General features: G+C 71.8%; 37 protein-coding genes (1 of these 37 cut by a window edge). 24 read left to right on the top strand and 13 right to left on the bottom strand.

The features are described 5' to 3' along the window. Positions 1 to 407: 407 nt before the first annotated feature. On the top strand, positions 408 to 1292 hold the full coding sequence (locus WMR31_RS19685; protein WP_340540597.1) for a PfkB family carbohydrate kinase: 885 nt from the start codon (positions 408 to 410) through the stop codon (positions 1290 to 1292). A 13-nt stretch (positions 1293 to 1305) separates the two neighbouring features. On the opposite strand, the gene WMR31_RS19680 is transcribed toward WMR31_RS19685, so the two are convergent. Together WMR31_RS19680 and WMR31_RS19675 are read right to left on the bottom strand one after the other, a co-directional pair. After that, positions 1306 to 2970, bottom strand: coding sequence for an NAD(P)/FAD-dependent oxidoreductase (locus tag WMR31_RS19680; RefSeq protein ID WP_340540596.1), 1665 nt, complete (start codon positions 2968 to 2970; stop codon positions 1306 to 1308). An 80-nt stretch (positions 2971 to 3050) separates the two neighbouring features. Further along, complete coding sequence (locus WMR31_RS19675) at positions 3051 to 4352, bottom strand: MFS transporter (RefSeq protein ID WP_340540595.1); 1302 nt, start codon at positions 4350 to 4352, stop codon at positions 3051 to 3053. A gap of 121 nt (positions 4353 to 4473) precedes the next feature. Here WMR31_RS19675 and truA point away from each other — a divergent pair, with 121 nt between their 5' ends. Both truA and WMR31_RS19665 read left to right on the top strand, forming a co-directional pair. Beyond that, on the top strand, positions 4474 to 5280 hold the full coding sequence (truA, locus tag WMR31_RS19670) for a tRNA pseudouridine(38-40) synthase TruA (protein ID WP_340540594.1): 807 nt from the start codon (positions 4474 to 4476) through the stop codon (positions 5278 to 5280). Further along, positions 5273 to 5914, top strand: coding sequence for a class I SAM-dependent methyltransferase (locus WMR31_RS19665; RefSeq protein ID WP_340540593.1), 642 nt, complete (start codon positions 5273 to 5275; stop codon positions 5912 to 5914). Before truA ends, WMR31_RS19665 begins: the two co-directional genes overlap by 8 nt. On the opposite strand, the gene WMR31_RS19660 is transcribed toward WMR31_RS19665, so the two are convergent. Then, the gene (locus WMR31_RS19660; RefSeq protein WP_340540592.1) at positions 5904 to 7070 is read right to left on the bottom strand and encodes a CapA family protein; all 1167 of its coding nucleotides are present in this window, start codon (positions 7068 to 7070) and stop codon (positions 5904 to 5906) included. The genes WMR31_RS19665 and WMR31_RS19660 overlap by 11 nt on opposite strands. Before the next feature lie 71 nt (positions 7071 to 7141). Between WMR31_RS19660 and WMR31_RS19655 the strand changes: the two genes are divergently transcribed. Together WMR31_RS19655 and WMR31_RS19650 are read left to right on the top strand one after the other, a co-directional pair. Then, positions 7142 to 8089: a TauD/TfdA dioxygenase family protein gene (locus WMR31_RS19655; protein WP_340540591.1), complete on the top strand. Its 948-nt coding sequence runs from the start codon at positions 7142 to 7144 to the stop codon at positions 8087 to 8089. A 40-nt stretch (positions 8090 to 8129) separates the two neighbouring features. Beyond that, on the top strand, positions 8130 to 8582 hold the full coding sequence (locus WMR31_RS19650) for a Clp protease N-terminal domain-containing protein (protein WP_340540590.1): 453 nt from the start codon (positions 8130 to 8132) through the stop codon (positions 8580 to 8582). Between the two features lie 91 nt (positions 8583 to 8673). On the opposite strand, the gene WMR31_RS19645 is transcribed toward WMR31_RS19650, so the two are convergent. The 3 genes from WMR31_RS19645 to WMR31_RS19635 are packed head-to-tail and all read right to left on the bottom strand — an operon-like array spanning position 8674 to position 11784. Next, complete coding sequence (locus WMR31_RS19645) at positions 8674 to 9468, bottom strand: SDR family oxidoreductase (protein ID WP_340540589.1); 795 nt, start codon at positions 9466 to 9468, stop codon at positions 8674 to 8676. Continuing rightward, positions 9468 to 10622, bottom strand: coding sequence for an acyl-CoA dehydrogenase family protein (locus WMR31_RS19640; protein WP_340540588.1), 1155 nt, complete (start codon positions 10620 to 10622; stop codon positions 9468 to 9470). The genes WMR31_RS19645 and WMR31_RS19640 overlap by 1 nt, the downstream gene beginning before the upstream one ends. A 13-nt stretch (positions 10623 to 10635) precedes the next feature. Next, positions 10636 to 11784 carry an acyl-CoA dehydrogenase family protein gene (locus tag WMR31_RS19635; RefSeq protein WP_340540587.1) on the bottom strand — a complete coding sequence of 383 codons (1149 nt, stop codon included), beginning with the start codon at positions 11782 to 11784 and terminating at the stop codon, positions 10636 to 10638. Between the two features lie 164 nt (positions 11785 to 11948). On the opposite strand from WMR31_RS19635, the gene WMR31_RS19630 reads away from it, so the two are divergent. The 3 genes from WMR31_RS19630 to WMR31_RS19620 all read left to right on the top strand — a co-directional run bounded on the left by WMR31_RS19630 (position 11949) and on the right by WMR31_RS19620 (position 14177). Then, positions 11949 to 12749 (top strand): hypothetical protein, encoded by an 801-nt coding sequence (locus WMR31_RS19630; protein WP_340540586.1) that lies wholly within the window; start codon positions 11949 to 11951, stop codon positions 12747 to 12749. Positions 12750 to 12861: 112 nt separating this feature from the next. Next, complete coding sequence (locus WMR31_RS19625; RefSeq protein WP_340540585.1) at positions 12862 to 13380, top strand: SigE family RNA polymerase sigma factor; 519 nt, start codon at positions 12862 to 12864, stop codon at positions 13378 to 13380. Then, entirely contained in the window at positions 13377 to 14177 is an 801-nt protein-coding gene (locus tag WMR31_RS19620; RefSeq protein WP_340540584.1) for a hypothetical protein, read from the top strand. Before WMR31_RS19625 ends, WMR31_RS19620 begins: the two co-directional genes overlap by 4 nt. Before the next feature lie 131 nt (positions 14178 to 14308). Here the strand turns inward: WMR31_RS19620 and WMR31_RS19615 are convergent, their stop codons facing one another. After that, positions 14309 to 15193 (bottom strand): GNAT family N-acetyltransferase, encoded by an 885-nt coding sequence (locus WMR31_RS19615; protein ID WP_340540583.1) that lies wholly within the window; start codon positions 15191 to 15193, stop codon positions 14309 to 14311. Between the two features lie 67 nt (positions 15194 to 15260). Beyond that, positions 15261 to 15914 carry a nucleotidyltransferase domain-containing protein gene (locus WMR31_RS19610; protein ID WP_340540582.1) on the bottom strand — a complete coding sequence of 218 codons (654 nt, stop codon included), beginning with the start codon at positions 15912 to 15914 and terminating at the stop codon, positions 15261 to 15263. 137 nt (positions 15915 to 16051) lie between these two features. Here WMR31_RS19610 and WMR31_RS19605 point away from each other — a divergent pair, with 137 nt between their 5' ends. Then, positions 16052 to 17023, top strand: a complete 972-nt coding sequence (locus WMR31_RS19605; protein WP_340540581.1) for a LuxR C-terminal-related transcriptional regulator — start codon at positions 16052 to 16054, stop codon at positions 17021 to 17023. Between the two features lie 89 nt (positions 17024 to 17112). On the opposite strand, the gene WMR31_RS19600 is transcribed toward WMR31_RS19605, so the two are convergent. Beyond that, on the bottom strand, positions 17113 to 19071 hold the full coding sequence (locus WMR31_RS19600) for an alpha/beta fold hydrolase (protein WP_340540580.1): 1959 nt from the start codon (positions 19069 to 19071) through the stop codon (positions 17113 to 17115). A 185-nt stretch (positions 19072 to 19256) separates the two neighbouring features. Between WMR31_RS19600 and WMR31_RS19595 the strand changes: the two genes are divergently transcribed. Both WMR31_RS19595 and WMR31_RS19590 read left to right on the top strand, forming a co-directional pair. Then, the gene (locus WMR31_RS19595) at positions 19257 to 20969 is read left to right on the top strand and encodes an ABC-F family ATP-binding cassette domain-containing protein (protein WP_340540579.1); all 1713 of its coding nucleotides are present in this window, start codon (positions 19257 to 19259) and stop codon (positions 20967 to 20969) included. Next, the gene (locus WMR31_RS19590; protein WP_340540578.1) at positions 20966 to 22030 is read left to right on the top strand and encodes a GNAT family N-acetyltransferase; all 1065 of its coding nucleotides are present in this window, start codon (positions 20966 to 20968) and stop codon (positions 22028 to 22030) included. The genes WMR31_RS19595 and WMR31_RS19590 overlap by 4 nt, the downstream gene beginning before the upstream one ends. Before the next feature lie 88 nt (positions 22031 to 22118). Here the strand turns inward: WMR31_RS19590 and WMR31_RS19585 are convergent, their stop codons facing one another. Beyond that, on the bottom strand, positions 22119 to 23450 hold the full coding sequence (locus WMR31_RS19585) for a S1C family serine protease (RefSeq protein ID WP_340540577.1): 1332 nt from the start codon (positions 23448 to 23450) through the stop codon (positions 22119 to 22121). Between the two features lie 117 nt (positions 23451 to 23567). On the opposite strand from WMR31_RS19585, the gene WMR31_RS19580 reads away from it, so the two are divergent. Continuing rightward, entirely contained in the window at positions 23568 to 25142 is a 1575-nt protein-coding gene (locus WMR31_RS19580; RefSeq protein ID WP_340540576.1) for a long-chain-fatty-acid--CoA ligase, read from the top strand. A 46-nt stretch (positions 25143 to 25188) separates the two neighbouring features. Continuing rightward, the gene (locus tag WMR31_RS19575; RefSeq protein WP_340540575.1) at positions 25189 to 26160 is read left to right on the top strand and encodes a YihY/virulence factor BrkB family protein; all 972 of its coding nucleotides are present in this window, start codon (positions 25189 to 25191) and stop codon (positions 26158 to 26160) included. 21 nt (positions 26161 to 26181) lie between these two features. Here WMR31_RS19575 and WMR31_RS19570 read toward each other — a convergent pair whose 3' ends face one another. Then, positions 26182 to 27375, bottom strand: coding sequence for an FAD-dependent oxidoreductase (locus WMR31_RS19570; protein WP_340540574.1), 1194 nt, complete (start codon positions 27373 to 27375; stop codon positions 26182 to 26184). 162 nt (positions 27376 to 27537) lie between these two features. Between WMR31_RS19570 and WMR31_RS19565 the strand changes: the two genes are divergently transcribed. The 3 genes from WMR31_RS19565 to WMR31_RS19555 are packed head-to-tail and all read left to right on the top strand — an operon-like array spanning position 27538 to position 33244. Then, positions 27538 to 28014 carry an EVE domain-containing protein gene (locus tag WMR31_RS19565; RefSeq protein ID WP_340540573.1) on the top strand — a complete coding sequence of 159 codons (477 nt, stop codon included), beginning with the start codon at positions 27538 to 27540 and terminating at the stop codon, positions 28012 to 28014. A gap of 47 nt (positions 28015 to 28061) precedes the next feature. After that, entirely contained in the window at positions 28062 to 31934 is a 3873-nt protein-coding gene (locus WMR31_RS19560) for a Pls/PosA family non-ribosomal peptide synthetase (protein ID WP_340540572.1), read from the top strand. Next, positions 31934 to 33244 carry a M1 family metallopeptidase gene (locus tag WMR31_RS19555; RefSeq protein WP_340540571.1) on the top strand — a complete coding sequence of 437 codons (1311 nt, stop codon included), beginning with the start codon at positions 31934 to 31936 and terminating at the stop codon, positions 33242 to 33244. Before WMR31_RS19560 ends, WMR31_RS19555 begins: the two co-directional genes overlap by 1 nt. Positions 33245 to 33381: 137 nt before the next feature. Here the strand turns inward: WMR31_RS19555 and WMR31_RS19550 are convergent, their stop codons facing one another. After that, complete coding sequence (locus WMR31_RS19550) at positions 33382 to 34674, bottom strand: citrate synthase (protein ID WP_340540570.1); 1293 nt, start codon at positions 34672 to 34674, stop codon at positions 33382 to 33384. Between the two features lie 283 nt (positions 34675 to 34957). Here WMR31_RS19550 and rplM point away from each other — a divergent pair, with 283 nt between their 5' ends. The 7 genes from rplM (at position 34958) to WMR31_RS19515 (ending at position 41027) form a co-directional block, all read left to right on the top strand. Further along, on the top strand, positions 34958 to 35401 hold the full coding sequence (rplM, locus tag WMR31_RS19545) for a 50S ribosomal protein L13 (RefSeq protein WP_340540599.1): 444 nt from the start codon (positions 34958 to 34960) through the stop codon (positions 35399 to 35401). Between the two features lie 49 nt (positions 35402 to 35450). After that, positions 35451 to 35954, top strand: coding sequence for a 30S ribosomal protein S9 (gene rpsI, locus WMR31_RS19540; protein ID WP_340540569.1), 504 nt, complete (start codon positions 35451 to 35453; stop codon positions 35952 to 35954). A 140-nt stretch (positions 35955 to 36094) separates the two neighbouring features. Continuing rightward, on the top strand, positions 36095 to 37456 hold the full coding sequence (gene glmM, locus WMR31_RS19535) for a phosphoglucosamine mutase (protein ID WP_340540568.1): 1362 nt from the start codon (positions 36095 to 36097) through the stop codon (positions 37454 to 37456). Positions 37457 to 37491: 35 nt separating this feature from the next. After that, entirely contained in the window at positions 37492 to 38544 is a 1053-nt protein-coding gene (locus WMR31_RS19530) for a GNAT family N-acetyltransferase (RefSeq protein WP_340540567.1), read from the top strand. 109 nt (positions 38545 to 38653) lie between these two features. Then, entirely contained in the window at positions 38654 to 39214 is a 561-nt protein-coding gene (locus tag WMR31_RS19525; RefSeq protein WP_340540566.1) for an FKBP-type peptidyl-prolyl cis-trans isomerase, read from the top strand. A 59-nt stretch (positions 39215 to 39273) separates the two neighbouring features. Continuing rightward, on the top strand, positions 39274 to 40230 hold the full coding sequence (locus WMR31_RS19520; protein ID WP_340540565.1) for an ATP-binding cassette domain-containing protein: 957 nt from the start codon (positions 39274 to 39276) through the stop codon (positions 40228 to 40230). Further along, complete coding sequence (locus WMR31_RS19515; protein WP_340540564.1) at positions 40227 to 41027, top strand: ABC transporter permease; 801 nt, start codon at positions 40227 to 40229, stop codon at positions 41025 to 41027. The genes WMR31_RS19520 and WMR31_RS19515 overlap by 4 nt, the downstream gene beginning before the upstream one ends. Before the next feature lie 319 nt (positions 41028 to 41346). Here the strand turns inward: WMR31_RS19515 and coaA are convergent, their stop codons facing one another. Beyond that, positions 41347 to 42324 (bottom strand): type I pantothenate kinase, encoded by a 978-nt coding sequence (gene coaA, locus WMR31_RS19510; protein ID WP_340540563.1) that lies wholly within the window; start codon positions 42322 to 42324, stop codon positions 41347 to 41349. Positions 42325 to 42391: 67 nt separating this feature from the next. Between coaA and glmS the strand changes: the two genes are divergently transcribed. Beyond that, positions 42392 to 43521, top strand: the 5' portion of a protein-coding gene (gene glmS / locus WMR31_RS19505) for a glutamine--fructose-6-phosphate transaminase (isomerizing) (RefSeq protein WP_340540562.1). The gene runs 745 nt beyond the window's last position; the window shows 1130 of its 1875 coding nt (coding positions 1–1130); the start codon lies at positions 42392 to 42394; its stop codon lies beyond the right edge, outside the window.

Here is a 43521-nt window from a genome sequence, read left to right as displayed (position 1 = left end):
CGCCACCACCGCGCGAAGACCCACGGCACGTGGCGCTACCTCATCGAACACCCCGGCTCCTACCGCTGGACCACGCCATCGGGCCAGACCTACCGCCGCGACCACACCGGCACCGTCGCCCTCACCTACGCCGAGCCCTGACCACCCCGCCCCGACACCCCGCCACCACCGGCGGGGCTACCGGCACGCTCGTCGCCGGAGGTTGAGCAAGCGAGCGCAGCGAGCGCCGACGAAACCCCGGCAACCCTCCTTACCAGCGTTCCCGAGGTCGGTTGCGAGGTTTCGTCGGCGCCGGTCGGGCTCGTTCCTCGCCCGCCAGGCTTGCTCAACCTCCGGAGGCTTGCGCGGGTCTGGTCTCGCCCAGTGGCTTGCTCAACCTCCCGGGATCGGCCTGACACACTCGGGTCATGGGCTACGTGCTGGTGGTGGGGGAGTCGCTCATCGACGTCGTGACCGACGCGTCGGGAGACACCGTCGAGTGGCCGGGTGGCAGCGCTGCCAACGTGGCGGTGGCATTGGCCCGGCTGGGGCGCCCCACCCGCTTCGCGACGTCGTTCGCCGACGACGCGCGGGGACGCGTGCTCGCCGCCCACCTGTCCGGTGCGGGGGTCGAGCTCGCCGCCGATCCGTACCTCCTCGACCGCACGTCCAGCGCGGCCGCCACCATCGCGGCAGACGGGTCGGCGAGCTATGTCTTCGATCTCGACTGGCGGCTCGGCCCGGTCGCGGGCGTCGACGACGCCGGCCTCGCTCCGCCGGCGTTCGTACACGTCTGCTCCATCGGTGCCGTCCTCGAGCCCGGAGCCGACGACGTCCTGCGGGTCCTCGACCAGCTCGCCGACACGCCTGCCCGGGTCGTCTACGACGTCAACGCGCGCCCGGCGATCACCGGCACCGGCCCCGAGGTGCTGGGCCGTGTGGAGGCCGTGGCGCGCCGCGCGGAGATCGTCAAGGCGTCCGATGAGGACCTCGCCGTCCTCTATCCCACGCTCGGGCTGGACGAGGCCGCCGCGCGGCTGCTCTCCCTGGGCCCGCGCGCCGTGGTGGTGACCCGTGGTGGTGAGGGGGCCACCTGGTTCGACGCCGAGGAGGTGCTGCAGGTGCCGGCGACGCCGGTCGACGTCGTCGACACCATCGGTGCGGGCGACACGTTCTCCGCGGCGCTCATCGACGCGCTCTGGGACGGGAGCAGCCCCGCCGCGGCCCTCGAGCACGCCGCCCGCGCGGCCGCGATCAACGTCACCCGTCCGGGCGCCGACCCGCCGACGCGCGAAGAGCTTGCCGCCGGGTGAGCGGGGCGAACGGTCAGGGCGCCAGGTAGGAGTGCACCATCGGCACCACGCTCGCGCCCTCCCCGGAGGCTGACGCGACCCGCTTCATCGAGCCCGACCGGATGTCGCCCGCGGCGAAGACTCCGGGCACGGTGGTGGCGAGGTTGAGCGGTGGGAGGCCGTCGGTCCAGCACTCTGCGGGGATGTCGCGGCCGGTCAGGACGAAGCCGTGATCGTCGCGGGCGACGGAGTCGGGCAGCCAGTCGCAGTGCGGAGCCGCGCCAAGCAGCAGGAACAGCGCCTGAGCCTCCCGCCGGGTGACCTCGCCGGACGTCGTGTCGCGGACGTCGAGCCAGTCCAGCCTGCCCTCGCCGCCGCCGTCGGCGACCTCGGCGCAGGTCTGCACGGTGATCCGCGGGTTGTAGGCGATCTCGTTGATGAGATAGGCCGACATGGTCTCCTCCAGCGAAGTACGGCGCACCATGATCGTCACCGAGCGGGCGAATCGGGCGAGGTGGATGGCGGCCTGCCCGGCGGAGTTTCCGCCCCCGACGACCACGACGTCGGCGTTCTCGGTCTCGCGGGCCGCGCTCATCGCCGAGCCGTAGGTGACGCCGAGACCCACGAGCGCCTCGATGCTCTCGACGCCGAGCTTGCGGTAGGCGACGCCGGTGGAGACGACCACGCTCCGGGCGGTCACGGTGCCGGAGTCGGTGTGCAGCAGGTGGTGGCCCTCGGTTCCCGCGCCGGTCTCGAGCTTGGTGACCTCCCACCCGATGAGGAAGCGGACGCCGAAGCGGATCGCCTGCCCGCGTGCGCGCTGGGCGAGCCGCATGCCGCTGATGCCGCGGGGGAAGCCGAGGTAGTTGCGGATCATCGAGGAGGTGCCGGCCTGCCCGCCGACGGCTCCGGCCTCGAGCACCACGGTGTTGAGGCCCTCGCTCGCGCCGTAGACGGCGGCCGCTAGCCCGGCAGGGCCCGCCCCGACGATCGCGAGGTCGACGACCTCGGTGATCCCGTCGCCGCCGATGTGGGTGTAGAAGTGGGTGGCGACCTCGCGGACCGAGCTCGGCACGTAGGTGCCCCGGGTGTCGACCCGCACCAGCGGGAACCCGACGGTGCCTCCGGAGGCCTCGTGCTCGGCGATGGCCTCCTTGCCGGCCTCGTCGTCGGGGCGGACGACGCGGGTGGGCATCCCGATCCGCTCGGTGAACTCGCGGATCTCGCTGGTCAGCGGCAGCCCGGGAGGAGCGACGATCCGTACCGTCTCGATCACCGGAGGGGCCACCGACTGTCCCCAGTCCGACAGCATCTCGGTGATGGCGGCGTGGAACTCCTCGTCGCGGACGCCGCGCGGCATGAGCAGGTGGGCGTCGTACTTGCCCTTGGCCAGACCGGGTCGTAGTTCGTTGCCGAGCTCGAGGAACCGGTCCCAGTGCGCGACGATGATCCGTCGCGCCGTCGGGACCTTGGCGCGCCAGTGGTGGAAGGCGAGGAGCGGGTGGGAGTCCGGCAGGTCGCCGTCGTGGACGAGCAGCGCGATCGGCGCTCCCTCCGCCTTGACTGCCAGGATCGTCTCGATGGCCTCGGCGCTGGAGCCGGCGACCCGCAGGTCGTAGTCGCGGGCGTAGCGCCCGAACTCGTCGAGCAGGGAGTCGGCGTGCTTGGCCGAGACGAGGAGGATGACCGGTGTGCTCACGGCGTCACTGTAGGACGCGGGTGGCGCTCTTCCCCACGACCTTTCCAGCGTCGTGGAGACCGAGCACCCGGGACGCGCCGTCAGCTCTTGCCGACGGCCTCCGGCGGGACGTACTCGGCGGCCGCGTGGGGGAAGTGCTGGTCGCGGAAGCGGGCGGCCGCGTGGCCGGCGGGCACCATGCCGATGGCAGCCACCACCACGATCGCCGCGATCACGAACCAGCCCACGCCGGTGAACAGTCCCGGGTCCCACTGCATGGCCAAGAAGGTGAACAGCGCCGGCGCCCAGGCCGAGCCGAGGCCCTGGAAGACCTCCGCGACGCCGCCGTACTCGCCACGTCGCTCGGGATCCATCAGCTCGGCCTCGAGCGCCCAGGACGCCGCCGAGATGGCCAGCTCGGCACCGGTGACCGCCACGTGGCCCAGCCACACCAGCGCGATCGTGAACAGGCCGCGGGTGTCGTGGGTGATCAGGGTGATCGCGCAGGCGAGCACGTAGAACCCGGCGCTCCAGCCGACCCGCTTCAGGGCGTCGCCGACATTGCGGACCCCCCGCGAGGTGTAGGCGGGCAGGAAGATGCACATGACCGTGTTGGTTCCGAACAGCCAGGCGAGCAGCCAGCGCGGCGAGTCGGTCTCGTAGACCAGCCACAACGGGATGACCGTGTGGAGCAGCACCTGATTGGTCCACATCGTGCCCTTGAACATCGAGAGCACCATCCAGCCCGGGTTGCGCAGCGGGCCGGGCGTGGTGGGCTTGACGGCCTTCTCGCCGCTCTCGCGGCGCAGGTCGTGCGAGGCCTTGGGCAGGCGGTGGATCCAGAAGGCGTTGAGGATTCCGACGACCAGGCTGAACGTCGGTACACCCCACTGGAGCGCGCGGTCGTCGGGGATCGCGAGGGCGATCCCGCTGAGGATCGAGCCGAGCGTGAAGCCGACGTTCAGGCTGGAGTACATGTAGGCCTGCGTCTCCACCCGCTCCTTGGGCGGCATCACGTCGAGGATGTAGGCGTTGCGGCCGGCGCCGCCGGCAGCCTCGATCACGCTGAAGACCAGCACCACCGCGACGTAGGGCCAGAAGCCGCCGATGAACGGCCAGCAGCCGAAGACCAGGGCCGAGCCGATGGCGCCCAGGCCCCACATCCGCTTCGGGCCGACCAGGTCGACGATCCGGCCCATCGGATAGGCCAGCGTCAGGCTCGCCACCATCCCGATGGTGAGGCCGAGCCCGACCTGCGGTGCCGTCAGGCCGACGAACTCCTTGAGGTAGAAGGCGCTGCCGGTGACGAAGGTGCCCTCGGCGCTGGCGAACAGCAGCGACTGGGTGGCCAGCCGACGCGAGAGCGGCGTGGGTGGCACCAGTCGCTTGGCCGTTTCGCTCATCCGAGACACAAGGGTCAATGCCACCACGGCCGGTGGTCGGCGCGCACCCGCTTTTCGGGTCTGCGCGGTGTGCCGTCGGGCACAGTGCTCCGGGCCGTAGCCGTCCTGCGAGAATCGCCGCGTGCGCCTGCGGATCGATCTCGCCTATGACGGCACCGACTTCCGCGGCTGGGCGGCGCAGCCGGGCCTGCGGACGGTGCAGGGCGAGCTCGTCGCGGCCCTCACCACCGTGCTGCGTGCGCCCGAGGCGGTCGCGGTCGTGTGCGCCGGACGCACCGACGCCGGCGTCCACGCCCGCGGGCAGGTGGTGCACGCCGACGTCGACCCGCTGCTGGTGCCCGACGACGATCCCTCGCGGCTGGCCCGGCGACTCAACGGCGTGCTGCCCCCCGACGTCCGGGTGCGCCGGGTCGCCGAGGCGCCCGACGGCTTCGACGCACGGTTCGGCGCGCTGTGGCGTCGCTACGCCTACCGGGTCGCCGACGACGTCGCCCTGCTCGATCCGCTCGCCCGCCACCAGGTGCTCGCCTGGCCGCGGCCGCTCGACCTGGATGCGATGAACCGCGCCGGCGCGCTGCTGGTCGGGCAGCACGACTTCGCCTCCTTCTGCAAGCAGCGTGAGGGGGCCACGACGATCCGGACCCTGCTGGAGCTGTCGTGGATCCGCGACGCCGACGGCCTGGCGGTCGCCACGGTGGTGGCCGACGCGTTCTGCCACAGCATGGTTCGCGCCCTGGTCGGCGCGCTCCTGGCTGTGGGGGAGGGACGACGTGAGGTGCAGTGGGTAGGCGAGCTGCTGGCGGCGCGGGCCCGGAAGGGTGCCGCCGCCGTCGTCCATGCCCACGGGCTCACGCTGGAGGAAGTGGCCTACCCGTCCGATGGCGAGCTCGTCGCGCGGGCCGAGCAGACGAGGGCGAAGCGTGTCTGACCGCGAATCGGAGAATGGCTCCGAGCACTACTTCAGCGCCGATCCGTCGGTGCCGTTCAAGCGCGTTCCCCTGAGCGCCGACGTGTGGGGCCGGCGCCTCGACCTGGTCTCCGGCTCGGGGGTGTTCGCGCAGGGGCGGCTCGACGTCGGCACCGGCATCCTGTTCCGTGAGACCGACCCGCCGGCGGGCGACGTCCGCTCGGTGCTCGACCTGGGCTGCGGCTACGGCGTGATCGCGTCGGCGCTCGCCACCTGCCTCCCGCAGGCGCGCGTGACCGCGGTCGACGTCAACGAGCGAGCGCTGCTGCTGACCCGCGAGAACGCCGCCGCGCTGGGCGTGGCCGATCGGGTGCGCGCCGTGCTCCCCGGCGAGGTCGATCCCGGCGAGAGGTTCGACGAGATCTGGTCGAACCCGCCGATCCGGATCGGCAAGGCCGCGCTGCACGAGCTGCTGCTCACCTGGCTGCCGCGACTCGCCCCCGGCGGACGCGCGGTAATGGTGGTCGGGAAGAACCTCGGCGCCGACTCGCTGCAGCGGTGGCTGGGCGACCAGGGCTATCCGACCGAGCGGCTGGCCAGCGCGAAGGGCTTCCGGGTCCTGGAGTCGCGGCGTGCGGGCGACCTCAGCGGCTGAGGCCCGCGCAGGTGCGCAGGTCGGCGCGCTCGGCCTCGAAGTCGGCGAGCGCGGCGCGGTCGGATCGGCGGAGCGGGGAGGGCAGCCCGTCGGTGCCGATCCGCGCCGGCTCCCACTGCGCTGCGGTCACCCGTGCCCGGCCGCCCGGCTCCGCCGCAGGACGCACGGTGAGAGTGAGGACGCCCGTCGTGGAGCTGACCTCGGAGCCCTGGGAGTACCAGGCGTAGTTGCCCAGGCCGTAGGCGACGTAGGCCGGGTCGTCCGGCCGCAGCCGCCCGTCGCCCTGGAGCCGATGGGCGTGGGTACCGGCGACGACGTCGGCGCCGGCGTCCACGAGCTCCCGGGCGAGGCTCTGCTGCTTGTCGGTGGGGCAGCGCTCGCCCTGGATGCCCCAGTGCAGGTAGGCGACCACCACGTCGGCCTCGGCGGCGGCGTCGGCGACCGCCGCGAGGAGGCGGGCCGGGTCGACTGCGTCGGCGGTGCCGGCACGGACGTCGGTGGCCGCCCAGTGGCCGGTGGGATCGGCCGTCGGATCGTCGGCGGCGAGGGTCGCGCCGATCACCGCGACCTCGACGCCGTCAACCTCGATGCGGGCGGGTGCGAACGCGGCCTCCGCGTCGCGACCCAGCCCGACGACGTGCAGCGGCGGATCCGCCTGGGCCGCCGTCGCGATCGCCCGGAAGGTGCCGGCCAGGGGAGCGCGGCCGAAGTCGAGGGCATGGTTGTTGGCCATCGTGGCAACGTCGACGCCGGCCGCGGCGAGTGCGGTGAACGCGCTCGGCGGCGCCTGGAACGGGTAGCGCTTGCCCGGCTCCGGATCGCCGCCGGTGCCGACCGACGTCTCGAGGTTGACGATCGCCACGTCGGCGCCCGCGAGCGCGGTCGTGGCCGGGGCCAGCGCGGTGGACGGGTCGTCGAGCCGGGACCGGAGCACGCCCTCGAAGTGGACGTCGCCGGCCACCGCGATGGTGAGCGGCTGGCGGGGCGGCGGCTGCGGCGAGCGTGACGGCGAGGTGACCGGGGGCGTCGAAGGGTGGCTCTGGGTCTCCGGCCCGGGGGTGGGCGCCGGCCCGGGGGTCCCCGGGGACGAGCAGCCGGCGATCGCGACCGCCGTCGCGAGCAGAAGCGCGCCACGCCGGATCGCTCGCCGTCCCATGATGCGACCCTACGTGTCTGTGTATGTCTATGATTAAACTCGACTAAACGGTCGACCCGAAGGAGAGCCCCATGACCAGCACGCTCGAACGCCCCGACGTCAGCCAGGTCGAGGCGAGCCCGCTGACGGTGCAGCGACTGGGCGGCCGGATCGGGGCCAGGATCGACGGCGTCCGGCTCGGCGGCGACCTCGACGCGGTGACAGTGGCCGGCATCCGCGCCGCGCTCCTGGAGCACAAGGTCGTGTTCTTCTCCGGCCAGCACCACCTCGACGACGCCGGCCACCAGGCCTTCGCCGAGACGATGGGCCCGCTCACCACGGCCCACCCGACCGTCAACACCGGCTCGCCGCGGGTCTTCAAGGTGACCGCCGACAAGGGGATGGCCGCCAACGCCTGGCACACCGACGTCACCTTCGTCGACCGGGTGCCGGCGATCAGCGTCCTGCGCGCGGTCACGCTGCCTCCCTACGGCGGCAACACGGTGTGGGCCAACGCGGTCGCCGCGTACGACGCGCTGCCGCCGTCGCTAAAGGCGCTGGTGGAGGACCTGTGGGCGGTGCACACCAACAGCTACGACTACGCCCAGCAGGACGAGGAGTCGGAGGAGCCCGACGCCAACTACTCCCGCGCCGACTTCACCGCCCAACTCTTCGAGACCGAGCACCCCGTGGTGCGCGTCCACCCCGAGACCGGCGAGCGCGCGTTCGTCCTCGGCCACTTCGTCAAGGGCTTCGTCGGCTACAACCAGCGCGAGTCGAGCGCGATCTTCAACCTGTTGCAGAACCGGATCACCAAGCTGGAGAACACCATCCGCTGGTCCTGGAAGCCCGGCGACGTGGCGATGTGGGACAACCGTGCCACCCAGCACTACGCCGTCGCCGACTTCGGCACCGAGTACCGCGAGATGCGCCGGATCACCGTCGCCGGCGACCTGCCGGTGAGCATCGGCGGACGCCGCAGCCGGGTGCTGCGCGGCGACGCCGAGGCGTACTCGCGCATCGACGAGCTGATCAGCTGAGCCCGATCGCGCGCTGCGCTGCCCGGCTACCGTGGACCGTGTGACCGACCGGCGCGATGTGCACCCGCATCACCTGCTGCGTGCGGTGCTCGCCGATCCGCCGGCGTGCGAGGTGCTGGCCGAGCTCGGGGTCGCGCCGTCCGACCTGCTGTTGACTCTCGACGGCCTCTGGCTGGCCGCCTCCGACACGATCGAGGTGGAGGAGATCGAGGCGCGCGGCATCGACGTCGAGGTGGTCCTGTCGGCGCTGAACCCGCCGTTCGACGGCGAGGCCGACTGGGGCGGGCGCCGGCTGTCCGACCCGACCCGCGCCGTCCTGGTGCGTGCCCTGGCCCTGCGCGGCCTCGCCCAGGGCCGGCCGGTGACCAGCCGCCACCTGCTCCTCGCGCTGATGACCAGCCGCGACCGCCTCGTCACCGACGCCTTCGCCGCTCACCGCCTGCGCTACCGCGACGCCCGAAGGGTCGCCGACCGCCTCGGCCGCCGCTCCTGACGCCGACCCGTCAGCCATAGCGGACGGGTCGGCGTGATCTCTGCGCTGACCCGTCAGCTATAGCGGACGGGTCAGCGCAAATGCGGCCGAGTCAGCCCTCGAGTCGGTCGACCTTGGCCTGAAGGCGGCGCATCCCGGCGATCCACTGGTCGGTGTCTGCCGCGCGGGTGCGGTAGTAGCCGCCGACCTCGGGGTGGGGGAGGACCAGGAAGCGGTCGTCGTCGAGGCTGGAGATCCAGGCGTCGGCGACGGCGGTGGGGTCGAGGGCGTCGTCGTGGGAGAGCAGGTCCTTGAGCGGGCCGGCCTGGTCGAGCATCGCGGTCTGCACGCCCTGCGGGCAGATCGCCTGGACGACGACGCCCCGGTCGCCGTAGGTGACCGAGAGCCACTCGGCGAACCCCACCGCCGCGTGCTTGGTGGTGGAGTAGGCCGCCGCGCCGATCATCGTGAGCAGGCCGGCCGCCGAGGCGGTGACGACGAAGCGGCCGCCCCGGCCGTCCTCGACCCACGACGGCACCAGCGTGCGGGCCGCGCGGATGTGGGCCATCACGTTCACGTCGATCATCCGCTCCCACTCGGCGTCGGGGAGCTGGAGCGGGTCGGGCGTGGTGCGGTCGATGCCGGCGTTGGCGAAGTAGAGGTCGATCCGGCCGAGCGCGTGGGTCGCGGTGGCGATCAGCGTCTCGACGCCCTCGGCCGACGACGCGTCTCCGGGCACCGCGATGGCGCCGATCTCCTCGGCGGTGGCGGCGAGGCGGTCGGCGTCGACGTCGTTGACGACGACGCGGGCCCCCTCTGCCACCAGCCGCGAGGCGAGCGCCCGGCCGATCCCGCCGGCGCCCCCGGTGACGACGGCGCCCTGCCCCTGCAGCTTCGGGTGTCCCATCAGTCGCCCGCCGCGCGCGCGAGCGGGTCGAGCAGGTCGTGCTCGTCGAGCGTCGCGTCGAGGGTGCGCAGGTGGTGACCGGCGTCGCCGAGCAGGTGGTCGAGCACGGTGAGGTGGGCGGTGTACATGCCCACGCTGTACTCGGCGGTCATCCCGATGCCGCCGTGCAACTGGATGGCCTCCTGGCCGATGTGCCGCCCGGCGCGGCTGACCTGGAGGCCGACGCGCGCGGCGGCCTCGTGCAGCGCCGCGGCGTCGCCCTCGGCGGCCACCATCGTCGCCCAGTCGACGAGGCTCTGGGTGAGCTCGAGGCTGGTGTACATGTCGGCGGCCCGGAAGGTGAGCGCCTGGAAGGTGTTGAGCGTGACGCCGAACTGCTTGCGGCTCTTGAGGTACTCGGTGGTGGCGCGCAGCTGGGTCTGCATCATGCCGAGTGCCTCGTTGGCGGCCATCACCTGCGTGAGGTCGAGCGCCTCGCAGATCGCCTCGGTGACGTCGGCTCCGGCCTCGCCCAGCGGCGTGGCCGCGGTGGCGTCGAAGACCACGCGGGCCGCGCGGCCGCCGTCGGGTAGCCGGTAGCCGGTCCGCTCGAGGCCGGCCAGCGCGTCGCCGTCGACCACGAACAAGCCCGTGCCGCCGTCGGGGAGAGCAGCGCTCACGATCAGGACGTCGGCGCGGGCCCCGTGCAGGACGCCGTCCTTGACGCCGGTGAGCCTGCCCTCGGCGTCGGCGGTCACGTCGTGGGCCGACGCGCTCCACCGGCGACCGGGCTCGTCGTGGGCGAAGGCGAGGAGGCTCTCGCCCGCAGCCAACGGCTCCAGGAGGGCCTTGCGCTGCTCGGCGGTGCCGACCGCGGCGACCAGGCCGCCGGCGAGCACCACCGCGGAGAGGTAGGGCTCCGGCGCGAGCACGCGGCCGAGCTCCTGGCACACGATCGCGGTCTCGATCGGACCGGCGCCGGCGCCGCCGTCGTCCTCGGGGAAGGGCAGGCCGAGCAGGCCCATCTCGGCGAGCTGCCCCCACAGCGCCTCGTCGAACCCGGGGTCGTCGCCGACGGTGCGGCGGCGCTGCTCGTAGTCGCTGTAGGCCTTGCCCACCAGGCCGCGGGCGGCTTCTCGGAGGGCGATCTGCTCGTCGTCGTAGGTGAAGTCCATGTCGCGCCCTTTCTCAGAGACCGAGGATGTTGCGGCTGATGATCTGACGCTGGACCTCGTTGGATCCGCCGTAGATGGAGGCCTTGCGGAGGTTGAGGTAGATCGGCGTGGAGCGCCGGTACCAGTCGAGCGTGTCGTCGCCCTCCCCGCTGGCGAGGGTGGCCGGACCGCCGAGGTCGACGACGAGCTCACTCACCGCCTGCTGGAGCTCGGTGCCCTTGAGCTTGAGCACCGAGGACGCCGGGTGGGGCTCGCCTCCGGCCGAGTGGGCCGCGACCCGCAGCGCGGTGAGCTCGAGGGCGAGCAGCTCGTTCTCGAGCTCGGCGACCCGGGCCCGCAGCAGCGGGTCCTCGGCCAGCGTCTCCGCGCCCAGCTTCTTGGCGCGAGCCAGGATCCGCTTGGTGGCGCCCACCGGGGCGACGCCGACGCGCTCGTTGCCGAGCAGGAACTTGGCCTGGGTCCAGCCGCTGTTCACCTCGCCGACCAGGTTCTCGCCGGGCACACGGACGTCGGTGAACCACACCTCGTTGACCTCGTGGCCGCCGTCGATCAGCTCGATCGGGCGGACCTCGACGCCGGGGGTGGTCATGTCGATGAGCAGCATCGAGATGCCGGCCTGCTTCTTCACCTCGGGGTCGGTGCGGACCAGGGTGAAGATCCAGTCGCCGTACTGGCCGAGCGTGGTCCACGTCTTCTGGCCGTTGACGACCCAGTCGTCGCCGTCGCGGACCGCGGAGGTGCGCAGCCCGGCGAGGTCGGATCCGGCGTCGGGCTCGGAGAAGCCCTGGCTCCACCAGATGTCGAGGTTGGCGGTCTTCGGGAGGAACCGCTCCTTCTGCTCCTGGCTGCCGAACTGGGCGATGACCGGGCCGATCATGCTGGCGTTGAACGCCAGGGGGATCGGGACGCCGGCCGCCTGCATCTCCTCGTGCCAGATGTGCCGCTTCAGCTCGCTCCAGCCGCGACCGCCCCACTCCTCGGGCCAGTGCGGGACCGCGAGCCCGGCCCGGTTGAGGGTGCGCATGCTCTCGACGATCTGCTCCTTGGTGAGCTCGCGGCCCTCGATCACCGCCCGTCTGGTGTCCTCGTCGACCTCGGTGGTGAAGAACGTCCGCATCTCCTCGCGGAACGCCTGGTCCTCGTCCGACAGTGCCAGCCGCATGGTGCCTCCTGCTCTCGGTGCCCGCTCGTTGCCCGGTGTTGCCTGGTATCGCTATCTAACTCGGCGGTAGTAGGCGGGCGCCACCGGGTGTGGCTGTGCTCACGGGTGCCGGTTGTGGGCACGGCCCGGTGGGGCCACACTGACGGCACACGGTGGAGGTCGCGATGGGGGATCGGCGCAGGTGGCGGTGGGTCGTGGTCGGGGCCGTGCTGGTGCTCGCCGTGGCCGCCGTCGCGGTGACGCTGCGCCTGCGGGCTGAGCCGGACCCCTCGGAGGAGCCGCCGACGGGGTCGGAGGCGTCCGACGTCGACACTCGCGTCGTGGGGCCGGCCGCGGACGGCTGGCAGACGCTCGAGGTCGAGCTTCCCGACCACAGCGGGCGGAACGGCACGGTCAGGGTGCTGGTGGACGTGCCGGGCCAGTGGGCGCGGATCGACGCCGAGAGGGACTCGGTGTGCGGCTTCTACAGCTTCGGGGCCGACCCGGACGACTGCGGCGAGAACGAGGTCGTGGCGGTCTACGACAACGCGCTGTCCGACTACGCCTTCGGGTCCGGGCTGCGTCCGGCCGCGGACTACGACGACTCGATCAGCTCCGACTGGCTCGGTCACGTATCAGTCGGGGGGATCGACGTGACCGTGGCCAGCGACGATCGCGACGTCGCCCTCCGCGTGCTCGGCTCGGCGCGGCCAGAAGGCCAGACCGCCCCCGATCTCACGGGTGCGTGGGCCGACGTCGAGGCGGCGGAGGTCTCCTACCCGGTGCCGCCCGCGGCCCGCGACGACCTGCAGGTCGACGTCAGGGACCGATCCGGGCCGCGTCGCTACGCCGAGGGCGAGCAGACCGGATCCGGTCGATGGCGCGCGGTCGCCACGGTCGGCCGCTCGGACGTCGTCGCGACGGCTGCTACCCGTGCCCTCGCCGAACTGGTCGCAGGGTCCGCGCGCAGGACGCGCGCCGGGTAGCCGTCCGAGGCCGGACCCGCCGGCCGCGTCGCAACACGAATAGGTGGTGCGGCGTTGAAGATGCATGACGGGTGTCCCATCGGCGATCGACCGAGCGCGCGAGGAGGTACGGATGGACCTCTCCGACTTCGACTCCTGGGTCGCCGCGCGCGGCCCCGCGCTGCTCCGCCTGGCTTACACCCTCACCGGTGACGCCGGCGAGGCCGAGGACGTCGTCCAGGAGGCGCTGTCTCGGGCGCTCCCACGCTGGGAGCGGATCTCCCGGGTCGAGGACGTCGACGCGTACGTGCGCCGGATGGTCCTCAACGCCCATACGTCGCGGTGGCGGGCGTGGCGGCGCCGGGTGACGCCGGTGGAGCGGGTCGCCGATCGCGCCGTGATGGCTACGCCGGATCGCCCCGATCATGTCGAGCACGACGAGCGCCTTCGGATCTGGGCCGCATGCCTCGCGCTGCCCGAGGCGCAGCGCGTTGCCGTCGTCCTGCGCTACTACGAACAGCTGGAGTACGCCGAGATCGCCGCTCTCACCGGCGTCCGCGAGGGGTCGGTGCGCTCGCGGGTCTCCCGCGGGCTGGCCGCGCTGCGGGCCGAGCTGGGGAGGTCGGCGTCGGATGAGGAGGAGGAGTCGTGAGTGACTTCGAGGATCTGTTGACCCGCGCCCTGACCGAGGGAGCCGAGGACGCTCCGTCGGCGGCCGGCCTGGCAGCGGCCGCGCGTGAGCGGCGCTCCCGTCGGACTCGGCGGCGAGCTGCGGTGGGTGCGGCGGCCGCGGTGCTCGCCGTCGTCGTACCCACGGCGGTGGTGGCCGTCTGGCCAGATAGCGAACGGCCGGACCCGGTGAACCAGGCGTCGGCGAGCCCGCCGACGACCGGGGTAGACGGCTGGCACACCATCGAGTCCTCCGGAGTCGCCGTCGACGTCCCGGCCGGCTGGGGAGCGACCGAGCCTCTTGGCAACTGCGGGTTCCGGCCATGGCCGTTGTTCGCACCGGTCGATGAGGATCCATGCCAACCCGAGCACAGGCTGATGATTCTTGAGTCGCACGACCCGGCCGACGATGTGTACCGGGTCGAAGGTGCCAGCGGCGAGATCGCCGTCGGGCGCACGACCATCCAGGTCACCGCGCCCGACCACGACACCGCCCGCCGGATCCTGGCGTCCGCTCGCCCTGTGGGGGAGCCGGCACCCGCCCTCGACACCTGGGAGACCTTCGACATCGAAGGCACCAACCTGGTGGCCGACGTCCCGCGCAACGCCGGCATTCGCATCGACGTCGCACCTGGCTTCGTCGACTGTGTAGTGCCGCTCTCTCAGCCGGCACGGGTCGAAGGCGGCCGCTGGCAAAGCGGCTACTGCGACGGCCGGGCGGTCTCCGTCACCGCCCCGACCCGGGCGCTCGCATACGTCGTCGCCGCCTCGATCCGATAGGTATCCTGCCGATACGGGCGGTCCCGACGGGTGGCGACACGTGGTGATCGGCGATCTGGCCATCGACGTGCCCGGCGACTGGGTCTCGTCGCCAGTAACAAGCGCCGGCCGCCGCGCCCGCGACGAAGGCCTCAGCCCACGACGATGTGCTCCATGTCGACCACCCGCTGGTACCCGATCGCCTCGTAGATCTTGTTCGAGGTCGGGTTGGCCTGGTCGGTGAACAGGCACATCCGGGTGCCCTCGGCCAGGCCGCGACGGGTCAGCTCGGCCACCACCTCGGAGGCGTGGCCGCGGCCGCGGTGCTCGGGCGGGGTGTAGACCGGGCCGATGCGAGAGACGCCGTACGCCGGCTCGCTCGCGCCGGACAGGTGCACCACGTCGCCGTCGGCGTCCTCCAGCAGCCAGAGGACTCCGGCCGCGATCCGCGCATCGACGTCGGTCCGGTTGAACGCCTTCTCGCCGTGGCCGTCCGGGGTCGGGGGACGCCCGGCCTGGGCATCGGCGTCGTCGTGGAAGCGGCGGAACCAGTCCAGGCACAGGTCGGCGTCCTCGCTCCGGGCCTGCCGCAGCGTGCCCGACAGCGACGTCGGTCCGAGCACCTCGCGACACTCGAAGAGCCGCGTGTGCTTGTCGACCCTCGCCGGCCCGCCCCACAGCCGCGCCGACTCCTCGGCGACGATCCGCGCGGCCGGGAGCGCGCCGTTGACGCCGCCGGGGTGCTCGTCGCGCTGGTGGAGCGCGAGCGCCAGCGCGACCGCGGCGTCGTCCGGCATCGGCAGCACGAACAGCGGCCGAGGCTCGAACCGCGCGGTCCGCATCGCGGCGCCGACCACGCGGCCGTCGTCGACGACCGCGAGCCACCAGGTCGGCCGGTCCTCCGGTGGATGGTCCTCGCCTCGGGCGAAGCGCTGCGTGACGGTCGCGATCACCGTGCCGAGCACGGGGTCGGCGGCCAAGTGCTCGCCGGCCCGCGCGAGGAACGCCTCGGCGTCGTCGTAGAACTCCAGCTCCATCGCCGCACGGTAGGACCCCGTCGGCCGGTCGCACCATCCGATTTTCGCTCGGCCCGCGGACCGACCCTCAGAGCGTGCGCGCCCACTCGTGGTCGGGGTCGAACCCGGCGACGGCGTCGCGGAGCCAGCGGCGCGCGGCGTCGTCGAGGAGGGGGAGGGTGGTCTCGGCGTCGAGGCGGTCCTTCTCGCGGGTCTGGGCCGCCTTGAACATCAAGGTCACCTCGGGGCGCGCATAGCGCAGGCCGTCGGGGGCGATCCAGGTGACGTCGTCGAGGTCCTCGGTGTGGGACCGGTTGCGCTTGTTGGTCCACCGGCCGTCGGCGGCGGGGGTGAAGGGCACGTCGAGGATCCACGGCGACGCGGCGTCGGGGCGGACCCAGATCTGGCTGTCCGGCCGGACGTCGGTGAACCGCGGGTCGAACGGACGGAACCAGCTGTCGTCGACGTTCCAGGGCGTCCACCGGTCGCCCAGGAAGAGGCGGAACGCCTCGGCGTCGCAGGAGAGGATCGAGATGTCCATGTCCTCGTGCGCCCGCGGCACGCCGGTGAACACCTCGATGCTCCAGCCGCCGATGATCCACCAGGGCCGGTCGAAGCCGGCCATGAACTCGGCGATCGTCGCGGGGGTGAGCGGATCCCAGCCGCCGTACCAGCGCTCGAAGTCGTCGGGCTCGAGGTGCTGGACGGCGGGGGGCTCGGCGGCGGGAGGCTGGGACGGCACGAGGGCCAACCTAACTCCCGCCCGACCGGACGGCGTCGAAACCTGCCGGACCAGTCCCCGGGCCGTTGGGTGCGCATGGTTGCCGGCATTCGTGTGCTCGACGTCCGGCGCAGCTCCGATCGCCCTAGAGTCGGCCCATGACCTCCTCGGACGGCGACCGCACGTCGTGGGAGCGGCACCTGGCCTCCCTCGGGCTGTCCGAGTCCGCGGTCACCGCCTACCTCGCGCTCGCGGACGGAGCGGTGCCCGACGCCGCGGCATTGGCCGAGCTGCGCGAGCGCTTCTTGGTGACCGAGACGCTGGAGCCGGTTCCGATCCGGATGGCGACGTCGTTGTGGGTGGCGCGGCGGCAGGTCGATCTCGCCGAGGTAGAGGCCCTCGGCCGGCAGTTGGGCGGCTCGTCGTCCGGTCGCGAGCTGCCCGGGGGATCGACGTCGTTCATCGACGTCATCTCCGGGCTCGGACCGGTGACCACGGCGTTCCGCGAGGTGCAGGAGTCCGCCCAGGAGCGGGTCCGGATCTTCGACCGGCCGCCCTACCTGCGCCCGCAGGGCGTGGCGATGATGCCTGTCCAGCCTGCAGTGATGGCCAGGGGGGTGAGCTACCGGACGATCTACCACATCTCGAACATGCAGGACGAGCGCGTGCGCTCCCTGATCGCGGAGGCGGTCGAGATGGGCGAGGAGGCGCGCTTCCACGCAGAGATCCCGATGCGGATGGCGCTGGTCGACGACGCACGCGCGATGCTGATGCTGCCTCACCCCGGGCTGAAGACCGGCGACAAGGTCGACGACCAGCGCAACATCAACGCCGTCCTGGTCCACGCCTCGCCGTTCCTGGATGCGCTGAGCCGGCTGTTCGAGACGACGTGGACCCATTCGGTGCCGTTCGTCGCCTCCGACGAGAAGCTCTCCACCTGGGGGATCGACGCCGTCGATCAGCGCATCCTGGAGCTGATGAACACCGGGCTCACCGACGCGCGCATCGCCCACGTCGTGGGGATCAGCGAGCGGACGGTGGCGCGGCGGGTCAACCGGATGCTGGAGCGGGTCGGCGCGCCCGGCCGGTTCGCGCTCGGGGTGCGGGCGGTGCAGGACGGCCTTCTCTGACTTGGTGCCAGTGAGCAGACCAAGACAGGGGCCCCGCCGTAGCGGGGCCCCTGGTGACCTGCTCCTCAGGTCGGCTCAGCAGCCCGGGGTCACAGCACCCCGGCCCGGCGGGCCACCCGCACGCCGCGCTCGCCGTAGGTCGCGCGCAGCGACTCCTCGAAGGCCGCGGCAGCGACCGGGTCGGCGAACACGAGCTTCAGCGGAGCACCGGTGCGTGCGCCGGGCTTGAGGATCGCCGGGGTGTCGATCGACCCGACCGGCGTGGTCGGCTTGCCCCGGTTGTTGAGCTTGGTCCACGACTCGTAGGTGATCGTCTCCTGCGGCAGCGGCACGGCCTGGCAGACCTGGATGTCCTTGCCGGTCAGGCGGCCGTTGAGGAAGAAGTCGAAGATCCGCTCGTCGACACACTCGGTGCCGTAGGGGAAGTGGCCGTGGCTGCCCTCGTTGTCGATGACGGTCAGCTTGGTGTTCGGCAGCTTGGTGCCGGTGTCGTAGCCGGTCTCGTAGGCGGTCTGGCTGTCCAGCTCGCCCTGGACGACCATCGTCGTCGGGAACGTCGCGGGGTCGGCCACCGGCATCTGCTGCTCGGTGCGCCAGTAGGAGCACAGCTCGTTCTCGCTGACCGCGCCCCATGAGGCGCTGAACGGGGCGGCGACGGCGGTGCGGTTGGCCCACGACGTCCAGAACGACTGACGCTGGGTCCACTGGCCGTCGTTGCACCGGATGAAGTCGAACGGCTCGTTGTAGGAGCCACCGATGATGTCGGGCTCGCTGGCATCCCCAGCATCCCCAGCGTCGTCCGCGGCACGAGCCGGGAGCGCGATGAGGGCCTGCAGCTGCTGGCGGGCCTCCTTGATCGACTCCCGCGCCGACGCCGTGGTGCTGGGGGCGTTCTGGATCCGGCGGAGCAGGACGTCGGCGGCGGCCGCCGGGTCCTCGCCCGGCTGCTGCTTGCCCAGCTCGACGATGCTCTTGATCACGTCGGCGGAGGCCGGGTAGAACGCATTGCGGCTGAAGCCCTTGTAGGCGTCGCTCCAGAACCACATGATCTGCATCATCAGCGGGTGGAGCTTCGCGGCTCCGGCGAAGTACTGCTGGTGGATCGCGGCCGGGTCGGTGCCGAGTCCGTAGACGTCGTCGTGGCGGGCGATCCAGGGCAGCATGTGGCGCAGGAACTGGCGGTCACGGGCGAGCGGCTGCTCCAGCCAGGTGCGTTGGAGGCTCGGCTGGGTGACGTCGGTGGCGGAGTCGAGCAGCACCTTGTCGGCGTTGGCGCCGAAGACGTTCTCGTACCAGGCGCCGAGCCAGGTGCCATAGGAGTAGCCGATGTAGCTCAGCTTGGGCGCCTTCAGCAGGTAGCGCACGAAGTCCATGTCGTAGGCGGTCTGCTCGGTGTTGACCTTGCTCACGACGGGGTCGTTCGCGCAGGCCTCGGCGATCGCCTTGAGCCGGGCCTTCTCCCGGTCGGGCGCGTTGTAGTCGAAGGAGAACTCGCAGCTAGGTGTCCCCGACTGTCCCACGCCACGGGGGTCGAAGCCGACGAAGTTGTAGAACGGAGCGAGGTCGGGAGCCTTCTTCGCCAGGTAGGCCGAGAACGGGAGTCCGGGCGCACCCGGGCCGCCGGGGTTGATGAAGATGGTGCCCTTGTAGCGCCCGTTGGTGACCTTGCGGTTCTTCACCTGGGAGATCCGCACGGCCATCATGGTGTTCCCGTCCGGGTGCCGCCAGTCGAGGTCGGGGGCCGGGTTGTGCCAGTCCAGCGGGACCAGGACGGTGGCGCACTGGAGGTTCTTCACGTTCCCGTAGGCGTCGTTCGTGGCGGGGTCGCCGAAGTCGCACGCCTCCCAGTTGAGCGGCTGCTTGGCGAGGCCGCCGGCGAGCTTGGCGGTGTTCGGGGTCTTCGGCTTGGCGGCTGCTGCGCTCTTGAGCGAGGGCGCCGTCGCGCCGGCGTCGGCCGAGACAACCACACCGAGGGCGGCGGCGACCAGGCAGGCCGTAGCCGCGCCGACCGCGGCGCGGATGCCGCGGATGCGTGGGCGATGGGACATGAGAACTCCTCCGAGGTGTGGCGGACCGCCGCTGCGGTCCGTGACGCAGAGCACACCGCAGATCGCCGCGGCGTGGTGTCCGGATCGTGCCGGTGTCAGGATCACGCCACCTCTGGCGGGCGGCCGGGAGACCCGTCCCGAATACCCGATGCGCGGCCGGGCGCGATGGCGGAGAATCGGTTCACGTGGGACATGTCGAGGTCAGTGGAGTCCGCTACGAGCTGCCCGACGGCCGGGTGCTGCTCGACGACGTCTCGTTCCGGGTCGGCGACGGCGCCAAGGTCGCGCTGGTGGGCGCCAACGGCGCCGGCAAGACGACGCTGCTGCGCATCGTCACCGGCGACCTCGTGCCGCACGCCGGAGCCGTCACCCGCAGCGGCGGCCTCGGGGTGATGCGCCAGGACGTCAAGCAGGGGTTGGGACTCGACGGCACCGAGCCGACGGTGGCCGACCTCCTGCTCAGCGTGAGCCCGCCGCGCATCCGCGAGGCCGCGGCGCAGGTCGACGCCTGCGAGCTCGCCTTGATGGAGACCGACGACGAGAAGACCCAGATGCGCTACGCCGAGGCGCTGCACGAGTACGCCGACGCCGGGGGCTACGACCTCGAGGTCACGTGGGACGTGTGCACGAGCAAGGCGCTCGGCGTCCCCTACGACCGCGCGAAGTACCGCGAGCTGCGCACGCTGTCGGGTGGGGAGCAGAAGCGGCTGGTGCTCGAGTACCTGCTCGCCGGGCCCGACGAGGTGCTGCTGCTCGACGAGCCCGACAACTATCTCGACGTGCCCGGCAAGGTGTGGCTGGAGGAGCGGATCCGCGGCTCGGACAAGACGATCCTCTACATCAGCCACGACCGCGAGCTCCTCGACCACACGGCCACCCGCGTCGTGACTGTCGAGCTGGGCCACGCCGGCAACCTGGTGTGGACCCACCCCGGCGGCTTCGCCAGCTACCACGAGGCGCGCAAGGACCGGTTCGCTCGCTTCGAGGAGATGCGCAAGCGGTGGGACGAGGAGCACGCCAAGCTCAAGGCGCTGGTGCTGCGCCTGAAGATCAAGGCCGAGTACAACGACGGCATGTCGAGCCAGTACCGCGCCGCCCAGACCCGGCTGCGCAAGTTCGAGGAGGCCGGACCGCCCACCGAGCAGCCCCGCGAGCAGCAGGTCTCGATGCGGCTCAAAGGTGGGCGCACCGGCAAGCGGGCCGTGGTGTGCACCGACCTGGAGCTGACCGGCCTCATGCGCCCCTTCGACCTCGAGGTCTGGTACGGCGAACGGGTCGCGGTCCTGGGGTCCAACGGCTCCGGCAAGTCGCACTTCCTGCGGCTGCTGGCCGCCGGCGGCAGCGACCCGGACGTCGAGCACCAGCCGGTCGGCGACGTCGTCATCGAGCCGGTGCGCCACCGCGGCAAGGCCAAGCTCGGCGCGCGGGTGCGGCCCGGGTGGTTCGTGCAGACCCACGAGCACCCCGAGCTGATCGGCCGCACCCTGGTGGAGATCCTGCACCGCGGCGACGGCGCCAAGGAGGGCGGCCACGGCCGGGTCGGCATGGGGCGCGAGCAGGCCAGTCGGGTGCTCGATCGCTATGAGCTCAGCGCCCAGGCCGAGCAGCGCTTCGAGTCGCTCAGCGGAGGGCAGCAGGCGCGCTTCCAGATCCTGCTGCTCGAGCTCTCCGGTGCCACCCTGCTACTGCTCGACGAGCCGACCGACAACCTCGACGTCCAGTCGGCCGAGGCGCTGGAGGAGGGGCTCGAGGCGTTCGAGGGCACCGTGATCGCGGTGACCCACGACCGGTGGTTCGCCCGCGGCTTCGACCGGTTCCTGGTCTACGGCGCCGACGGCGAGGTCTATGAGTCCGACGGTCCCGTGTGGGACGAGGGAAGGGTGGTGCGTGCGCGATGAGCGAGCCGAGCGATCTGGAGATCCGTCCGGTCGACCCGTTCGACGACCCCACCTTCGCGCGCTGGCACGCCGTCTACGTCGCCGCGCTCGAGGACGTCGTCGGGGAGGCCGCCCAGGTCTACGAGCTGCCCGAGACCCGGGCGCAGTGGCAGCAGCCGACGTCCGACCAGGTGCAGCACGGCTTCGCCGGTTTCGACGACGGTGAGCTGGTGGCCATCGGCGCCGTCGTCCTGCCGCAGCGGGAGAACCTCACGACCGCGGTCGTCGAGGTCGCCGTCGATCCGGCGCACCAGGGGCGCGGGCACGGGTGGGCGATGCTGGCGCACGTGGAGGACGTCGCTCGCGAGGCCGGACGGACCCTGCTCCACTGCAACCTCCGCTGGCCCTACGAGGCCGGCTCCGACGGGGCCGGGTCGCGCTGTGTCGAGTTCGCCACCGCGCACGGCTTCCGGCTCGGGCTCGGCGACGTGCAGCGGTGGCTCGACCTGCCCCTCGACGAGGATCTGCTCGACGAGCTCGCGGCCGAGGCGGCTCCGCATCACGAGGGCTATGAGCTGCTGACCTGGATCGGAGCGGTGCCCGACGACCTCGCCCCGACCTGGGCCGCTCTGGACGGCAGCCTGATGACCGAGGCCCCCACCGGTGACCTCGAGATCGAGACGATGGACGTCGACGTCGACCGGTTGCGGGAGCAGGAGGCCAGCCTCGCGCGGCAGAACCGGGAGGCATACCACGCCGTCGCCGTGGTCCTCGCTGCCGGCGGCGGGCGCGAGGTCGTCGCGTACACGACGATCGTCCAGGGCAACGCGTCCACCGACGCCTTCCAGTGGGGCACGCTCGTGCACCGCGACCACCGCGGGCACCGGCTCGGCCTCGCGGTGAAGGCTGCCAACCACCGCCAGCACCAGCGTGCCCGCCCCGACACCCGTCGGGTGGTCACCTGGAACGCCGAGGTGAACGACCACATGATCGCCGTCAACGATCGTCTCGGCTTCCGCCCCGCCTCGCGGATGGGCGAGTTCCAAAAGCACCTCACCGACCCCTCCCGACCCACCCAATGACGCTGACCCGTCAGCTATAGCGGACGGGTCACCGCGAAATCTGCGCTGACCCGTCAGCTATAGCGGACGGGTCAGCGCGGATGGGGGATCAGGAGCTGGTGCCGGCGTCCGAGTCGAGGGTGAGCTGGGTGGTGTGCTCGGAGCCGTTGCGCTCGTAGGTGATGGTCACCTTGTCGCCGGGGCGGTAGGAGCGCACCGTCGCGATCAGCGAGTCGGAGCCGGTGATCATGGTGTCGTCGACCTTGGTGATCACGTCGCCGTCCTGGAGGCCCGCCTTGCCGGCGGCCGAGCCGGAGCCGATCTGGGAGATCTTCGCCCCGTCGACGACGGCGCCCGCCGCCGCACCCGCGCCGGCGTCCTGCACGCTCACGCCGAGGCGGGCGTGGGTGGGGGTCTCGCCGGCCTTCATCTGGTCGACCACCGGAAGCACCTCGTCGATCGGGATCGCGAAGCCGAGCCCGATCGAGCCGGCCTCGCCGCCGCCGGCCGCGGCCGACTTGATGGAGGCGTTGATGCCGATCAGGTGCCCGTTCATGTCGACCAGGGGGCCACCGCTGTTGCCGGGGTTGATCGCCGCGTCGGTCTGGATGGCCGGGTAGACCGTGGGGGCGCTCTGGCCCTGGTCGCTGACGTCGATCGGCCGGTTGAGCGCGCTGACGATGCCGGAGGTGACCGTGGCGTCGAGTCCGAACGGCGAGCCGATGGCGACGACCTCCTGGCCGACCTCGACCTTGCCCGACTCGCCGATCGTGATCGGGGTGAGCCCGGAGACACCCTCGGCCTTGACCAGCGCGGTGTCGGTGAGGGGGTCGGTGCCGACGATCGTCGCCTTCGCGTGGCTGCCGTCGGAGAAGGACGCCGTGATGGTGCCGCCGTTCTCGGCCACCGAGGCCACGTGGTCATTGGTGAGGATCAGACCGTCGGAGCTGAGGACGATGCCCGAGCCGGAGCCCACGCCCTGCGCGCCGGCGACGTCGAGCTTGACGACAGAGGGGAGCACGGTCTTGGCCACCTGCTCGACGCTGCCGTCGGCGGCGTCCTGGTCAGGGGTGCTGACCACCTTGCTGGTGGTGACCGGTGCGGAGGAGCTGTTGCTCGCGGTGTCGTTCCCCGACATCGCGTCGTAGAGCGCGGCACCGCCGAGTCCACCTCCCGCCCCGACGACGAGAGCCGCCGCGACGACGGCGGCCGCGAAGCCCTTGCGGCCGCGGGCCGGTGGACGGGACGACGGGTGGCCGGCCGCCGAGGCAGGGCCTCGCGGCGCGGGGGGAGGGCCCTGGAGGGGAAGCTGCTGGGTGTGCTGGGGGGCATAGGGGTTCTGGGAGGGGCTGGGCGGCGTCTGGGACGACCGGGTCGGCGGCGGCGGGTAGTCCCGGTAGTCGTCGAACTGCCCATCGGGCCGAGAGGGAGTGTCGTTCATACCCTCGAGGTTCCAGGGTTCGCCTGTGAGCGGGCTGAGATCGCGCTGGGGCGCGGTGAAGAAATCTCATCTGCTCGGACTGTGGCGTGGAACACGCGTGGCAGCCAGAATCGGGCGATGGACGCACCCGAGCCGCACTTCGTCGACGACCGGATCGCCTACTGGGCAGAGCACACGCCCGATGCCGAAGCGGTCACCTATCTGGGACGCACGTTCACCTGGGCGGAATGGAACGACCGGGTCCGGCGCAACGCCGGCGGCCTGAGCGCGCTCGGCGTCGGCCGGGGCGACGTCGTGGCGTTCCTCGACAAGAACCACCCCGCCTGCGTCGAGACCACGCTGGCCGCCGGCTCGCTCGGCGCCGCCAACGCGATCGTCAACTGGCGCTCGGCCGGTGACGAGGTCGACTACGCCGTCAACGACTCCGGTGCGCGGGTGCTGTTCGTGGGGCGCGAGCTGATGCCGACGGTCGAGAAGATCCGCGACCGTCTCACCACCGTCGAGCACATCATCGAGGTGACACCTGACGGCGTCGACGACGCCTACGAGGAGTGGCTCGCCGCCGCCACACCGACCGCGCGCCCCGACGAGGTGACCCCGGAGGACATCTGCCTGGTGATGTACTCCTCCGGCACCACCGGCCGGCCCAAGGGCGTCACGCTCAGCCACCGCAACATGGTCAGCCACACTCGCAACGCCCATCACGGATGGAGCTTCGAGCCCGGTGACAAGTGCATGGTCTCGATGCCGCTGTTCCACGTGGGTGGCTCGTCCTACGTGCTCTTCCCGATCAACGACGGCGTCTCCAGCGTGATGACCCGCGACCCCGACGGCGCCTCGCTGGCCGGCGCGATCCTCGCCGGCGCCAATCGCACCTTCCTGGTGCCGGCGGTACTCGCGCAGGTGCTCCAGGCCGGACCGGACGCCGTCAAGCTGTTCGGCGCGCTGAAGACCTACACCTACGGCGCCGCGCCGATGCCGCCGCCGCTGCTGCGTGCCGCGATGGCGGCCTGGCCCGACACGGACTTCCTCCAGGTCTACGGCCTCACCGAGGTGGGCGGCGTGGCCACGCAGCTGTCGGCCGAGGACCACCGCACCGCGATCGAGTCGGGGCATCCGGAGCGACTGGTCTCGGCGGGGAAGCCGATCCCGGAGGTCGAGGTGCGCATCGTCGACCCCGCGACCCTCGAGGACGTGCCGGTCGGCGAGCACGGCGAGATCTGGCTGCGGACCCCGCAGGTGTTCCACGGCTACCTCGGCAAGCCCGAGGACACCGCCCAGGTCATCACCGACGACGGCTGGTTCCGCACCGGCGACCTCGGCAAGGTCGATGCCGACGGCTACGTGTTCGTGCAGGACCGGCTCAAGGACATGATCATCAGCGGCGGCGAGAACATCTACTCGCCCGAGGTCGAGCGGGTGCTCGCCGAGCACCCGGCGGTGATGGAGGTCGCCGTGATCGGCGTCCCCGACGACACGTGGGGCGAGGCCGTCAAGGCGGTGGTGTCACTCAACGACGGCGCCGAGGCCACCGAGGAGGAGCTGATCGCCTACTGCCGCGAGCACCTGGCGAAGTTCAAGTGCCCCCGATCGGTCGACATCACCGGGCCGTTGCCGCGCAATCCGACGGGCAAGATCCTCAAGCGCGACCTGCGGGCTCCGCACTGGGCCGGGAGGGAGCGCCAGGTCTGACCGGGGGCCCGCTCGGGACGCGTGCCCGAGACGCCATGCTTGCGCCATGACCACCGCCCGACTCGTGCCCGTCACGACCGAGATGGACGGCGAGGAGCTCGACGCCGAGGACGCCTGGCACCTCGCGCGACACCACGGCATCGTCGCCGTGCTGCGTGGCGCGTTCGTGCGGTTCCGGTATGGCGACGGGTTCACCAACAGCCGCGCCCTCGCCCTGCAGACCTGCCTCGGCGTGGTGCCGTTCCTGCTGGCCGTGACCGGTCTCGCCGCCGATGTGGACGACGATCGCTGGTCGCGCGTGATCGCCCGGACCGTGGAGGCGGTCTCGCCGGGCGGTGACGGCAAGGACGCGCTCGCGGGTGCGTTCTCCGGTAGCTCGGAGCGTGCCGGCGAGGTGGCCCTCGTCCTCGGTCTGCTGCTCGCCCTGGTGTCGATGACGACGGCGATGGCGCAGGTCGAGCGCGGCAGCAACCGCATCTACGGCATCCGTCGCGACCGGCCCGCGCTGGCGAAGTACGGTCGCGCGGCCGTCCTGACGGCGGTGCTGGCGCTGCCGGTCGGTCTCGGGTTCTTCCTGCTGGTGGCCGGCGGGGCGTTCGGGGACGCGATGGTCGTCGAGTACGGCTGGTCGGAGACCACGCACCGGGTCTGGCAGGTGCTGCGCTGGCCGGCGGGCATGGCGCTGCTGGTGCTCACGATCGCGATCCTGCTCAACCACGCGCCGCGACGCCGGCAACCGGCGTTGTCGTGGCTCGCGCTCGGATCCGGGGTGGCCGTCGCCCTCAGCATGGCCGCGGCCGCCGGCCTGGCGCTCTACGTCAAGCTCAGCGGCTCCTTCGACAGCACCTACGGACCCCTGGCCGGCATCGTCGCGCTGCTGCTGTGGAGCCTGATGTCGTCGATCTCGCTGTTCTTCGGGATCGCGGTGTGCGCTCAGCTGGAGGCCCTGCGCGCCCAGGAGCCCGAGCCCGCCGACGCCGACCCGGGCCGACCGCACGAGACCGTCGTCGACGGCTGAGCGTGGATCCAGGGTGCCCGGTCAGACCGGGTCCAGGCCGGGCAGCGGCCAGGAGGTCCACGGCGAGGTGCGGTCCCCGCAGAGCGTGCCGATGAGAGTGCGCGGAATCGCCCGAGCGACCCAGGGTGCGAGGGCGTCGCGCGGCCACGCCAACGGCGCCAGGTCGCTTTGGAAGACCGGCATCATCAGCCGCGTCGTCCACTGGTACCACCGCAGGTGCGCCGCCCGTTCCCTGGCGTAGGCGGGCAGCGCCTCGGCCAGCCGCGAGTGCGTGGCGAGCGCGTGGGCCAGCGACCACACGTCGGCGAGAGCCAACGACGTCCCCGTGCCGAGCTGGGGGCTCATCGCGTGCGCGCTGTCGCCGACCAGTGCCGCGCCGTACCGCCCCTCGACCCGTACCGGCGTGCGCACGACGACGTCGCGGTAGCCGGCGGGGAGCAGCTCCTCGACGCGGTCGAGGAGGGGAGCGTAGGGCCCGGCGAGGGGGGCGGCCGTCTCGCGCCAGGCGTCGAGCCCGGCCTCGAGGACCCGCGCCATGCCCGAGGCCTTCACCGACCAGAACATCGAGGCACCGGTGCGTCCGGTCGGCAGCACGCCGAGGTAGTCCGACGTGCCGGACAGGCACTGGTAGAGGGTGCCGTCGACCCGGTGTCGGTCCGCGCCGGCGTCCTCGACGATCGTCCACAGGGCGCCGTACTCGTAGCTGTGGTCGCGGGTGGTCACGTTCATGCTGCGGCGGACCGGGGAGCGGCTCCCGTCGGCGCCGACGAGCAGGTCGAAGGTGCCGAGGTCGCCGGCGGCGGTCTCGACCGCGATGCCCGACGGCGTGGGGCGCGCGCCAGTGACGACCACCCCGGTGCGCACCGCGATCCCGCGTTCGCGGACGGCGGTGTGCAGGATCGTGAACAGCGCGCCGCGGTGGACGCCCAGCGCGGGCGTCGCGCCCGGGAGGGCGTCGAAGCCGAGGTCGACCAGACGGCGGCCGGAGGCCGTGTGGATCGCCACGCGGTCGACGTCGCGCGAGACCGCCCGCAGCGGCTCGAGCAGGCCGAGCCTGTCGAGCACCCGCTGGCCGAGGGCCTGCAGCCAGATGCCGGCCCCGACCGGCCGCGGGTCCGCTGCCTGCTCGAGGACCGTGACCTCGTGCCCGGCGTCGTGCAACAGGCACGCCAGCGTCGTCCCGCTCGTCCCGAGCCCCACGATCCCTACCCTCATCCACCGTCCTCCTCGCCGCACTTACTGCGGATCTTCGGGATAGTCCCTGGCGTTCGGGTTGTCGACACGCCGTCGAGGCAACCCGAACGCCAGGGACTATCCCACCCGGGTCTCCACCCGTCGCCACCCGAGAGTGTCGGTGGCCGGTGCGACCGTGGGGTCATGGCGCGCTACTGGATCAACACCGTGAGCCTCGACCACGTGCTGCTGGGGGTCGAGGGCGGCTTCACCCAGGCCGACCACGGCAAGGACACCCGGTTGCGGCGGCTCGCCCGCGGCGACGGGATCGCGTTCTACTCGCCGCGCCGAGCGATGGGGGAGAAGCGGCCGCTGCAGCAGTTCACCGCGCTCGGCGTCATCGACGACGACGAGCCCTACCGCGTCGAGCTGCGGCCCGACTTCCGTCCTTGGCGCCGACGGGTGCGCTTCGAGCCGGTCGAGCCGGTGCCGGTGCGGCCGCTGCTGCCGATGCTCGGATTCGTCGACGACGAGGAGCACTGGGGGCTGCCGTTCAAGCGCGGGCTGTTCGAGGTGCCCAGCGGCGACTTCGGCGCGGTCGCCGGTGCCCTACGCGACGCCCGCGCGGCCACCGAGGAGCCGGTTCGGGTGATCGGAGCCGGCGGCACGCCCGCGCACTGACGGTCGACGTCACCTCTCGTTCATTCGGGTGATGGAGAATCCACCGCGTGAGTGCCGCCGTAGTCGATCCACTGCGGCGAGCAGCGTTCGCGCCGCCGCCGCGCACGCTGGTCGAGATCTTCCGGGAGACCGCGGCCCAGGCCGCCGAGGAGCCGGCGGTCGACGCCGGCACCGGCGTCCTCACCTATGGCGAGCTCGAGGAGGCGGCCGACGGCCTTGCCGCCGAGCTCGCCACGCTCGGGATCGGCCCCGGCGACAAGGTAGGCGTGCGGGTCAGCTCGGGAACCACCGACCTGTACGTCGCGATCATCGGCGTCCTGCTGGCCGGTGCCGCCTACGTACCGGTCGACGCCGACGACCCCGACGAGCGGGCGCGGCTGGTGTTCGGCGAGGCCGACGTCGCCGCGGTGGTCGGCAACGACCTCGCGATCACCCGGCGCCGGCCCGCGGACGCCGTCGAGCCGGCCGATCCCGGCCTCGACGACGACGCGTGGGTGATCTTCACCTCCGGCTCGACCGGCAAGCCGAAGGGCGTCGCGGTCACCCACCGCTCCGCGGCGGCGTTCGTCGACGCCGAGTCGCGGATGTTCTGCCAGGACCGGCCGCTCGGTGTCGGCGACCGGGTGATGGCCGGCCTCTCAGTGGCCTTCGACGCCAGCTGCGAGGAGATGTGGCTCGCCTGGCGCTACGGCGCCTGCCTGGTGCCCGCGCCCCGCGCGCTGGTGCGCAGCGGCATCGACGTCGGCCCGTGGCTGGTCGCCAACCAGATCACCGTCGTCTCGACGGTGCCCACGCTCGTGGCGCTGTGGCCGGCCGCGGCGCTCGCGCGGGTGCGGCTGCTGATCATGGGCGGCGAGGCGTGCCCGCCAGAGCTGGCCGCGCGGTTGGTCGCTCCCGGGCGCGAGGTCTGGAACACCTACGGGCCGACCGAGGCGACCGTCGTCGCCTGCGGCGCCGAGCTGAGCGGCGAGGGTCCGGTGCGCATCGGGCTGCCGCTGGACGGCTGGGACCTCGCCGTCGTCGACGCCGACGGGCGGCCGGTCGCGGCGGGGGAGACCGGCGAGCTGATCATCGGCGGGGTGGGCCTGGCCCGCTATCTCGATCCCGCCAAGGACGCCGAGAAGTACGCCCCGATGCCCACGCTCGGCTGGGAGCGCGCCTACCGAAGCGGCGACCTGGTGGTCAACGACCCCGCTGGGCTGCTGTTCGGCGGCCGCGCCGACGACCAGGTGAAGCTCGGCGGAAGGCGGATCGAGCTCGGCGAGATCGACAGCGCGCTGCTGGCGCTGCCCGGCGTCCACGGCGCCGCCGCGGCGGTCCGCAAGACCGGTGCGGGCAACAGCCTGCTGGTCGGCTACCTCGCCACCGACGACAGCTTCGACCAGGGCGAGGCCCTCGCCCGGCTCCGGACGTCGATGCCGGCCGCGCTGGTGCCGAGGCTCGCGCTGGTCGGCACCCTCCCGACCCGCACCTCGGGCAAGGTCGACCGCGACGCGCTGCCCTGGCCGCTGCCACGCACCGAGGGGTCGGCGCCCACTGGGCTCTCCGAGACCGAGGCGTGGATCGCCGGGCTGTGGCTCGACATCCTCGGCGCCGGTCCGGACAAGCCCACCGACGACTTCTTCGATCTGGGCGGCGGCAGCCTGTCGGCCGCGCAGCTGGTCGGCCGGCTGCGGGAGCGCTTCCCCGAGGTCGTGGTCGGCGATCTGTACGAGCACCCGGCGCTCGCCGCGATCGCCGGACACCTCGACACGATGACCGTCGCCGGACCCGCCTCCGACCGCAGCGTGCCGCCCACGCCGTTGAAGACGCAGGCCGGTCAGGTGCTCGCGACGGTGCTGGTGCGCTGTCTCGCCGCACCGCGCTGGGTGTTCTGGGTCGGCCTGGCCTGCCTGCTGCTCGGCGGTCTCGACGGGCTGGGCTGGCTGCCCGCGCTGCCGGTCTGGCTGCTCGTCGTCCTCGGCATCGGGTTCGTCGCGCCACCGGGGCGGATGCTGCTGGCCACCGCCGCGGCACGGATCCTGCTGCATCCCGTGCGCCCCGGCGAGCATCCGCGCGGAGGGAAGACCCACCTGCGGCTGTGGCTGGCCGGTCACGTCGCCGACGAGCTGGGGGCGGTCGGCATGGCCGGGGCGCCGTTCATGACCTGGTACGCCCGCCTGCTCGGCGCGAAGGTCGGCCGCCACGTCGACCTGCACTCGATCCCGCCGGTCACCGGACTGCTCACCCTCGGCAAGGGCTGCTCGATCGAGCCCGAGGTCGACCTGAGCGGCTACTGGGTCGACGGCGACGTGCTCCACCTGGGCCCGATCCGGGTCGGCGCGCGAGCACGGATCGGTGCCCGCTCGATGCTGTGTCCCGGCGCCGACGTCGGCGCGGACGCCGAGATCGCGCCCGGCTCTTCGGTCTTCGGCGCGGTGCCCGACGGCGAGCTGTGGGCCGGCTCGCCCGCAGAGCCGATCACCGACGACGCCCGCGGCCCCTGGTCGGCGCGACCCGACGCCAGCCGCTGGTGGGTGGCCGCCTACTCGATCGTGGCACTCGTCCTCGCCGCCCTCCCCGTCGTCGCGATCGCGGCCGCGCTGCTCCCGCCGCTGCTGCTCGCCGAACGCCCCGCCGACGCCGCCGGTCTGCTCGCCCTCGCGGCCTGGCTGCCGGTCTCGACGGTGATCGGCCTGCTGACGCTGACCCTGCTGGTCCTGCTCGTGGTCCGGCTGGCCGGCCTGGCTGTGGCGGCCGGCGTCCACCCGGTCCGCAGCCGTCCGGCTCTCGCCGTGTGGACCACGATGCGTGTGCTGGACGAGGCCCGCACCTGGCTGTTCCCGCTCTACTCCTCGACCCTCACTCCGCACTGGCTGCGCGCGCTCGGTGCTCGCATCGGCAGCGACGTCGAGGCCTCCACCGTGCTGATGATCCCCTCACTGACCCAGGTGAACGACGAGTCGTTCCTGGCCGACGACACCCTCATCGGCGGCTACGAGCTCGGCGGCGGATGGCTGCGCGCCGAGCGGGTCAAGATCGGCAAGCGCGCCTTCGTGGGCAACTCCGGCATGGCGGCTCCGGGACGCCGAGTGCCCAAGGCCTCGCTGGTGGCCGTGCTGTCCGCGGCACCACAGCGACGCCGCGCGAGCAAGGGGGAGTCGTGGCTCGGCAGCCCGCCGGCCCCGCTGCGCCGCAGCGCCGACGCCGCTGCCGTCGACCACCGCACCTTCGACCCGCCCACCAGGCTGCGGGTCTACCGCGCGCTGGTCGAGGTCTGTCGCCTCGTGCCGGCCATGGTCGCCTTCGGGCTCGCCGGCCTCGTCGCAGCGGGGGTGGTCGCGCTGCTCGGCGACGGGACCGGTCTCGCCGTCGTCGTCGCGTTGCTGCTGACCGGACCGCTGTTGATCGCTGCCGGGCTCGCCGCCGCTCTGGTCACCGTGCTCGCCAAGTGGCTGCTGATCGGGAGGCTCAAGCCCGGCAGCCATCCGCTGTGGAGCGGCTTCGTGTGGTTCAACGAGCTCTCCGACACCTTCGTGGAAGTGGTCGCGGCGCCGTGGTTCGCCCGCGCGGTGAGCGGCACGCCCGTGCTCAACGCCTGGTTCCGCATGCTCGGCGCACGCATCGGGCGCGGCGTGTGGTGTGAGACCTACTGGCTCCCCGAGACCGACCTGGTCGAGCTCGGCGACGGCGCCACCGTCAACCAGGGCAGCGTCGTGCAGACCCACCTGTTCCACGACCGGCGATTCGCGATGGACGTCGTCACCCTGCGTCGCGGCGCGACCCTGGGCCCCAACAGCGTCATCCTCCCCGCGGCGACGCTCGGCCGGCACGCTACGGTCGGCCCCGTGTCGTTGGTGATGAGAGGCGAGTCGGTGCCCGACCGGACCGCGTGGATCGGCAACCCGATCGGACCGTGGGACCGCGGGGCCGACGCCTGATGAGTCAGCTGCCCAGCGCCGACCCCTATCTGCCCGGCCACGGCGACCCGTCCTGGGAGGCCGAGTCCTACGACCTCGACCTGTCCTACGACCTGGCCGGCAACCAGCTGCGCGGATCGGCGGTGATCGAGGCACGAGCCCTCGAGGAGCTCTCGCGCGTCGTCCTCGACCTGGCGCACCTGAGGGCCACCAAGGTGACCCTCGACGGTGCCTCTCCGCGCTTCGCCCATCGCGGCCACCGGCTCGTGGTCACCCCGCGCGACCCGATCCCGGCCGGGGAGACGTTCACCCTCAAGATCGCCTACGCCGGCCGGCCGCGGCCGCTGGTCGTGCGCCACCACGGCGACGCCGGCTGGGAGGAGCTCGAGGACGGCGTCATCGTCGCCGCCCAGCCGCACGGCGCCCCCACGTGGTTCCCGTGCAACGACCGACCCGACAACAAGGCGCCCTACCGGATCCGGATCGCCGCGCCCAACGACTACACCGTCGTCGCCAATGGGACGCTCACGACCAAGAGCCGCGGCGCCGGCGCCACCACGTGGGTCTACGAGCAGGACGAGCCGATGGCCACCTACCTGGCCACCGTGCAGATCGGGCGGTACGACGTCCGTGAGCTCGGCTCCGAGCCGCCGGTGCGCGCCGCCGTCCCCGCCGATCCAGGGGAGGGCTTCGAGGAGGCGTTCGGCCGCAGCGCGGAGATGGTCGAGACCTTCACCGAGCTGTTCGGTCCCTACCCGTTCCCGGCGTATGCGGTGGTCATCACCGACGACGACCTCGAGATCCCACTGGAGTCGCAGAGCCTGTCGACCTTCGGTCGCAACTTCATGGATGACGACTGGGACTGCGTGCGCCTGGTCGCCCACGAGCTGGCCCACCAGTGGTTCGGCAACGCCGTCACGCTGGCGCGCTGGCGCGACATCTGGCTGCACGAGGGCTTCGCCTGCTACGCCGAGTGGCTGTGGTCGGAGGCCTCCGGCGGCGAGAGCGCGGACTGGTGGGCCGAGCACCACCACGAGCGCCTCTCCGACCTCGACCAGGACCTGCTGCTGGCCGACCCCGGCCCGGAGCTGATGTTCGACGACCGCGTCTACAAGCGCGGCGCCCTCACCCTCCACGCCCTGCGTCGCACCGTCGGTGACGACGCCTTCTTCGACCTCCTGCGCACCTGGGTCGCCGAGTACGCCGGCGGCAACGTCGTCACCGCCGACTTCACCGCACTCGCCGCCACCCAGACCGGCGCCGACCTCGACGAGCTGTTCACCGCCTGGCTCGAGGAGACCGACCTCCCCGACCTGCCGGACCCCCAGTGACGCTGACCCGTCAGCCATAGCGGACGGGTCACCCTCGATGGCGCTGACCCGTCAGCTATAGCGGACGGGTCAGCGAAAAATGCACATCGACCCGTCAGCCATGGCTGACGGGTCGACGTGGGGCGACCTCGGGTGCGTCAGGCCCAGCGCTTGTCGGCGGGGGTGAAGTCGAGGGTGCGGTCGCCGGTGTAGATCTGCTTGGGACGCGCGATCTTCTGCTCGGGGTCCTGGACCAGCTCGAGCCACTGGGCCAGCCAGCCGGGGGTGCGGCCGATGGCGAACAGCACGGTGAACATCTCCGGCGGGAACTGGAAGGCCTCATAGATCAGGCCGGAGTAGAAGTCGACGTTCGGGTAGAGCTTGCGCTTGACGAAGTACTCGTCCTCGAGCGCGATCTTCTCCAGCTCCAGGGCGATCTCGAGGAGCGGGTTCTCGGTGCCGGTGACCTCGAAGACGTCCTCGGCGGCCTTCTTGATGATCCGGGCGCGCGGGTCGTAGTTCTTGTAGACCCGGTGGCCGAAGCCCATCAGCCGCTCGTTGCCGTCCTTCACGCCCTTGATGAAGTCGGGGATGTTGTCCTTCGACCCGATCCGGCGCAGCGAACGCAGGACCGCCTCGTTGGCGCCACCGTGCAGCGGGCCGTAGAGCGCGCCGATGCCGGCCGCGACGGCGGAGTACGGGTCGACCTGCGAAGAGCCCACCGAGCGCACGGCGTTGGTCGAGCAGTTCTGCTCGTGGTCGGCGTGCAGGATGAACAGCACGTCGAGGGCCTTGACGAGTCGCTCGTCGGGCTCGTAGCGCTGCTCGCTCATCTTGAACAGCATCGAGAGGAAGTTGGCGGTGTAGCTCAGGTCGTTGTCGGGGTAGACGAACGGCTTGCCCTGCGCGTGCCGGAAGGCCCAGGCGCCGAGGGTCGGCATCTTGGCGATCAACCGGATGATCTGCATGTGCCGGTTCTCGGGGTCCTTGATGTCGGCGGCCTCGGGGTAGAACGTCGAGAGGGCCCCCACCGACGCCATCAGCATCCCCATCGGGTGCGCGTCGTAGCGGAAGCCCTCCATGAACGTCTTGACGTTCTCGTGGACGAACGTGTGGTAGGTGATCTCGTGCACCCAGGCCTCGTACTCCTCCTTGGTCGGAAGAGTGCCGTTGACCAGCAGGTAGGCCACCTCGAGGAAGTTGGACCCCTCGGCCAGCTGCTCGATCGGATAGCCCCGGTATTCCAAGATGCCCTTGTCGCCGTCGATGTAGGTGACGGCGGAGCGGCAGGAGGCGGTGTTGACGAAGCCCGGGTCGTAGACGGCGAGCCCCGGGGTCTCGTCGTCGGTGCGGATCTTCCCGAGGTCGGCAGCCTTGATGGTGCCGTCGACGATCGGGACGTCGTACTCCGTGCCGGTGCGGTTGTCGCGGACGGTAAGAGAGTCGGTCACCCTGTCAACCTAGTCGTCGGCGCGCCGGACCAGAAACCCGGCACCACGAAGCGGACAGCACGGGCGCGCGCGTGTGCGGCGTCGAATTGCCCAGATCTCGGTGCGCCACGTATCTTGATCGGTCGAGTCTCCTGCCGCGTCCCGGCCGCCGTACCACGGCCGGGATGCAGATCCGGACGAAGAGGAGCCGGACCGAGTTCGTCAGAAGTCTCACGCCCGAGCGATCGGGCAAGCCCGCCCGGGCACCCCCGGACGGATCCCACGAACGAGAATGAGCACCAACATGCGTACCTATGCCCCCAAGCCCGGTGACATCGAGCGCTCCTGGCACGTCATCGACGCCCAGGACGTCGTCCTCGGCCGGCTCGCCGTCGAGTGCGCCACGCTCCTGCGCGGCAAGCACAAGCCGACCTTCGCCCCGAACGTCGACGGCGGTGACTTCGTCATCGTCGTCAACGCCGACAAGGTCGCGCTGGCCGCGAACAAGGCGAACACCAAGAAGGTCTACCGCCACTCGGGCTTCCCGGGCGGACTGACCGAGACCGCGATCGGCGACCTCCTCGCCAAGGACGCACGCAAGGTCATCGAGAACGCCGTGTGGGGCATGCTCCCCAAGAACAAGCTCAGCCGTCAGCAGCTCACCAAGCTGAAGGTCTACGCCGGCCCCGACCACCCGCACGCCGCTCAGAAGGCCGTGCCCCACGAGATCGTCCAGATCTCCCAGTAATCGACCTTCCAGCCACTAGAGCCACAGAGCAGACGAGCAGGTAACAACAGTGTCCGAGAACCCCACCAGCACCGAGGAAGAGACCTTCGAGGTCAACGAGGAGGGCGTGGCCTACACGTCCGAGAGCGCGCCGTCGGCCGACACTCCGGCCCGCCCGGCGACCATCGCCCCCGCCGCGGCCACCGGCCGCCGCAAGGAGGCCGTCGCCCGCGTCCGCATCGTGCCCGGCACCGGCCAGTGGCGCGTCAACGGCCGTGCCCTCGACAGCTACTTCCCCAACAAGCTGCACCAGCAGGTCGTCAACGAGCCCTTCGCCGCGCTGCAGCTCGAGGGCCGCTTCGACGTGATCGCCCGCATCCACGGCGGCGGCATCACCGGTCAGGCCGGCGCCCTGCGCCTCGGCGTGGCCCGCTGCCTCAACGACGTCGACGTCGAGGCCAACCGTCCCACCCTGAAGAAGGCCGGGCTCCTCACGCGTGACGCCCGCGTCATCGAGCGCAAGAAGGCCGGTCTGAAGAAGGCCCGCAAGGCGCCCCAGTTCAGCAAGCGCTGATCCCGAGGCGCTTCATTCGCACGCAGACGTCGGTCGGCGGCCCGCTCCGGGCCGCCGACCGACGTGCGTCCGGGCCGGTCTCCGACGCGCGCCCGGGTGCCCAGCGACACCCCTAGACACCCAGCCAGAGACGGAGTCTGATGTCACGCATCTTCGGAACCGACGGCGTCCGCGGTCTTGCCAACGGTGCTCTCACCGCGCAGCTGGCCCTCGATCTCGGCGTTGCCGCGGCGCGGGTGCTGGTCGACCGCGGTGACTTCAGCGGGCAGCGACCGCTCGCGGTGGTCGGCCGCGACACCCGGATCTCGGGGCAGTTCCTCGAGCACGCCGTGGTGGCCGGTCTCGCCTCCGCCGGTGTCGACGTCCTGCGGCTGCGGGTGCTCCCGACGCCCGGCGTCGCCTACTTCACCGACGCACTGGGCGCCGACGTCGGCGTCGTCATCAGCGCCTCCCACAACGCCATGCCCGACAACGGCATCAAGTTCCTGGCCCGGGGCGGGGTGAAGCTCGACGACGCCGTCGAGCGCGAGATCGAGGCCCTGCTCGGCACGTCCTGGGACCTGCCGACCGGCGGCGACGTCGGCCGCGTGCGCCCCTACGCGCCGACGATCGAGGAGTACGCCGCGCACCTGGTCGGCACCCTCGACGGCCCGATCGAGGGGCCGTCGGGTCCGCTGCGCGTCGTCTTGGACTGCGCGCACGGGGCGGCCAGCGAGGTCGGCCCGCGGGCCTTCGCCGAGGCCGGGCTGGAGGTCGTGGTGATCGGCGCCGAGCCCGACGGGCTCAACATCAACGACGGCTACGGCTCCACCCACCTCGAGCGCCTCCAGCGTGCGGTGGTCGACCACGGCGCCCACGCCGGGTTCGCCGTCGACGGCGACGCCGACCGGTGCCTGGCGGTCGATGCCACCGGCGCGATCGTCGACGGCGACCAGATCCTGGCGATCCTCGCGCTCGCGCTGCGCGACGCCGGGTCGCTGGCGGACGACACCGTCGTGGCGACGGTGATGAGCAACCTGGGCTTCGTGCGCGCCATGCAGGACGCCGGTGTCGTCGTCCGCCAGACCGCCGTCGGCGACCGCTACGTCCTGGAGGACATGAACGCCGGCGGCTTCACCCTCGGCGGGGAGCAGTCGGGCCACGTGATCATGCGCGCGCACGCCACCACCGGCGACGGCCTGCTCACCGCCCTGCACGTGCTCCAGCGGATGGTGTCGACCGGTCGCTCCCTGCGCGATCTCGCCTCGGTCGTCACTCGGTTCCCGCAGATCCTGGTGAACGTCCCTGGCGTCGACAAGAGCCGCTGCGCCACCGACGAGGCGCTGCTCGAGGCAGTCGCGGCCGAGGAGGCCGACCTCGGCGACCAGGGGCGCGTCCTGCTGCGGCCCTCCGGCACCGAGCCGCTGGTGCGGGTCATGGTCGAGGCCTCCACGCAGGACACCGCCGACGCCGTCGCGCACCGGCTCGCCGACGTCGTCCGCGACCGGCTCAGCTTCGCCTGACGCCCCGATCCGCGGACCCGATAGCGTCCTCGCCCATGAGCGACGGCATCGAGGTCTATGCCTTCCCGGCTGCGAACACCGCGTTCCTCCACGACTGGTGGCAGGTCGCGCTGTGGTCGCGCGCCCACATCGAGCTCGACACCTTCCCGTCGTGGGAGACCGCCCAGCGTGGCTGGACGACGCCGGCTCCAGGACGCGAGCTGCACTTCCTCCTGGCCCGGGTCGACGGCGCCGCGGCCGGTGCGGCGCTGCTCGCCTCGGTCGGGATCGGCAACCCGCACCTGGCCTACCTCGAGATCTACTGCCTCCCCGATCGCCGTCGCCGCGGGATCGCCAGCGCGCTGCTGGCCGAGGCGGAGGCGCTGGCGGCCGGACTCGGGCGCCACACGCTGATGGGCGAGGTGACCACCGCACCCGGTGCTGACGGCGCGGCCGCCAGCCCGGGGCTCGCGTTCGTCGAGCACCACGGGTTCGCGCGTGCGGGACTGGAGGAGAAGAAGTCGGTCGACCTGGTGGCGACCGAGGACTTGTGGCCCACCCTGGAGGCCGAGGCGGCCGAGCGATCGGCCGGCTACGAGCTGGTGTGGTGGGGCGAGGTGACGCCGGAGGAGCTGGTGGAGCCGATCTGCGCGCTCTACAGCAGGTTCCTGGCCGAGGCTCCCACCGAGGACCTCGACCTCCGACCGGAGCCGTGGGACGCGGCCAGGGTCCGAGCCGAGGAGGCACGCGACCGCGAGATCGGACGACGCCGGATCCTCGTCGCGGCACGCGCACCCGACGGCAGCCTGGTGGGCTACACCGAGGCCGCGCACTTCGAGTCGGCCGCCCACCGCGCCCGGATCACCGGCACCCTCGTACTCCCCGAGCACCGCGGCCACGCGCTGGGGCTCGCGCTCAAGGTGCGCCTGCACCGGCTCCTGCGCGAGCAATGGCCCGACTGCCTCACGCTCCTCACCGGCAATGCCGGGGTGAACGCGCACATGAACGCCGTCAACGAGCGACTCGGCTACCGCGTCGTCGAGGTCGCCCACGACGTCCAGAAGGTGCTGCCCCAGAGCGAGCCCGCACGTACGGGATCGCCCACGTAGCGGAGCCGCCACGTAGCGGATCCCGCTCGTGGGGGAGCATGAACCCATGTCATCACCGATCCGCCCTGTCCGAACCGCCCTTCGACGAGCCGGGGTCGGTGCGGCCGTCGTGTCCCTCGCTCTCACCTTCGCCGCCTGCAGCAGCGAGGACGGCGACGACGACACCGCCAAGGATCTGGCCGGCCAGAGCAGCGAGGACACCGGGTCCTCGGATCCTTCGCCGACCGAGCAGCAGTCGGAGGGGACGGGCGAGTCGGAGCCTCTCCCCGAGTGGGCCCCCAAGATCGTCACCGACGACTCGGACGGCGTCACCGGGCTCGACTTCGCCGATACGCCGAAGCCGGGCGACGAGCTCGAGGTCTTCTTGGTCAAGGAGGGTGACGGCCCGGAGGTTCAGAAGGGCCAGACCATCACCGCGAACTACTTCGGCTCGGTCTACGGCTCGGACCAGCCCTTCGACGAGAGCTACAGCAGCACTCCGTTCCAGGCGCCGATCGGCGTCGGGTCACTCATCCCGGGCTGGGACCAGGCCTTGGTCGGAGTCCCGGTCGGCAGCCGGGTCCTGCTCTCGATCCCGCCGGAGCTGGGCTACGGCAAGGAGGGCTCGCCACCGGTGATCCCGCCGAACGCCCACCTGTTCTTCGTCCTCGACATCATCGAGGCAGCCTGATCCCAGCCGGGTCCGAGGCGGTCGCGGGCCGTTTCACCCGGCCTGGCATGGTGGGCCGCGTGATCGCCGCGCCGTCCCTGACCGTGCAAGGGCTCACGAAGGTCTACGGACCGCTGCGAGCTGTCGACGACCTCAGCTTCGAGGTGAGACCAGGCGCGGTGACCGGCTTTCTCGGCCCCAACGGCGCCGGCAAGACCACCACGCTGCGGATGCTGCTCGGCCTCGCCCGGGCCTCCTCCGGCACCGCGCTGGTGGGCGATCGGCCCTATGTCGATCACCCGACGCCCACGCGTGTGGTCGGCGCCGCGCTCGAGGCGACCGGCTTCCACCCCGGCCGCACCGGGCTGGGTCACCTGCGCGTCTACGCGCCGCAGGCCGGCGTCCCCGACTCCCGCTGCCACGAGCTGCTCGAGCTGGTCGGCATAGCCGATGCGGCCAACCGGCGCGTCGGCAACTACTCGATGGGGATGCGGCAGCGGCTGGGCCTGGCGACCGCACTGCTCGGCGACCCTCCCTGCCTGGTGCTCGACGAGCCCACCAACGGCCTGGACCCCGAGGGCATCCGGTGGCTGCGCACGCTGCTGCGTCACTTCGCCGGGGAGGGCCGCACCGTGCTGGTCTCCAGCCACCTGCTCGGCGAGGTGCAGAACACCGTCGACGACGTCGTGGTGATCGCACGGGGCCGGCTGGTCCACGCCTCCTCGCTGGCCGGCATGGCCGACCTGGCCAGTCCTGCCACCTACGTCGTCACGCCGAGCCCCGACGCCCTGGCAGAGCTGGTCCGGCAGCACGGTTGGAACGCCCAGCCCCACGAGCACGGCACCATGATCGACGGCGTCGGCACCGCAGAGGTCGGCGCCGCGGCGTTCGCCGCCGGGGTCGAGCTGCACCAGCTGACGCCGCAGGGCACCGACCTGGAGGACGTCTTCTTCCGGCTCACCTCCGGGTCGGCCGACGGCGCCCCCGCCGAGACGCCCACCGCCGGGGCGCCGGCCAACCTCGGGAGCGTGCGATGAAGGCCGCGCTGCGTTCGGAGTTCCGCAAGCTGTTCAGCACCCGGATCTGGTGGATCCTGCTGGTGGGCATGGTCGGCTACCTCGGCTTCATCGGGGTGACCTTCGGCTTCTCGATCACCGCCTCCTCCACGACGACCGACTCCGGGTCGCCGGCGCTCGGCGGGGCCGAGGCGGCCAAGGCGCTCTACGGATTCGTCAGCTCGATCGGCTACGTGTTCCCGCTGGTGATCGGCAGCCTCATGGTCACCACCGAGTTCCGGCACAAGACCATCACCCAGACCCTGCTCGCCGAGCCCCGCCGCGGCGTCTTCCTCGCCGCCAAGCTGCTCGCCAGCGTGCCTGTGGGCATCTTGTTCGGTCTCGCCGGCACCGCCACGATCGTCGCGGCCGGCGCCCCGGTGCTCGCGATCTCCGGCGACGGCGCCTACCTGAGCGACCCCGACGTGCTCCTCGTGCTGCTCTTCGACGTCGTGGTGACGGCGCTGTGGGCCGTCCTGGGTGCCTCGTTCGGTCTGCTCGTGACCCAGCAGGTCGCCGCGATCGTCCTGATCCTCGCCTTCACCCAGTTCGTCGAGCCGGTGGCCCGCGTGGTGCTCGGCTCGATCGATTCCCTCGCTGGACTCGCCTCCTATCTCCCCGGCGGCGCGGCCGACTCCCTCGTCGGCGCCAGTTTCTTCGCCGAGCTCGGCACCGGCGACCTGCTGCCACGCTGGGGCGGCGCCCTGGTCTTCCTGGGCTACATCGCCGTCTTCGCGACCCTGGGCCGCCTCACCACCCTGCGTCGCGACGTCGGCTGAGGAGACCCCGGCAACCGGCGCTGCCGACCTTCCCGCGGCCGGGGGTTGAGCAAGCGAGCGTCAGCGAGCGCTGACGAAACCCCGGCAACCGGCGCTGCCAGGGTTGGCGAGGGAGGCTTGCGAGGTTTCGTCGGCGCCGACGAGTTCGTTCCTCACTCGTCGGCTTGCTCAACCTCCGAGGCTGACCCGGCCGGAGGTTGAGCAAGCGAGCGTCAGCGAGCGCTGACGAAACCCCGGCAACCGTTCTTGCCAGGGTTGGCGAGGGAGGCTCGGGTGGTTTCGTCGGCTTGCTCAACCTCCGAGTGGCCGGACGGGCGGGTCAGAGCTTGCGGAGGCGGACGTAGCGCACCGAGTGGTCGCGGTCCTTGCGCATCACCAGGGTCGCGCGGGAGCGGGTGGGGAGGATGTTCTGCACCAGGTTGGGGCCGTTGATCGTCTCCCAGATCCGCTCGGCCTCGGCGACCGCCTCGTCGTGGCTGAGGTCGGCGTACTTGGCGAAGTAGGAGTGGGGGTCTCGGAACGCGGTCTCGCGCAGCCGCAGGAAGCGGGAGATGTACCAGTCACGGATCTTGTCGCGCCCGGCGTCGACGTAGACGGAGAAGTCGAAGAAGTCGCTCAGGGTGAGACCGCTGCGGCCGTCCTCGCGCACCCGCGCGGGCTGGAGGACGTTGAGACCCTCGATGATGACGATGTCGGGGCGCTTGATGACGATCTTCTCGTCGGGGACGACGTCGTAGACCAGGTGCGAGTACGTCGGCGCCTCCACCTCGTCCTTGCCGGACTTGATGTCGACGGCGAAGCGGAGCAGCGCGCGCCGGTCGTAGGACTCCGGGAAGCCCTTGCGCTGGAGGAGTCCGCGGCGCTCGAGCTCGGCGTTGGGGTAGAGGAAGCCGTCGGTGGTCACCAGTGCGACGTTGGGGTGCTCGGGCCAGTGGGCGAGCATCTGCTGGAGCACCCGCGCGGTGGTGGACTTGCCGACGGCCACGGAGCCGGCCAGGCCGATCACGAACGGCGTCCGCGGCGGCGTCGTCTGGTGCAGGAAGCGCTCCTGCTCGCGGTGCAGCTGGCCCGCGGCGCTCACGTACAGGCTCAGCAGCCGCGACAGCGGTAGGTAGACCTCCTCGACCTCCTTGATGTCGAGCGACTCACCGAGACCGCGGAGGGTCTTGATCTCCGCTGGCGAGAGGGGGCTCTCGGTGCCGGTGGCGAGCTCTGCCCAGGCGCTGCGGTCGAGCTCGATGTAGGGAGAGGTCTCCCTCGTCGACTCGTCGTGCCGGGAGGCACCCCCGTGAGACATGACCGCGATTGTTGCAGGAGTCGAGCCTGCGAGGCGCGGCGGTCCGGCTCTCGTAGGCTGGGCCACTATGTGCGGAATCGTCGGATACGTCGGACCCAGGCAAGCCCAGGAAGTCGTGATCGAGGGTCTGCGACGCCTGGAGTATCGCGGCTACGACTCGGCCGGCATCGCGCTGGTCGTCCCCGGGCCCGAGGCACCCGACGGTCACCGGACCGGCGCCATCGCCTCGGCCAAGAAGGCCGGGAAGCTCGCGAACCTCGAGAAGCTCATCGCCGACCATCCGCTCCCGCCCTCACACACCGGAATCGGGCACACCCGGTGGGCCACCCACGGTGCGCCCACCGACGTCAACGCCCATCCCCATCTCGGGCCGCAGGGGCGCGTGGCGCTGGTGCACAACGGGATCATCGAGAACTTCGCCGAGCTCAGCGCCGACCTCGAGGACGACGGCGACTCCCTCCTCTCCGAGACCGACACCGAGGTCGCCGCGCACCTCCTCGAGCTCGAGGTGCTCGGCGGGGCCGACCTGACCACCGCGATGCAGCGGGTCTGCCGCCGGCTGGAGGGCGCGTTCACGCTGGTGGCGATCGACGCCGCCGACGCCGACCGGGTCGTCGCCGCGCGCCGCAACTCCCCGCTGGTCGTCGGCGTGGGGGAAGGTGAGAACTTCCTCGGCTCCGACGTCGCGGCGTTCATCGAGCACACCCGCGAGGCCCTCGAGCTCGGCCAGGACCAGGTCGTGACCATCTCCCGCGACGCCGTCGACATCACCGACTTCGACGGCAACCCGAGCCAGGCCCGCGCCTACCACGTCGACTGGGACCTCTCGGCGGCCGAGAAGGACGGCCACGACTGGTTCATGCGCAAGGAGATCTTCGAGCAGCCGCGCGCGGTCGCCGACTCCCTGCTGGGGCGCCGCACGCCCGAGGGCCTGCTCCAGCTCGACGAGATGCGGCTCTCCGACGACGAGATCCGCGACATCGACAAGATCATCATCATCGCCGCCGGCACGTCGTTCTACGCCGGCATGGTGGCCAAGTACGCCATCGAGCACTGGACGCGGATCCCGGTGGAGGTCGAGCTCAGCTCGGAGTTCCGCTACCGCGACCCGATCCTCGACTACTCCACCCTGGTGGTGGCGATCAGCCAGTCCGGCGAGACCGCCGACACCCTCCAGGCGATCCGGCACGCCCGCGC

Source organism: Nocardioides epinepheli (genome assembly GCF_037936805.1).
Taxonomy (GTDB): domain Bacteria; phylum Actinomycetota; class Actinomycetes; order Propionibacteriales; family Nocardioidaceae; genus Nocardioides.
The sequence above is the reverse complement of the archived record's forward strand: the minus strand, read 5'-3'. Positions and strand labels throughout refer to the sequence as shown.

Coding starts and splice junctions, on each gene's coding strand:
- WMR31_RS19675 (WP_340540595.1), bottom strand. CDS start 4,352: ATGAGCGAAACGGCCAAGCGACTGGTGCCACCCACGCCGCTCTCGCGT.
- WMR31_RS19575 (WP_340540575.1), top strand. CDS start 25,189: ATGACCACCGCCCGACTCGTGCCCGTCACGACCGAGATGGACGGCGAG.
- rplM (WP_340540599.1), top strand. CDS start 34,958: ATGCGTACCTATGCCCCCAAGCCCGGTGACATCGAGCGCTCCTGGCAC.
- WMR31_RS19640 (WP_340540588.1), bottom strand. CDS start 10,622: ATGGACTTCACCTACGACGACGAGCAGATCGCCCTCCGAGAAGCCGCC.
- glmM (WP_340540568.1), top strand. CDS start 36,095: ATGTCACGCATCTTCGGAACCGACGGCGTCCGCGGTCTTGCCAACGGT.
- WMR31_RS19645 (WP_340540589.1), bottom strand. CDS start 9,468: ATGGGACACCCGAAGCTGCAGGGGCAGGGCGCCGTCGTCACCGGGGGC.
- WMR31_RS19655 (WP_340540591.1), top strand. CDS start 7,142: ATGACCAGCACGCTCGAACGCCCCGACGTCAGCCAGGTCGAGGCGAGC.
- WMR31_RS19685 (WP_340540597.1), top strand. CDS start 408: ATGGGCTACGTGCTGGTGGTGGGGGAGTCGCTCATCGACGTCGTGACC.
- coaA (WP_340540563.1), bottom strand. CDS start 42,324: ATGTCTCACGGGGGTGCCTCCCGGCACGACGAGTCGACGAGGGAGACC.
- WMR31_RS19605 (WP_340540581.1), top strand. CDS start 16,052: ATGACCTCCTCGGACGGCGACCGCACGTCGTGGGAGCGGCACCTGGCC.
- WMR31_RS19635 (WP_340540587.1), bottom strand. CDS start 11,784: ATGCGGCTGGCACTGTCGGACGAGGACCAGGCGTTCCGCGAGGAGATG.
- WMR31_RS19580 (WP_340540576.1), top strand. CDS start 23,568: ATGGACGCACCCGAGCCGCACTTCGTCGACGACCGGATCGCCTACTGG.
- WMR31_RS19515 (WP_340540564.1), top strand. CDS start 40,227: ATGAAGGCCGCGCTGCGTTCGGAGTTCCGCAAGCTGTTCAGCACCCGG.
- WMR31_RS19565 (WP_340540573.1), top strand. CDS start 27,538: ATGGCGCGCTACTGGATCAACACCGTGAGCCTCGACCACGTGCTGCTG.
- WMR31_RS19600 (WP_340540580.1), bottom strand. CDS start 19,071: ATGTCCCATCGCCCACGCATCCGCGGCATCCGCGCCGCGGTCGGCGCG.
- WMR31_RS19660 (WP_340540592.1), bottom strand. CDS start 7,070: ATGGGACGGCGAGCGATCCGGCGTGGCGCGCTTCTGCTCGCGACGGCG.
- WMR31_RS19530 (WP_340540567.1), top strand. CDS start 37,492: ATGAGCGACGGCATCGAGGTCTATGCCTTCCCGGCTGCGAACACCGCG.
- WMR31_RS19615 (WP_340540583.1), bottom strand. CDS start 15,193: ATGGAGCTGGAGTTCTACGACGACGCCGAGGCGTTCCTCGCGCGGGCC.
- WMR31_RS19585 (WP_340540577.1), bottom strand. CDS start 23,450: ATGAACGACACTCCCTCTCGGCCCGATGGGCAGTTCGACGACTACCGG.
- WMR31_RS19625 (WP_340540585.1), top strand. CDS start 12,862: ATGGACCTCTCCGACTTCGACTCCTGGGTCGCCGCGCGCGGCCCCGCG.
- WMR31_RS19630 (WP_340540586.1), top strand. CDS start 11,949: ATGGGGGATCGGCGCAGGTGGCGGTGGGTCGTGGTCGGGGCCGTGCTG.
- WMR31_RS19570 (WP_340540574.1), bottom strand. CDS start 27,375: ATGAGGGTAGGGATCGTGGGGCTCGGGACGAGCGGGACGACGCTGGCG.
- WMR31_RS19555 (WP_340540571.1), top strand. CDS start 31,934: ATGAGTCAGCTGCCCAGCGCCGACCCCTATCTGCCCGGCCACGGCGAC.
- WMR31_RS19590 (WP_340540578.1), top strand. CDS start 20,966: ATGAGCGAGCCGAGCGATCTGGAGATCCGTCCGGTCGACCCGTTCGAC.